At 65.6% G+C, this 53614-nt stretch carries 66 protein-coding genes (1 of these 66 only partly in view); 51 read left to right on the forward strand and 15 right to left on the reverse strand.

Translation table 11 applies throughout. The features are described from left to right. Window positions 1–135 precede the first annotated feature (135 nt). A complete protein-coding gene (locus AC3WJI_RS08320; RefSeq protein WP_492756795.1) occupies window positions 136–564 on the reverse strand; it encodes a bactofilin family protein in 429 nt (142 codons plus the stop codon). 4 nt (window positions 565–568) lie between these two features. Further along, window positions 569–1138, reverse strand: a complete 570-nt coding sequence (locus AC3WJI_RS08325) for a hypothetical protein (RefSeq protein WP_492756796.1) — start codon at window positions 1136–1138, stop codon at window positions 569–571. Window positions 1139–1439: 301 nt separating this feature from the next. Here AC3WJI_RS08325 and rpsL point away from each other — a divergent pair, with 301 nt between their 5' ends. From rpsL to rpmD, 25 genes are all read left to right on the forward strand, one after another. Continuing rightward, entirely contained in the window at window positions 1440–1811 is a 372-nt protein-coding gene (rpsL, locus tag AC3WJI_RS08330; protein WP_029936467.1) for a 30S ribosomal protein S12, read from the forward strand. A 52-nt stretch (window positions 1812–1863) separates the two neighbouring features. After that, on the forward strand, window positions 1864–2334 hold the full coding sequence (gene rpsG, locus AC3WJI_RS08335) for a 30S ribosomal protein S7 (protein ID WP_306096115.1): 471 nt from the start codon (window positions 1864–1866) through the stop codon (window positions 2332–2334). 188 nt (window positions 2335–2522) lie between these two features. Next, window positions 2523–4616: an elongation factor G gene (fusA, locus tag AC3WJI_RS08340; protein WP_492756797.1), complete on the forward strand. Its 2094-nt coding sequence runs from the start codon at window positions 2523–2525 to the stop codon at window positions 4614–4616. Window positions 4617–4721: 105 nt separating this feature from the next. Next, window positions 4722–5918, forward strand: a complete 1197-nt coding sequence (tuf, locus tag AC3WJI_RS08345) for an elongation factor Tu (protein ID WP_492756798.1) — start codon at window positions 4722–4724, stop codon at window positions 5916–5918. 166 nt (window positions 5919–6084) lie between these two features. Further along, the gene (locus tag AC3WJI_RS08350) at window positions 6085–6855 is read left to right on the forward strand and encodes a hypothetical protein (protein ID WP_492756799.1); all 771 of its coding nucleotides are present in this window, start codon (window positions 6085–6087) and stop codon (window positions 6853–6855) included. A gap of 159 nt (window positions 6856–7014) precedes the next feature. Continuing rightward, window positions 7015–7326, forward strand: coding sequence for a 30S ribosomal protein S10 (rpsJ, locus tag AC3WJI_RS08355; RefSeq protein WP_010545719.1), 312 nt, complete (start codon window positions 7015–7017; stop codon window positions 7324–7326). 275 nt (window positions 7327–7601) lie between these two features. Then, window positions 7602–8360: a 50S ribosomal protein L3 gene (rplC, locus tag AC3WJI_RS08360; protein ID WP_492756800.1), complete on the forward strand. Its 759-nt coding sequence runs from the start codon at window positions 7602–7604 to the stop codon at window positions 8358–8360. 2 nt (window positions 8361–8362) lie between these two features. Then, window positions 8363–8992 carry a 50S ribosomal protein L4 gene (gene rplD, locus AC3WJI_RS08365; protein ID WP_492756801.1) on the forward strand — a complete coding sequence of 210 codons (630 nt, stop codon included), beginning with the start codon at window positions 8363–8365 and terminating at the stop codon, window positions 8990–8992. Then, entirely contained in the window at window positions 8985–9305 is a 321-nt protein-coding gene (locus AC3WJI_RS08370) for a 50S ribosomal protein L23 (protein ID WP_056611720.1), read from the forward strand. The genes rplD and AC3WJI_RS08370 overlap by 8 nt, the downstream gene beginning before the upstream one ends. Continuing rightward, a complete protein-coding gene (rplB, locus tag AC3WJI_RS08375; protein ID WP_492756802.1) occupies window positions 9305–10156 on the forward strand; it encodes a 50S ribosomal protein L2 in 852 nt (283 codons plus the stop codon). Before AC3WJI_RS08370 ends, rplB begins: the two co-directional genes overlap by 1 nt. A gap of 3 nt (window positions 10157–10159) precedes the next feature. Further along, a complete protein-coding gene (gene rpsS / locus AC3WJI_RS08380; RefSeq protein WP_066797106.1) occupies window positions 10160–10435 on the forward strand; it encodes a 30S ribosomal protein S19 in 276 nt (91 codons plus the stop codon). After that, on the forward strand, window positions 10435–10812 hold the full coding sequence (rplV, locus tag AC3WJI_RS08385; RefSeq protein WP_037566464.1) for a 50S ribosomal protein L22: 378 nt from the start codon (window positions 10435–10437) through the stop codon (window positions 10810–10812). Before rpsS ends, rplV begins: the two co-directional genes overlap by 1 nt. Further along, entirely contained in the window at window positions 10812–11519 is a 708-nt protein-coding gene (gene rpsC, locus AC3WJI_RS08390; protein ID WP_492756803.1) for a 30S ribosomal protein S3, read from the forward strand. Before rplV ends, rpsC begins: the two co-directional genes overlap by 1 nt. A gap of 12 nt (window positions 11520–11531) precedes the next feature. Beyond that, window positions 11532–11963 (forward strand): 50S ribosomal protein L16, encoded by a 432-nt coding sequence (gene rplP, locus AC3WJI_RS08395; RefSeq protein WP_317226769.1) that lies wholly within the window; start codon window positions 11532–11534, stop codon window positions 11961–11963. Between the two features lie 4 nt (window positions 11964–11967). Then, entirely contained in the window at window positions 11968–12171 is a 204-nt protein-coding gene (rpmC, locus tag AC3WJI_RS08400; protein WP_492756804.1) for a 50S ribosomal protein L29, read from the forward strand. Window positions 12172–12181: 10 nt separating this feature from the next. Continuing rightward, on the forward strand, window positions 12182–12451 hold the full coding sequence (rpsQ, locus tag AC3WJI_RS08405) for a 30S ribosomal protein S17 (protein ID WP_492756805.1): 270 nt from the start codon (window positions 12182–12184) through the stop codon (window positions 12449–12451). 76 nt (window positions 12452–12527) lie between these two features. After that, window positions 12528–12896 carry a 50S ribosomal protein L14 gene (gene rplN / locus AC3WJI_RS08410; protein ID WP_306096157.1) on the forward strand — a complete coding sequence of 123 codons (369 nt, stop codon included), beginning with the start codon at window positions 12528–12530 and terminating at the stop codon, window positions 12894–12896. Further along, window positions 12896–13213, forward strand: a complete 318-nt coding sequence (gene rplX, locus AC3WJI_RS08415) for a 50S ribosomal protein L24 (RefSeq protein WP_492756806.1) — start codon at window positions 12896–12898, stop codon at window positions 13211–13213. Before rplN ends, rplX begins: the two co-directional genes overlap by 1 nt. Next, window positions 13206–13793, forward strand: coding sequence for a 50S ribosomal protein L5 (rplE, locus tag AC3WJI_RS08420; RefSeq protein WP_492756807.1), 588 nt, complete (start codon window positions 13206–13208; stop codon window positions 13791–13793). Before rplX ends, rplE begins: the two co-directional genes overlap by 8 nt. Window positions 13794–13812: 19 nt before the next feature. Further along, window positions 13813–14118 (forward strand): 30S ribosomal protein S14, encoded by a 306-nt coding sequence (gene rpsN / locus AC3WJI_RS08425; protein ID WP_492756808.1) that lies wholly within the window; start codon window positions 13813–13815, stop codon window positions 14116–14118. A 10-nt stretch (window positions 14119–14128) separates the two neighbouring features. Next, window positions 14129–14524 (forward strand): 30S ribosomal protein S8, encoded by a 396-nt coding sequence (rpsH, locus tag AC3WJI_RS08430; RefSeq protein ID WP_100283871.1) that lies wholly within the window; start codon window positions 14129–14131, stop codon window positions 14522–14524. A gap of 1 nt (window position 14525) precedes the next feature. Continuing rightward, the gene (gene rplF, locus AC3WJI_RS08435; RefSeq protein ID WP_492756809.1) at window positions 14526–15059 is read left to right on the forward strand and encodes a 50S ribosomal protein L6; all 534 of its coding nucleotides are present in this window, start codon (window positions 14526–14528) and stop codon (window positions 15057–15059) included. After that, window positions 15059–15418: a 50S ribosomal protein L18 gene (gene rplR, locus AC3WJI_RS08440; protein ID WP_492756878.1), complete on the forward strand. Its 360-nt coding sequence runs from the start codon at window positions 15059–15061 to the stop codon at window positions 15416–15418. The genes rplF and rplR overlap by 1 nt, the downstream gene beginning before the upstream one ends. A 2-nt stretch (window positions 15419–15420) precedes the next feature. After that, window positions 15421–16182, forward strand: coding sequence for a 30S ribosomal protein S5 (gene rpsE / locus AC3WJI_RS08445; protein WP_492756810.1), 762 nt, complete (start codon window positions 15421–15423; stop codon window positions 16180–16182). A gap of 6 nt (window positions 16183–16188) precedes the next feature. Beyond that, on the forward strand, window positions 16189–16368 hold the full coding sequence (rpmD, locus tag AC3WJI_RS08450; RefSeq protein WP_492756811.1) for a 50S ribosomal protein L30: 180 nt from the start codon (window positions 16189–16191) through the stop codon (window positions 16366–16368). 142 nt (window positions 16369–16510) lie between these two features. On the opposite strand, the gene AC3WJI_RS08455 is transcribed toward rpmD, so the two are convergent. After that, entirely contained in the window at window positions 16511–17683 is a 1173-nt protein-coding gene (locus AC3WJI_RS08455) for a hypothetical protein (protein WP_492756812.1), read from the reverse strand. A 304-nt stretch (window positions 17684–17987) separates the two neighbouring features. Here AC3WJI_RS08455 and rplO point away from each other — a divergent pair, with 304 nt between their 5' ends. From rplO to AC3WJI_RS08510, 11 genes are all read left to right on the forward strand, one after another. Continuing rightward, window positions 17988–18527 carry a 50S ribosomal protein L15 gene (gene rplO, locus AC3WJI_RS08460; protein ID WP_492756813.1) on the forward strand — a complete coding sequence of 180 codons (540 nt, stop codon included), beginning with the start codon at window positions 17988–17990 and terminating at the stop codon, window positions 18525–18527. 169 nt (window positions 18528–18696) lie between these two features. Then, complete coding sequence (gene secY, locus AC3WJI_RS08465; protein WP_492756814.1) at window positions 18697–20058, forward strand: preprotein translocase subunit SecY; 1362 nt, start codon at window positions 18697–18699, stop codon at window positions 20056–20058. 28 nt (window positions 20059–20086) lie between these two features. Then, window positions 20087–20749, forward strand: a complete 663-nt coding sequence (locus tag AC3WJI_RS08470) for an adenylate kinase (RefSeq protein WP_492756815.1) — start codon at window positions 20087–20089, stop codon at window positions 20747–20749. A 24-nt stretch (window positions 20750–20773) separates the two neighbouring features. After that, window positions 20774–21004: a hypothetical protein gene (locus AC3WJI_RS08475; protein WP_492756816.1), complete on the forward strand. Its 231-nt coding sequence runs from the start codon at window positions 20774–20776 to the stop codon at window positions 21002–21004. 100 nt (window positions 21005–21104) lie between these two features. Beyond that, window positions 21105–21284, forward strand: a complete 180-nt coding sequence (locus AC3WJI_RS08480; protein WP_492756817.1) for a hypothetical protein — start codon at window positions 21105–21107, stop codon at window positions 21282–21284. A gap of 120 nt (window positions 21285–21404) precedes the next feature. Beyond that, window positions 21405–22097, forward strand: coding sequence for a winged helix-turn-helix domain-containing protein (locus AC3WJI_RS08485; protein WP_492756818.1), 693 nt, complete (start codon window positions 21405–21407; stop codon window positions 22095–22097). Then, window positions 22097–23446, forward strand: a complete 1350-nt coding sequence (locus tag AC3WJI_RS08490) for a sensor histidine kinase (protein ID WP_492756819.1) — start codon at window positions 22097–22099, stop codon at window positions 23444–23446. The genes AC3WJI_RS08485 and AC3WJI_RS08490 overlap by 1 nt, the downstream gene beginning before the upstream one ends. Before the next feature lie 230 nt (window positions 23447–23676). Further along, window positions 23677–24045, forward strand: a complete 369-nt coding sequence (gene rpsM / locus AC3WJI_RS08495) for a 30S ribosomal protein S13 (protein ID WP_492756820.1) — start codon at window positions 23677–23679, stop codon at window positions 24043–24045. 14 nt (window positions 24046–24059) lie between these two features. Continuing rightward, window positions 24060–24449 carry a 30S ribosomal protein S11 gene (gene rpsK, locus AC3WJI_RS08500; RefSeq protein ID WP_025495450.1) on the forward strand — a complete coding sequence of 130 codons (390 nt, stop codon included), beginning with the start codon at window positions 24060–24062 and terminating at the stop codon, window positions 24447–24449. A 102-nt stretch (window positions 24450–24551) separates the two neighbouring features. Then, complete coding sequence (locus AC3WJI_RS08505; protein ID WP_492756821.1) at window positions 24552–25622, forward strand: DNA-directed RNA polymerase subunit alpha; 1071 nt, start codon at window positions 24552–24554, stop codon at window positions 25620–25622. 494 nt (window positions 25623–26116) lie between these two features. Then, on the forward strand, window positions 26117–28369 hold the full coding sequence (locus tag AC3WJI_RS08510; protein WP_492756822.1) for a TonB-dependent receptor: 2253 nt from the start codon (window positions 26117–26119) through the stop codon (window positions 28367–28369). Window positions 28370–28450: 81 nt separating this feature from the next. On the opposite strand, the gene AC3WJI_RS08515 is transcribed toward AC3WJI_RS08510, so the two are convergent. Then, entirely contained in the window at window positions 28451–29101 is a 651-nt protein-coding gene (locus AC3WJI_RS08515) for a TetR/AcrR family transcriptional regulator (RefSeq protein ID WP_492756823.1), read from the reverse strand. Window positions 29102–29198: 97 nt separating this feature from the next. On the opposite strand from AC3WJI_RS08515, the gene AC3WJI_RS08520 reads away from it, so the two are divergent. Then, on the forward strand, window positions 29199–29864 hold the full coding sequence (locus AC3WJI_RS08520; RefSeq protein ID WP_492756824.1) for an O-methyltransferase: 666 nt from the start codon (window positions 29199–29201) through the stop codon (window positions 29862–29864). Window positions 29865–30015: 151 nt separating this feature from the next. Further along, the gene (gene rplQ, locus AC3WJI_RS08525) at window positions 30016–30438 is read left to right on the forward strand and encodes a 50S ribosomal protein L17 (RefSeq protein WP_492756825.1); all 423 of its coding nucleotides are present in this window, start codon (window positions 30016–30018) and stop codon (window positions 30436–30438) included. Window positions 30439–30506: 68 nt separating this feature from the next. On the opposite strand, the gene AC3WJI_RS08530 is transcribed toward rplQ, so the two are convergent. Continuing rightward, window positions 30507–31280: a hypothetical protein gene (locus tag AC3WJI_RS08530; protein WP_492756826.1), complete on the reverse strand. Its 774-nt coding sequence runs from the start codon at window positions 31278–31280 to the stop codon at window positions 30507–30509. 208 nt (window positions 31281–31488) lie between these two features. On the opposite strand from AC3WJI_RS08530, the gene AC3WJI_RS08535 reads away from it, so the two are divergent. After that, the gene (locus AC3WJI_RS08535) at window positions 31489–33630 is read left to right on the forward strand and encodes a prolyl oligopeptidase family serine peptidase (protein WP_492756827.1); all 2142 of its coding nucleotides are present in this window, start codon (window positions 31489–31491) and stop codon (window positions 33628–33630) included. 59 nt (window positions 33631–33689) lie between these two features. Here the strand turns inward: AC3WJI_RS08535 and AC3WJI_RS08540 are convergent, their stop codons facing one another. The 3 genes from AC3WJI_RS08540 to AC3WJI_RS08550 form a co-directional block, all read right to left on the reverse strand. Then, window positions 33690–33959, reverse strand: a complete 270-nt coding sequence (locus tag AC3WJI_RS08540; protein ID WP_492756828.1) for a hypothetical protein — start codon at window positions 33957–33959, stop codon at window positions 33690–33692. Window positions 33960–34146: 187 nt separating this feature from the next. Beyond that, on the reverse strand, window positions 34147–34587 hold the full coding sequence (locus AC3WJI_RS08545; RefSeq protein WP_492756829.1) for a hypothetical protein: 441 nt from the start codon (window positions 34585–34587) through the stop codon (window positions 34147–34149). Between the two features lie 91 nt (window positions 34588–34678). Further along, window positions 34679–36172 (reverse strand): porin, encoded by a 1494-nt coding sequence (locus AC3WJI_RS08550; RefSeq protein WP_492756830.1) that lies wholly within the window; start codon window positions 36170–36172, stop codon window positions 34679–34681. A gap of 221 nt (window positions 36173–36393) precedes the next feature. Between AC3WJI_RS08550 and AC3WJI_RS08555 the strand changes: the two genes are divergently transcribed. The 11 genes from AC3WJI_RS08555 to AC3WJI_RS08605 all read left to right on the forward strand — a co-directional run bounded on the left by AC3WJI_RS08555 (window position 36394) and on the right by AC3WJI_RS08605 (window position 46512). Then, window positions 36394–37854 carry a radical SAM/SPASM domain-containing protein gene (locus AC3WJI_RS08555; RefSeq protein ID WP_492756831.1) on the forward strand — a complete coding sequence of 487 codons (1461 nt, stop codon included), beginning with the start codon at window positions 36394–36396 and terminating at the stop codon, window positions 37852–37854. Between the two features lie 107 nt (window positions 37855–37961). Continuing rightward, window positions 37962–39518, forward strand: a complete 1557-nt coding sequence (guaA, locus tag AC3WJI_RS08560) for a glutamine-hydrolyzing GMP synthase (RefSeq protein ID WP_492756832.1) — start codon at window positions 37962–37964, stop codon at window positions 39516–39518. Further along, window positions 39515–40117, forward strand: coding sequence for a hypothetical protein (locus AC3WJI_RS08565; protein WP_492756833.1), 603 nt, complete (start codon window positions 39515–39517; stop codon window positions 40115–40117). The genes guaA and AC3WJI_RS08565 overlap by 4 nt, the downstream gene beginning before the upstream one ends. Beyond that, complete coding sequence (locus AC3WJI_RS08570; protein ID WP_492756834.1) at window positions 40102–40527, forward strand: GNAT family acetyltransferase; 426 nt, start codon at window positions 40102–40104, stop codon at window positions 40525–40527. Before AC3WJI_RS08565 ends, AC3WJI_RS08570 begins: the two co-directional genes overlap by 16 nt. After that, the gene (locus AC3WJI_RS08575) at window positions 40524–40871 is read left to right on the forward strand and encodes an ArsC family reductase (protein ID WP_492756835.1); all 348 of its coding nucleotides are present in this window, start codon (window positions 40524–40526) and stop codon (window positions 40869–40871) included. The genes AC3WJI_RS08570 and AC3WJI_RS08575 overlap by 4 nt, the downstream gene beginning before the upstream one ends. Window positions 40872–40929: 58 nt before the next feature. Further along, window positions 40930–41373, forward strand: coding sequence for a hypothetical protein (locus AC3WJI_RS08580; RefSeq protein WP_492756836.1), 444 nt, complete (start codon window positions 40930–40932; stop codon window positions 41371–41373). A 48-nt stretch (window positions 41374–41421) separates the two neighbouring features. After that, window positions 41422–42279, forward strand: coding sequence for a 3-methyl-2-oxobutanoate hydroxymethyltransferase (gene panB, locus AC3WJI_RS08585; RefSeq protein WP_492756837.1), 858 nt, complete (start codon window positions 41422–41424; stop codon window positions 42277–42279). Between the two features lie 79 nt (window positions 42280–42358). After that, window positions 42359–43069, forward strand: coding sequence for a tetratricopeptide repeat protein (locus AC3WJI_RS08590; RefSeq protein WP_492756838.1), 711 nt, complete (start codon window positions 42359–42361; stop codon window positions 43067–43069). Beyond that, window positions 43066–44391 carry an outer membrane protein assembly factor BamB family protein gene (locus AC3WJI_RS08595; protein WP_492756839.1) on the forward strand — a complete coding sequence of 442 codons (1326 nt, stop codon included), beginning with the start codon at window positions 43066–43068 and terminating at the stop codon, window positions 44389–44391. The genes AC3WJI_RS08590 and AC3WJI_RS08595 overlap by 4 nt, the downstream gene beginning before the upstream one ends. A 260-nt stretch (window positions 44392–44651) precedes the next feature. Continuing rightward, entirely contained in the window at window positions 44652–46022 is a 1371-nt protein-coding gene (der, locus tag AC3WJI_RS08600) for a ribosome biogenesis GTPase Der (protein ID WP_492756840.1), read from the forward strand. Between the two features lie 73 nt (window positions 46023–46095). Further along, the gene (locus AC3WJI_RS08605) at window positions 46096–46512 is read left to right on the forward strand and encodes an Hpt domain-containing protein (RefSeq protein ID WP_492756841.1); all 417 of its coding nucleotides are present in this window, start codon (window positions 46096–46098) and stop codon (window positions 46510–46512) included. A gap of 111 nt (window positions 46513–46623) precedes the next feature. Here the strand turns inward: AC3WJI_RS08605 and bfr are convergent, their stop codons facing one another. The 7 genes from bfr to purL form a co-directional block, all read right to left on the reverse strand. Beyond that, window positions 46624–47106, reverse strand: a complete 483-nt coding sequence (gene bfr / locus AC3WJI_RS08610; protein ID WP_492756842.1) for a bacterioferritin — start codon at window positions 47104–47106, stop codon at window positions 46624–46626. Between the two features lie 90 nt (window positions 47107–47196). After that, a complete protein-coding gene (locus tag AC3WJI_RS08615; RefSeq protein WP_492756843.1) occupies window positions 47197–47367 on the reverse strand; it encodes a (2Fe-2S)-binding protein in 171 nt (56 codons plus the stop codon). A 75-nt stretch (window positions 47368–47442) separates the two neighbouring features. Next, window positions 47443–48663 carry a DUF418 domain-containing protein gene (locus AC3WJI_RS08620; protein WP_492756844.1) on the reverse strand — a complete coding sequence of 407 codons (1221 nt, stop codon included), beginning with the start codon at window positions 48661–48663 and terminating at the stop codon, window positions 47443–47445. 9 nt (window positions 48664–48672) lie between these two features. Continuing rightward, a complete protein-coding gene (locus AC3WJI_RS08625; RefSeq protein WP_492756845.1) occupies window positions 48673–49347 on the reverse strand; it encodes a nitroreductase family protein in 675 nt (224 codons plus the stop codon). Window positions 49348–49385: 38 nt separating this feature from the next. Next, complete coding sequence (locus AC3WJI_RS08630) at window positions 49386–49811, reverse strand: hypothetical protein (RefSeq protein ID WP_492756846.1); 426 nt, start codon at window positions 49809–49811, stop codon at window positions 49386–49388. Continuing rightward, complete coding sequence (locus AC3WJI_RS08635; RefSeq protein WP_492756847.1) at window positions 49808–50437, reverse strand: SH3 domain-containing protein; 630 nt, start codon at window positions 50435–50437, stop codon at window positions 49808–49810. Before AC3WJI_RS08635 ends, AC3WJI_RS08630 begins: the two co-directional genes overlap by 4 nt. Window positions 50438–50533: 96 nt before the next feature. After that, window positions 50534–52768 carry a phosphoribosylformylglycinamidine synthase subunit PurL gene (purL, locus tag AC3WJI_RS08640; protein ID WP_492756848.1) on the reverse strand — a complete coding sequence of 745 codons (2235 nt, stop codon included), beginning with the start codon at window positions 52766–52768 and terminating at the stop codon, window positions 50534–50536. A 277-nt stretch (window positions 52769–53045) separates the two neighbouring features. On the opposite strand from purL, the gene AC3WJI_RS08645 reads away from it, so the two are divergent. Continuing rightward, window positions 53046–53614: the 5' portion of a helix-turn-helix transcriptional regulator gene (locus AC3WJI_RS08645; RefSeq protein WP_492756849.1), read on the forward strand. The gene runs 121 nt beyond the window's last position; only the first 569 of its 690 coding nucleotides appear in the window; the start codon lies at window positions 53046–53048; its stop codon lies off the right edge, out of view.

A 53614-nucleotide genomic window follows, 5' to 3' on the forward strand; every position in this document is an offset into this window, starting at 1 on the left:
CGCCCCCCCCCCCCCCCGCGGCGCGTTGCGCCGCTCTACCCCTCACCAAGCTGCGCTAGGCAGCAAGCTGCCAAGCTTCGCTATCCTCTCCCCTATCAAGGGGAGAGGGATGAATAGGTTGAACCTCGTCAGTCCTTACGCCGCCTGTTCCCGCGTCAGGTCGGGGATCGCGCGCGGGCCGGTCGCCTCGGCGCCGACGCGCTTGAGCCGGCCCTCGACATGCCCGCCATTCTCGATCGTAATGTCCTCATATTCGACGTCGCCGATGATCCGCGCCGACGGCTCGACGACGAGGTGTTTGACCTGGACGCTGCCTTCGATCGACCCTGCGATCCGCGCGGAATCGGCGGTCACGCCGCCGTGGATGCGGCTCTCCGCGCCCTGCACCAGATTGCCGCAGGTCACGTCGCCCTCGATCGTGCCGTCGATATGGAGGTCGGCGGTGGCGCGAACATCACCGGTCACTGCCATGTCGGGACCGATCACCGAGAACATGCCGCGGCTTCGGCTATTGCCCTGGCCCGATGCCGGAGTTCGTTCGTCGCGGCCCTTATTGCTGAACACAAGCTCACTCCCCCAAGACGGGATTCGAAGTCCGCGGGTTCGTACCACGAACCGGCGCTTCCGGCAGACTCCAAAACGCAGTGAATGCCGGGTTACGGGCGTTGTCGTTGACCGCCGGACGCGCAGCGCAGCCGAGGTGCAACGCCGCGGCGGCGAGTAGCCCCAGCGCGGCGATGAGGTGGAGAACGGGACTATCCAACCCTGCCGCGACCAATGCGATGCCGATGCCTCCGAGGCCCACCAGCGCGAGCATCCGCAGCTGGGACCGGCACAACGCGGCATAGGTCGCGATCATCAGCGGGAGGAACAGCGCCGCGGTACCGAGTCCCGGCAGCGCGGCGGCGGTCAGCGCCGCGGGGAGGGCGCTCGCCGACCAGCCTTGCCGCGGCGCGACGCTCGACAGCGCGAGATGGCAGGCGAGCAATCCGGCGGCGCTCGCGAACACGATCCCGACCGCGGGCAGCAGCGCCGGCGACTCGGCCCAGCGCCAGTTCGGCGCAATGCGTAGTTCGACCGCGCCGAGCAGCAGCGTCGCAGCGAATGCGAGCAGCGCCGGCGCAAGCCGTGCGCGCATCGGCTGCGTGACGGCGCCATGGCGAGAGAGTAGGGGCATCTGGCGAGGGTTAGCCCGCCTAGAGTTGACGCCGGGTTATCCTCCGGCACCCATTGACCGGCCATGCCACCGCCGCTATAGGCGCCACCGTTCTGCGTGGGGCCCATGGGCCGCAAGACTCGGAGAACAAAGAGCTGAACGTTGCTGGAGACGCAATGGCCCGGGGGGTCGCAGACACCCGGGGCCTTTTCGTATTCTGTAGAGTCTGGGCTCCAGCAAAGTAACCGCCGGATCATCCGGTAACGCAAAGGTGAAGGGCTTCATGCCAACGATCAACCAGCTGGTCCGCAAGGGCCGCGAACCGCAGAAGGCCAAGTCGAAGGTCCCTGCGATGGAGCAGAACCCGCAGAAGCGCGGCGTCTGCACCCGTGTCTACACCACGACCCCGAAGAAGCCGAACTCGGCACTCCGCAAGGTTGCGAAGGTCCGCCTGACCAACCAGCGCGAAGTCATTTCGTACATTCCGGGCGAGGGCCACAATCTTCAGGAACACTCGGTGGTCCTGATCCGCGGCGGCCGCGTGCGCGACCTTCCCGGCGTTCGCTACCACGTCCTTCGCGGCGTGCTCGATACGCAGGGTGTGAAGGATCGCCGCCAGTCGCGTTCCAAGTACGGCGCTAAGCGTCCGAAGTAAGCCGGTCGAGCATTCGACCATTCACGGCTGAAGTTTAGAAGGAAGATATCAGATGGCTCGTCGTCGTCGTCCCGAAAAGCGGGAAATCCTGCCTGATCCCGTGTACGGGGATGAGGTCCTTTCGAAGTTCATGAACTCGGTGATGCTGGACGGCAAGAAGTCCGTCGCCGAGAACATCGTCTATTCGGCGCTCGAGACCGTCGAGCAGCGCGCCAAGCGCGAGCCGATCGGCGTGTTCCATGACGCGCTCAACAACATCAAGCCGGGCATCGAGGTCCGTTCGCGCCGCGTCGGCGGTGCGACCTACCAGGTTCCCGTCGAAGTTCGTCCGGAGCGTGCCCAGGCACTCGCGATCCGCTGGCTGATCTCGTCGGCCCGCAACCGCAGCGAGCACACCATGTCGGCTCGCCTCTCGGGCGAGCTTCTCGACGCCTCGAACAACCGCGGCAATGCGGTCAAGAAGCGCGAAGACACCCATCGTATGGCCGAAGCGAACCGCGCCTTCAGCCACTACCGCTGGTAATTTTAATACCTACATGGGGTGGGAGTTTCGGCTCTCACCCCAATCACCGTTCGCCCTGAGCTTGTCGAAGGGCTGCACTTCTTCTCCGGAAGAAGGAAGTACAGGGCTTCGACAAGCTCAGCCCGAACGGGTTGGGAATTGGCCCAGACACAGTTTCAGGCGCCGCCCAGTCGGCATTGGAGAACATCATGGCCCGCAGCCATCCGCTCGAGCGTTACCGCAATATCGGCATCATGGCGCACATCGACGCCGGCAAGACGACGACGACCGAGCGCATCCTCTATTACACCGGCAAGTCCTACAAGATCGGCGAAGTGCACGAAGGCACCGCGACGATGGACTGGATGGAGCAGGAGCAGGAGCGCGGGATCACGATCACGTCCGCCGCTACGACGTGCAAGTGGCGCGCCGAAGAGGGCAAGGGCGAAGAGCACCTTATCAACATCATCGACACCCCTGGCCACGTCGACTTCACCATCGAAGTCGAGCGTTCGCTGCGCGTGCTCGACGGTGCGGTCGCCTGCTTCGACGGCGTTGCCGGCGTCGAGCCGCAGTCGGAAACCGTGTGGCGCCAGGCCGACAAGTACGGCGTGCCGCGGATGTGCTTCGTCAACAAGCTCGATCGCACCGGTGCGAACTTCTATTTCTGCGTCGATACGATCGTCGAGCGCCTCGGCGCGCGTCCGGCGGTGCTGTACCTGCCGATCGGCGAGGAAGGCGGCTTCAAGGGCCTGGTCGACCTGGTCGAGAACCGCGCGATCATCTGGCTCGAAGAGTCGCTCGGCGCGAAGTTCGAATATGCCGAAATTCCTGACGATCTGAAGGAAAAGGCCGCCAAGTATCGCAGCGACCTGATCGAGATGGCCGTCGAGCAGGACGATGCCCTGATGGAGGCGTATCTCGAGGGCAACGAGCCGTCGACCGCCGACCTCAAGAAGCTGATCCGCAAGGGCACGCTCGAGATGGCGTTCGTGCCGATCCTGTGCGGCTCGGCGTTCAAGAACAAGGGCGTGCAGCCGCTGCTCGACGCTGTCGTCGACTATCTGCCTTCGCCGCTCGACATTCCCGACGTTCAGGGCGTGAAGCTCGACGGCGAGACCCCGGATTCGCGTCCGGCTTCGGACACGGCGCCGCTCTCGCTGCTCGCGTTCAAGATCATGAACGATCCGTTCGTCGGCTCGCTCACCTTCGCCCGCATCTATTCGGGCACCCTCACCAAGGGTTCGTACCTGAACTCGGTGAAGGACAAGAAAGAGAAGATCGGCCGTATGCTCCTCATGCACGCGAACTCGCGTGAGGACATCGACGAGGCGCGTGCGGGCGACATCGTCGCGATCGCGGGCCTCAAGGAGACCACGACCGGCGATACGCTGTGCGACACGGCGAACCCGATCATCCTCGAGCGGATGGAATTCCCCGAGCCGGTGATCGAGCTGTCGGTGGAGCCGAAGACCAAGGCCGACCAGGAGAAGATGGGCATCGCGCTCAACCGCCTGGCCGCCGAGGATCCCTCGTTCCGCGTTACGACCGATCACGAATCGGGCCAGACCATCATCAAGGGGATGGGCGAGCTCCACCTCGAGATCCTGGTCGACCGCATGAAGCGCGAGTTCAAGGTCGAGGCGAATGTCGGCGCGCCGCAGGTGGCGTATCGCGAATATCTCGCGAAGCCGGTCGACATCGACTACACGCACAAGAAGCAGTCGGGCGGCACCGGCCAGTTCGGCCGGGTCAAGGTCAAGCTGACTCCGGGCGAGCGCGGTTCGGGCTTCGTCTTCAAGGACGAAGTCAAGGGCGGCAACATCCCGAAGGAATATATTCCGGCGATCGAGAAGGGCTTCCGCGAAACCGCCGAGACGGGTTCGCTGGTAGGCTTCCCGATCATCGACTTCGAAGTCCTGCTGTATGACGGCGCGTACCACGACGTCGACTCGTCGGCACTGGCCTTCGAAATCACTGCCCGCGGCGCGATGCGCGAAGCGGCGCAGAAGTCGGGGATCAAGCTGCTCGAGCCGGTGATGAAGGTCGAGGTCGTCACCCCCGAGGATTATCTCGGCGACGTCATCGGCGACATCAACAGCCGCCGTGGCCAGATCCAGGGCACCGACAGCCGCGGCAACGCGCAGACGGTCGAGGCGATGGTGCCGCTGGCCAACATGTTCGGCTATGTGAACCAGCTCCGCTCGTTCACGCAGGGCCGCGCGCAGTACAGCATGCAGTTCTCGCATTATGACGAAGTGCCGCCGAATGTGGCCGACGAAGTGAAGGCGAAGTTGGCCTAACGCGCTTCGCGCTAGGGCTGGCGCAACTTGAAATGAGTCGTTAAGGGGCCGCGTTCGCGTGGCGCCCTGACCGGCCGCGAAATTGATCTAGAAGGTAGGAAACCAATGGCGAAGGCAAAATTCGAGCGGAACAAGCCGCACCTCAACATCGGCACCATCGGTCACGTCGATCACGGCAAGACCTCGCTGACCGCAGCGATCACGAAGATCCTGGCGGAGAACGTCCAGGGCAACGCAGCTGTCGACTTCGCCAACATCGACAAGGCTCCGGAAGAGCGCGAGCGCGGCATCACGATCTCGACCGCGCACGTCGAGTATGAGACCGATTCGCGTCACTACGCGCACGTCGATTGCCCGGGCCACGCCGACTATGTGAAGAACATGATCACCGGCGCGGCGCAGATGGACGGCGCGATCCTCGTCGTCGCCGCGACCGACGGCCCGATGCCGCAGACCAAGGAGCACATCCTGCTCGCCCGTCAGGTCGGCGTGCCGACGATGGTCGTCTTCCTCAACAAGGTCGACCTGGTCGACGACGAGGAAATCCTCGAGCTGGTCGAGATGGAAATCCGTGAAGAGCTCAGCAAGCGCGAGTTCGACGGCGACAACATCCCGATCATCCGTGGTTCGGCGACTGCCGCGCTCTCGGGTTCGGACGACAAGCTCGGCAAGGAAGCGATCCTCGCGCTGATGTCGGCGGTCGACGAGTCGATCCCGCAGCCCGAGCGTCCGCTCGACAAGCCGTTCATGATGCCGATCGAAGACGTGTTCTCGATCTCGGGCCGCGGCACGGTCGTCACCGGCCGCGTCGAGACCGGCATCGTCAAGGTCGGCGAGGAAGTGGAGATCGTCGGCATCCAGGAGTCGGTCCGCAAGACCACCGTCACCGGCGTCGAAATGTTCCGCAAGCTGCTCGACCAGGGCCAGGCCGGCGACAATATCGGCGCGCTGATCCGCGGCGTCGGCCGTGAAGAGGTCGAGCGTGGCCAGGTTCTCGCCAAGCCGGGCTCGATCAAGCCGCACACCGACTTCAAGTCGGAAGTGTACGTGCTGTCGAAGGACGAGGGTGGCCGTCACACGCCGTTCTTCGCCAACTATCGTCCGCAGTTCTACTTCCGCACCACCGACGTGACCGGCACGATCGAGCTGCCCGAGGGCACCGAGATGGTCATGCCGGGCGACAACGTCGCGCTGGGCATCAAGCTCATCGCGCCGATCGCCATGGACGTCGGCCAGCGCTTCACGATCCGCGAAGGCGGCCGCACCGTCGGTGCAGGCGTCGTTGCCGAGATCCAGAAGTAAGCTTCGCCTTCTAAAAGGCTGCGTTCGAGAGCCCGGCCTCCCCCAGGGGAGGCCGGGCTTTTCGTTTATGATATTCGGCGCGAAACGCCGGCGCGAAGGGGAGGGCAGGTTGCGGAGAGAGACACCTGGTCCGAGGCTTGGTACGGGAAGAGGTGCGCGTCTCCTGATGGTCGCCACGATTGCGATACCTTTCCTGCTATTCGCGATATTGTTCCTGATCGGTGCGATCGACGGCGGCGGTCGCGCTTGGCTGCGGGTCGGCGGCCAGCGATTCGAGATTCCGGTTGCCGCCGCCCGCGTGGTCCTGGTGCCGCTGGGTATCGGCGTGCTCGGTCTGGTTCTCCTTACCGTCCATGCCGGATTTCGCGACGCCTGGCGCCCTCGTACGCGAGATAGTCGAGCCCTAGAAATGCTGGAGGCCGACGAACGGCCCTTGTGGCAGGCGCGGCCGGGCCTGCGCACGCTGTCGTGGCCGCGGGCCGCTGCGATTGCCGTGGCGGTGGTCGTGCCGATGCTATGCGCCCGCTGGGCGTGGTGGAGCTTCTCCGGCAGCGCCACGCTACGTATGGGCCTATTCTGGCTAGGCTTTCCCGTTTGTGCCTTCTGTTTCTGGATTCTCCCGGCCCTCGTCGCCGGATCAGGAGCCATGCTGGACTGGGTGCGGGACGTATTCGGGTCGATGATCGTCACCGATCGCCGGATCGTCTGGTTGTCGCCAAATAGGGGTGTCATCTACCGCCAGATCGATGGGGCCGAACTGATCGAGGCGATGTTGGTGGACGCCGATAAAGGCTGGGTCGGCCTCACCTCGCAGCGCCGGGGACGGGTGCGGGAAATCGACCTCTTCGGGTTGCCGGAGCCCGAGGCGGCGCTGGCGGCCATCGAGGCGATGATGGCGGAAATGTCGACGCGGGCGGGCGATGCGTCACCACATTGAAGGCAAGGGGGCGGTCTCGCGCCGTCGCATTTCAATGATCGAAATCGAGCAGGGGGCTTGCCAACCCGCCCAGTCGCCGGTAAGGGCCCGCCTCCAGTTTGAAGTTCAACAGCAAGAGTCGCGTTTCGCGCGACCCGCTCTTTCGCATCGGTAGGACCCATGGAAACGCAGAATATCCGCATTCGCCTCAAGGCGTTCGATCATCGCGTGCTCGATCAGGCTGCCGGCGACATCGCCGACACCGCGCGTCGCACCGGCGCTCTCATCCGTGGTCCGATCCCGCTGCCCACGCACATCGACAAGTTCACCGTCAACCGCGGCCCGCACATCGACAAGAAGTCGCGCGAGCAGTTCGAGACGCGCACCTACAAGCGCATGCTCGACATCGTCCAGCCGACCCCGCAGACGGTCGATGCGCTGATGAAGCTCGACCTCGCCGCCGGCGTTGACGTGGAGATCAAGCTGGCGTAATGCGCCGCCTCCACACGAGATTCGCGATTCTCCGCTAAGGAGATTCGCTGGTTCCTCGACAGGATCGGTCTCGATCCGACGCAAGGAGCGTGAGAGCGCCGAGGCGCACTCAATTACGAGATGGGATACCGCCGGGCTTGCCCGGGTCTGCGTCCCCCGTCGTTCCGGACTTGATCCGGAACTCAGCCCAGACGGGGGCTCGCATCGAATTTTGGGTTGAAGCACGCACCCGAGGGAATGGTCCCGAGGGTGCCTATGCATAGGAGCACAAGATCATGCGCACTGGCGTGATCGCGAAGAAGTTGGGGATGACCCGCCTGTTCCAGGACGACGGCCGCCACGTGCCGGTCACCGTTCTGGCGCTCGAAGGCGTTCAGGTCGTCTCGGTTCGCGAACAAGATCGTGACGGCTACACCGCCGTCCAGCTCGGCGCCGGCTCGGCGAAGAGCAAGAATGTCGCCAAGCCGCAGCGGGGCCACTTCGGCAAGGCCGAAGTCGAGCCCAAGGCGGTTGTCCATGAATTCCGCGTCGACGCGGACGGCTTGCTCGAAGTGGGCGCCGAGATCTCGGCCGACCACTACGTCGCCGGCCAGTTCGTCGACATTCAGGGTCGCACCCAGGGTAAGGGTTTCGCCGGCGGCATGAAGCGCTGGGGCTTCGGCGGTCTGCGCGCCACCCACGGCGTCTCGGTCTCGCACCGCTCGCTCGGTTCGACCGGTCAGCGCCAGGATCCGGGCAAGGTCTTCAAGAACAAGAAGATGGCCGGCCACATGGGCGACAAGTACCGCACCCAGCAGAACCTCGAGATCGTCGGAACCGACGTCGAGCGCGGCCTGATCTTCGTCAAGGGCTCGGTCCCTGGCTCGAAGGGCGGCTGGCTGTTCGTCAAGGACTCGGTGAAGGTCGCGCGCCACGCCGACGCACCGTTCCCGGCCGGCATCAAGCAGGTCGCCAACAACAACGACACCGCTCCCGCGGAAACCCCGGCCGACACGGTCGAGGCTCCCGAGGCGACCGAAGGCCAGGAGGGCTGAACGTGAAGGTCAAGGTTCAATCCTTCGACGCCAAGGCGAACGCTGCGGACATCGAGCTCAACGACGAGGTCTTCGGCCTCGATCCGCGCGCCGACATCCTGCACCGCGTGGTCACCTGGCAGCTCGAGAAGCGCCGCGAGACGGCCCGTGGCACGCGCGAGCGCGCTGACGTCGCCCGCTCGGGCAAGAAGTTCGGTCGCCAGAAGGGCGGCGGTACCGCCCGTCACGGCGATCGCCGCGCCCCGGTGTTCATCGGCGGTGGTAAGGCGCACGGCGCCCGCGTCCGCGACTTCAATCCGTCGCTGAACAAGAAGATCCGCGCACTCGGCCTCAAGATGGCGCTTTCGAGCCATGCCAAGGCTGGCTCGCTGATCGTCATGGACAGCCTCGCGGTCGCCGACAGCAAGACCAAGACCTTGCTCGGTAGCCTGGAGACGCTGAACTTCGGCAAGAAGACGCTCGTGATCGACGGCGACGCCGTCGAGAACAGCTTCGCGCTGGCCGCCGGCAACCTGCACACGGTGAACGTGCTGCCGGCCCAGGGCGCCAACGTCTATGACATCCTGAAGAGCGACACGCTGGTCCTGACCCGCGCTGCCGTCGAGAAGCTGGAGGCGCGCTTCAATGGCTAAGAAGCAGAAGGAAGCGATCGACAACCGTCATTATGACGTGATCGTCGCGCCGCACATCACCGAGAAGTCGACGCTCGTCTCGGAGCACAACGCGGTTGTGTTCAAGGTCGCCGGCGACGCCACCAAGCCTGAGATCAAGGCCGCCGTCGAGGCGCTTTGGAACGTCAAGGTGACCGGCGTCAACACGATCGTCCAGAAGGGCAAGACCAAGCGCTGGAAGGGTGCTCCCTACAAGCGCTCCGACATGAAGAAGGCAATCGTGACGCTCGCCGACGGTGAGCAGATCGACGTGACCTCGGGGGTCAATTCGTAATGGCACTCAAGAATTATAACCCGACGTCGCCTGGCGTCCGCGGCCTGATCCTGATCGACCGTTCGAGCCTGTACAAGGGCCGTCCGGTCAAGTCCCTCACCGAGGGCAAGACCAAGACCGGTGGCCGCAACAACAAGGGTCACGTGACCTCGCGCGGCATCGCCGGTGGTCACAAGCAGCGCTATCGCATCGTCGATTTCAAGCGTCGCCTGTGGGACGTCGAGGGCACCGTCGAGCGGATCGAATACGATCCCAACCGCACTGCCTTCATCGCGCTCGTGAACTACGGCGCCGATGAGGCCGGTAAGGACCGCGTCGCCTACATCATCGCACCGCAGCGCCTCGCCGTTGGCGACAAGGTGATCGCGGGCAAGCGCACCGACGTGAAGCCGGGCAACGCCATGGAGCTGGGCTCGATGCCGGTCGGCACCATCGTCCACAATGTGGAGATGAAGCCGGGCAAGGGCGGCCAGATCGCGCGTTCGGCAGGCACCTATGTCCAGGTCGTCGGTCGTGACCGCGGCATGGTCATCGTCCGCCTCAACTCGGGCGAGCAGCGCTACATCCACGGCAATTGCATGGCGACGGTCGGCGCGGTCTCAAACCCCGACAACCAGAACCAGAATCTCGGCAAGGCCGGCCGCAATCGCTGGAAGGGCATCCGCCCGCTGACCCGCGGTGTCGCGAAGAACCCGGTCGACCATCCGCACGGCGGTGGTGAAGGCCGAACCTCGGGCGGCCGCCACCCGGTCACCCCGTGGGGCAAGCCGACCAAGGGTGCGCGCACCCGCCACAACAAGGCGACGGACAAGATGATCATCCGTAGCCGTCACGCGAAGAAGAAGGGCTAAGCGATGGCTCGTTCCGTCTGGAAGGGTCCGTTCGTGGACCTTCACCTCCTGAAGAAGGCGCAGACCGCGCAGGAGACCAACGCGCGTGCGCCGATCAAGACCTGGTCGCGCCGCTCGACGATCCTGCCCGATTTCGTCGGCCTGACCTTCAACGTCTATAACGGCCGCAAGTTCGTCCCGGTGTCGGTCAACGAGGACATGGTGGGCATGAAGCTCGGCGAATTCGCGCCGACCCGCTTCTTCCCCGGCCACGCCGCCGACAAGAAGGGTAAGCGCTAATGTCCAAGCCTCAGGCACCCCGCAAGGTCGGCGACAAGGAAGCGCTGGCCGTTGCCACCCAGATCCGCGGTTCGGCGCAGAAGCTGAACCTCGTCGCGGGCCTCATCCGCGGCCGCAAGGCCGGTGACGCGCTGAACATCCTTCAGTTCTCCACCAAGGCGATGGCAGTCGACGCGCGCAAGGTGCTCGCCTCGGCGATCGCCAACGCGGAAAACAACCACAACCTCGATGTCGACGCGCTCGTCGTCGCCGAGGCGTCGGTCGGCAAGTCGATCACGATGAAGCGCTTCGCGACCCGCGGGCGTGGCAAGTCCACCCGCATCCTGAAGCCGTTCAGCCGTCTGCGCATCGTCGTCCGCGAGCAGGAAGAAGCATAATGGGTCACAAGAGCAACCCGATCGGTCTGCGCCTGCAGATCAACCGCACCTGGGACAGCCGCTGGTTCGCGGAAGGCGCCGATTACGGCCGCCTCCTCATCGAGGATCTCAAGATCCGCCAGTACATCCTGAAGACGCTGCCTCAGGCCGCGATCTCCAAGGTGGTGATCGAGCGTCCGGCCAAGCTGTGCCGCGTGTCGATCTTCGCTGCACGCCCCGGCGTGATCATCGGCAAGAAGGGCTCGGACATCGAGAAGCTGCGCAAGACGCTCGGCGCGATGACCAGCTCGGACGTGTCGCTGAACATCGTCGAGATCCGCAAGCCTGAAGTCGACGCCAAGCTCGTCGCCCAGGGCATCGCCGATCAGCTCGAGCGCCGTATCGCGTTCCGCCGCGCCATGAAGCGCGCCGTCCAGTCGGCGATGCGCCTGGGTGCCGACGGCATCCGCGTCGCTTGCGGCGGCCGTCTCGGCGGCGCGGAGATCGCGCGTTCGGAAGGCTATCGCGAGGGCCGGGTGCCGCTGCACACGCTGCGCGCCAACCTCGACTATGCCGAGGCCCAGGCCCACACCGCTTATGGCGTGTGCGGCGTCAAGGTCTGGATCTTCAAGGGCGAGATCCTCGGCCATGATCCGATGGCGCAGGACCGGCTCAACATGGAGGCTCAGACCTCCGGCGTGCGCCCCGCGCGCGACGACCGCCGCTAAGGACTAGAGACCATGCTGCAACCGAAGCGCACCAAGTTCCGCAAGGCCTTTAAGGGCCGCATCCATGGCGATGCCAAGGGCGGCACCTCGCTGAACTTCGGCTCCTACGGCCTGAAGGCAATGGAGCCCGAGCGGATCACCGCACGCCAGATCGAGGCGGCTCGCCGCGCGATCACGCGTCACATCAAGCGTCAGGGCCGTCTGTGGATCCGCGTGTTCCCCGACGTTCCCGTGTCGTCGAAGCCTGCCGAAGTCCGCATGGGTTCGGGCAAGGGTTCGCCGGAATATTGGGCAGCCCGCGTCAAGCCCGGCCGCATCCTGTTCGAGCTGGACGGTGTTCCCGGCCCGCTCGCAGCGGAAGCATTCAGCCGCGCCGCGATGAAGCTGCCGATCAAGGTCAAGGTCGTCGCCCGTCTCGGCGACACCTCGCACCTGGAGGGTTGATCAAATGACCAAGGCTACCGATCTTCGTGCGAAGACCGACGACCAGCTGGGCGAAGAGCTCGGCAACCTGAAGCGCGAGGCGTTCAACCTGCGCTTCCAGGCCGCGACCAGCCAGCTCGAGAAGTCGAGCCGGGTCAAGGAAGTCCGTCGCGACATCGCCCGTATCAAGACGCTGCAGTCCGAGCGTTCGCGCTCGGAAGCGAAGTAAGGAAGAGACCATGCCGAAGCGCGTGCTGACCGGGAACGTGGTTTCCGACAAGGGCGACAAGACGGTCGTCGTGCTGGTGGAGCGTAAGGTGAAGCACCCGCTCTACGGCAAGATCATCCGTCGTTCGAAGAAGTACCATGCCCATGACGAGGGCAATGAGTATCGCGAGGGCGAGACCGTGCGCATCGAGGAGATCGCGCCGATTTCGAAGCTCAAGACGTGGAAGGTGATCGAGCGGGTCAACACCCACGCGACCCCGGTCACGAGCGACGCCGCATAAGGGCTTTCGCCCGAGAGTTTAACTGGAACCACCGGGCCCTGGGTCCCGGCAGGCCAAACGAGAAGGAACCGGATCGATGATCCAGATGCAGTCCAATCTCGACGTCGCAGATAACAGCGGCGCGAAGCGGGTGCAGTGCATCAAGGTGCTGGGCGGGTCGAAGCGTCGCTTCGCCGGCGTGGGCGACGTCATCGTCGTCAGCATCAAGGAAGCTGCTCCCCGCGGCAAGGTGAAGAAGGGTGACGTGCATCGCGCGGTCATCGTCCGCACCGCCAAGGATGTCCGTCGCAACGACGGCTCGGTGATCCGCTTCGACGGCAATGCCGCGGTGCTGGTCAACAAGAACGAGGAGCCGATCGGCACTCGTATCTTCGGGCCGGTGGTTCGCGAGCTGCGTTCGCGCGGCTTCATGAAGATCATTTCGCTCGCGCCAGAGGTGCTGTGATGGCTGCTGCCAAGATCAAGAAGGGCGACCAGGTCATCGTCCTGTCCGGCAAGGACAAGGGACGGACCGGTGAGGTCGTCAAGTCGCTCCCCAAGGACGGCAAGGTCGTCGTCTCGGGTATCAATGTCGCGGTGCGCCACACCAAGCCGAGCCAGGGCGATCCCCAGGGCGGGCTGAAGCGTTCGGAAGCCCCGCTGCACATTTCTAAGGTCGCGCACGTGACCGCCGACGGCAAGGCGACCCGCGTCCGCTTCGAAGAGCGCGATGGCAAGAAGGTCCGCGTTGCGGTCAAGACCGGGGAGGTCATCAGTGGCTGATAAGTATACCCCGCGCCTCAAGAAGCTGTACGACGACAGCATCGCCAAGGCGATGAGCGAGAAGTTCGGCTACAAGAACGTCATGGAAGTTCCGCAGATCTCGAAGATCGTGCTGAACATGGGCGTCGGTGAGGCCACCCAGGACAAGAAGAAGGTCGAGCAGGCCGCGTCGGAGATGGAGCTCATCGCCGGCCAGAAGCCCGTCATCGCCAAGGCGAAGAAGTCGATCGCGCAGTTCAAGCTGCGCGAAGGCATGCCGATCGGCTGCAAGGTCACCCTGCGCCGCGAGCGGATGTACGAGTTCCTCGACCGTTTCATCACGATCGCGCTGCCGCGCGTTCGCGACTTCCGTGGCCTCAACCCGAAGTCGTTCGACGGCCGTGGCAATTATGCCTGCGGCCTCAAGGAGCAGCTGATCTTCCCGGAGATCAGCTATGACAAGGTCGACAAGATCCGCGGCATGGACGTGATCGTCACCACCACCGCCAGGACCGACGAGGAGGCTCGCGAGCTTCTCCGTCTCTTCGGTTTCCCGTTCCCGCAGGAAAATGCGGACGGCGAAGCGAAGCAGGCAGCGTAAGGGAAAGAGAACTTAAGTCATGGCGAAACTGAGTTCCATCAACAAGAACGAGCGTCGCAAGCAGCTGGTGAAGAAGTACGCCGGCAAGTATGCGAAGCTCAAGGCGACCGCGAACGACGAGAGCTTGGACGATACCGAGCGCCTCATCGCGCGGCTGAAGATGGCCGAGATTCCGCGGAACGGTAACCCGACCCGCATTCGCAACCGTTGCGAGATCACCGGCCGCCCGCGCGCCTATTACCGCAAGTTCCGTCTCGCACGCGTCATGCTGCGCGATCTGGCCAACAAGGGCCTGATCCCCGGCGTCACGAAGTCGAGCTGGTAAGGACTACGAGATGGCTTTGACCGATCCCCTGGGTGATATGCTCACCCGCATCCGCAACGGGCAGCGCGCCAAGAAGGACTCCGTCCTGACCCCGGCGTCGAAGCTGCGCGCACGCGTTCTCGATGTTCTCCAGCGCGAAGGCTACATCCGTGGCTATAGCGAGGAGCAGATGGGCCCCGCCGCGGGCATCCGCATCGAGCTGAAGTATTTCGAGGGCCAGCCGGCGATCAAGCACGTCGCGCGCGTCTCGAAGCCCGGCCGCCGGGTCTATTCGGGTTCGCAGGAACTGCCCCGGATCCGCAACGGCCTCGGCATCACGATCGTCTCGACGCCGCGCGGCGTTCTCTCGGACGCGGAAGCGCGCGAGCAGAATGTCGGCGGCGAAGTGCTCGCGGAGGTCTTCTGATATGAGCCGCATCGGCAAGAAGCCGGTCACCGTGCCGGCAGGCGTCACCGCCTCGATCGACGGCGGCGTGCTGAACGTGAAGGGGCCCAAGGGCGCCCTCTCGCTCACCCTGCGCGACGAGATCAAGTACGAGCTCCAGGACGGCGGCATCTCGGTGCAGCCGGCGAACGACACCAAGGCGGCGCGTGCCTTTTGGGGCATGCAGCGCACGATGGTGCAGAACCTGATCACCGGCGTGACCGAGGGCTTCACCAAGAAGCTCCTGATCACCGGCGTCGGCTATCGCGCCGCGTCGCAGGGCAAGGTGCTCAAGCTCCAGCTCGGCTATTCGCACGACGTCAACATCGACGTGCCGGAAGGCATCGAGATCAAGACCCCCGATCAGACCACGGTCGAGATCTCGGGGATCGACAAGCAGAAGGTCGGCCAGATTGCGGCCGAGATTCGCCGGTGGCGGAAGCCCGAGCCTTACAAGGGCAAGGGCATCAAGTACGACGGCGAATTCATCTTCCGTAAGGAAGGGAAGAAGAAGTGATCAGCACCAAGGGTCTCTCGCTTTTCGCAAAGCGTCGTCGCCGCAACCGTACCGCGCTGCGTGCGCGTGCTGGTGGCCGTCCCCGGCTTTCGATCCATCGCTCGGGCAAGCACATCTATGCCCAGGTGATCGACGATGCGCAGGGCCGCACCATCGCCTCTGCCTCGACGCTCGAGAAGGCCGTGCGCGGCACGACCGGCGCGACCGTCGCGGCGGCGCAGGAAGTCGGCAAGCGCGTCGCCGAGGCGGCCAAGGCCGCCGGCGTGACGCAGGTCGTCTTCGATCGCGGCGGCTTCCTCTATCATGGCCGCGTCAAGGCGCTGGCCGATGCCGCTCGTGAGAGCGGACTGGAGTTCTAAAGATGGCTGACGAGAACAACACGCCGGAAGGCGCTCCCGTCGAGGCCGGCGCTCCGGCGCAGGACGGCGGCTATCAGGGCGGCGGTCGCGGTCGCGGCGGTCCCGGCGGCGGCGGCGGTGGCCGTGGCCGTGGCGGCCCGGGCGGCGGTCGTGACGGCGGTCGCGGTGGCCGTGACGGCGGCCGTGGCGGTCGCGACAATCGCGGCGGCCCGCGCGGCGCGCAGGACGATGGCGGCGAAGAGCTGATCGAAAAGCTCGTCCACATCAACCGCGTCTCGAAGACCGTGAAGGGCGGCAAGCGCTTCGGCTTCGCGGCACTCGTCGTCGTCGGCGACGGCAAGGGCCGGGTCGGCTTCGGTCATGGCAAGGCGCGCGAAGTGCCGGAAGCCATCTCGAAGGCGACCGCTTCGGCGAAGAAGGCAATGGTCCGCGTTCCCCTGAAGGAAGGCCGCACCCTGCATCATGACGGCAACGGCCACTTCGGTGCCGGCCGCGTGACGGTGCGTACCGCGCCTGCGGGTACCGGCATCATCGCGGGTGGCCCGATGCGCGCCATCTTCGAGAGCCTGGGCGTCGCCGACGTCGTCACCAAGTCGGTCGGCACATCGAACCCCTACAACATGATCCGCGCCACCTTCGAAGCGCTCGGCGAGCAGACCTCGCCCAAGAGCGTTGCGCAGCGTCGCGGCAAGAAGATCGCCGACCTGCTCGGCCGTGGCGGTTCGTCGACCGCCGAGGCCGACGCGGCCGCGATCGCGGAGTAATCGATCATGGCAACCATCAAGATCAAGCAGACCGGTTCGCCGATCCGCCGCGAGAAGGACCAGCGCGCGACGCTGATCGGCCTCGGTCTCAACAAGATGCACAAGGTCTCGGAGCTGCAGGACAGCCCCGAGGTCCGCGGCATGATCCGCAAGGTGCAGCATATGGTCGAGGTCGTCGAGGGCTGAGCCTTCGCGTACTTCGCATGCGAAAACAGGGAAGGGGCGGTAGGGAACTACCGCCCCTTTTCGTTTGCGCGGTGAGCAGCGGAAAGCCGGTAGCACGCGCACCGCGTTCCCGAGTGCCGCTGCTACGGTATCGGACGCCACATCAGGCGAACAATGCGGGAATCGCGGTTTTCAATCGCGCGATGCCCGCCTCCCAGCGGCCGCTGTCGACCGGTCGTTCCATGCGCGAGAAAATCTGGGCGGCGCTGATGTCGGTCGCGCCGGCATCGAAGACGTTGTTCGCCATATAGTATGCGAACCACAAACGCGCGTCTTCCGCCGATGGAGATTCCGCGTTGCCCGCGATGACGGCTGTCAGGAAACGATCAAAATCGAAGTAGCTTTTCAGCCACGCACCGCTCTCGAAGCGCGTCTGCCGCAGCATCGGCTTTCCGAAAAAGGCGCCGAGCGCAAAGGTTTTCGAATCCCCCAGGATCATGCCGTCCGCGTGCTTCGCCAGGGTCAGCGTTGCGGGTCGGCCGCCTACGATCGGCGGCGCGAGAACAACATTCTTCAGCTCGGAGATCGTAGCGAGGAGGGACGCGCTGTCGACGTGACGATCGTTCTCGGGATGATTGGTGATTACCAGGGTGAAGGCGGTGCCTACGCGCTCAGCCAGTTCGGCAACCAGCCGATGGTTGGGCCTGGTCCGGGCGCTGTGCATCGTGAAGAAATTGTCGTGATGCTCGTATTCCAGCGGAGCCAGCAGCATCGGCCGATCCGTTGGGATGCCGCATCGGACAAACACCTTCTCACGCTCGCCTGGCCGTATCGCGTGTTCTTCACGGAGGCGCGCCCAGGCAGGGGCGATCATCTCCGTCAATTTTTCGCGCGCATCGGTCGAAAGTGGAGGCAGCAGGCCTTGGTCAAGCGGACGATCCTCGAAGACCACCCAGTTCGTCGGATTGGCGAAGGGCTCGATCCGCCCTTCCATGATGAGCTTTACCGTCCCAGGAAAGGCTTGGATCGTCTCATAGTCCGCGCTGCGACAAAGCACGTAATCGGGCGCGAGATCGCGCACCCAGGCGATGATGTCGTCTTTCGACTCGGGTATCGTGCGCGTGCTTGGATGATCCTCGCCGTCCATGATGCACCAATGGATGTCGGGCAGGTCGACGCAGCGTTCGAGTTCGCGCGGGCTGATGCCGGTGCCCTGCCAAGGGGCGGGTGCCAGCACATAGATCTCGCATTCCTCGGCAAGGGCTCGCATCATCGGTTCGACGATATGGTCAAACCACCAGCGGGTGATGACCGGGAGGTAGAAGAGGACTTTCATCACGCCTGCGCGCGGCCTTCGTCGTTAGCAACCCGGATTTCGGGCCTGGACTGAGCGGGTAGGGCGGCACGATGCGACACTGGAACTCCAAGGGCTGGCGGTACCCAGTTCACTATAGGCCAGCCATGCCTAGCCGCCTTGCATAGAAGCGAAAAAGCGGGGCCTGTGCAATTTGGGACGGACGAGACGTCCTCGTCTCGGTTGCGTAGTCGAGCCAACATAAGGGGTGACAAATCCCGATCCCGCCGCTATGCGCCCCGCTTCCTTTCCATCAGCGCGACAAAAGCGAAAGCGAGTGCACACCATGAAACTGAACGATCTCCGCGACAATGCAGGTGCCCGTCCCTCCAAGATCCGCGTCGGACGCGGCATCGGTTCGGGCAAGGGCAAGACCGGCGGCCGCGGCGTTAAGGGCCAGAAGAGCCGTGAAGGCGTCTCGATCAACGGCTTCGAGGGCGGTCAGATGCCGCTCCACATGCGCATCCCGAAGCGCGGCTTCAACAACATCTTCGCTAAGGACTATGCCGAGGTGAACCTCGGTGCGATCCAGAAGGCAGTCGATTCGGGCAAGCTGACCGCGACCGACATCACGCAGGCCGAGCTCAACGCAGCGGGCCTGACTCGCGGCGGCAAGGACGGTGTCCGCCTCCTCGCCAAGGGCGAGCTGACTGCGAAGCTCAACTTCACCGTTGCTGGTGCGTCGAAGTCGGCGCGCGAGGCGGTCGAGAAGGCCGGCGGCTCGATCACGATCCCCGAAATCGTCCCGGCGCACGAGAAGCATGCAGCCAAGCACCGCTCGGTGCAGAAGGTGATTGCCGCCAAAAAGGCCGGCAAGCAGGGCTGATTCCAAGCTGTCCCCCGGCGAACGCCGGGGTCCAGCATCGGGCCGCTCGCAACTGGGCCCCGGCCTGCGCCGGGGAACAAGATTGTCCTCCAGACTGGACAACCTATATGAGCGGCGGGGGGCGGCGAACGCTCATCCGCCGCTTTTGTTTCCGGGACGATAAACGAACATGGCATCCGCAGCCGATCAACTCGCCTCCAGCATCAACTTGTCGAAGTTCGGCAAGGCGACCGAACTCAAGAAGCGCCTGTGGTTCACCCTCGGCGCGCTGATCGTGTTCCGGCTGCTCAGCTATGTGCCGCTTCCCGGCGTCGACCCTACCCAGCTCAACCTGCTCGCGCAGCAGACCTCGGGCGGCGTGCTCGATTTCTTCAACAACTTCACCGGCGGCGCGCTCAACCGCATGTCGGTCGTCGCGCTCGGCGTGATGCCGTACATCACCGCCTCGATCGTGGTGCAGCTCGCGACCTCGCTGTCGCCGCAGCTCAACGCGATCAAGAAGGAAGGCGAGAGCGGCCGCAAGCGCCTCAACCAGTACACCCGCTATGGCACCGTCGCACTCACCGCGGTCCAGGGCTATTTCATCGCTGTCGGGCTCGAGAGCTTCGGCGCGAGCTCGGGGCTTCAGGCCGTCATCGAGCCGGGCCTGCTGTTCCGCATCGGCGCGGTGATCAGCCTGGTCGGCGGCACCCTGTTCCTGATGTGGCTGGGTGAGCAGATCACCAGCCGCGGCGTCGGCAACGGCATCTCGCTGATCATCATGGCGGGCATCGTCGCGCGCCTGCCGACCACGCTCGTCCAGCTGTTCGAGAGCGGCCGCACCGGCACGATCGATCCGCTGCGCCTGATTCTGATCCTCGTCGGCGTCGCCGCGCTGGTGCTGTTCATCTGCTTCATGGAGCGTTCGCAGCGCCGAATCCTGATCCAGTATCCCAAGCGCCAGACCGCGCGCGGCGTCCAGGCCGAGCGCAGCCATCTGCCGCTCAAGCTCAACACCGCCGGCGTGATCCCGCCGATCTTCGCCTCGTCGCTGCTGCTGCTGCCGCTGACGATCACGCAGTTCGCCGGCAACATGACCGCGGGCGAGAGCGCGTGGGGCGATTTCGTGATCAACCTCAACACCTGGCTGCGCCACGGTTCGCCGCTGTACATGTCGCTCTATGCGGCGGGCATCATCTTCTTCTCGTTCTTCTACACCGCCGTGGTGTTCAATCCGGAAGAGACCGCGGACAATCTCAAGCGCTATGGCGGGTTCATCCCCGGCATCCGCCCGGGCAAGAACACCGAGACCTATTTCGATTACGTGCTGACCCGCATCACCGTGATCGGCGCGGCCTATCTGACGATCATCTGCCTGGTTCCCGAATGGGCGTTCTCGGCGATGAGCATTCCGTTCGTGATGGGCGGCACTAGCCTTCTGATCGTGGTCAACGTAACGATGGACACGGTTACGCAGATCCAGTCGCACTTGCTGGCGCACCAGTATGGCGATCTGATCAAGAAGGCGAAGCTGAAGGGCCGCATGCGCTGAGCGCGCAGCTTGGGACGGGGATTACCGCGTGAATATCATCCTGTTGGGCCCTCCGGGTGCGGGCAAGGGCACCCAGGCGAGCCGCCTCGAGGCGGAGCGGGGCATGGTCCAGCTCTCGACCGGCGACATGCTGCGCGCCGCGGTCAAGGCCGGCACCCCCACCGGGGTCAAGGCCAAGGCGGTGATGGAGGCGGGCGAGCTCGTCTCCGACGAAATCGTCTCGGGGATCATCGGCGAGCGGCTCGACATGGCCGACACCCAGAAGGGCGCGATCTTCGACGGCTATCCACGCACGGCAGCGCAAGCTGAATCGCTCGATAGCCTGCTGTCCGAACGCGGCCGCAAGCTCGACTACGTCATCGAGCTCCAGGTCGACGAAGATGCGCTGGTCGAGCGCATCACCGGCCGCTTCACCTGCGCGCAGTGCGGCACCGGCTATCACGACCGCTTCAAGCAGCCCAAGGTCGAGGGAACCTGCGACGTCTGCGGTGCCCACGAGTTCAAGCGCCGCCCCGACGACAATGCCGAGACGGTGCGCACCCGCATGGCGGAATATCGCGCCAAGACCGCGCCGATCCTGCCCTTCTACGAAGCGCGCGGACTGGTCCGGCGCGTCGACGGCATGGCCGACATGGACGAAGTCGGCGCGCAGATCGCCGCGGTCTTGGACGGGCAAGACGCTACGGCGTAACGGCATGAGGTAAGGAGCGGCGGCATGGCCAAGGCGAGCGAGATCGTTCCGACCAAGTCGACTGCAGAGGACGCGTCCACGCCGCTCGCCATCCCCCAGCGCGCTGCCGCCCGGCTCCGCTTCGGGGAGCGCTTCGCCGCAACGGCAGAAGTCGAAGTCACGCCTACCGGCATGCTCGCGATCGGCGGGATGGTCGGCGCGATCCTGCTTGGCAGCGCCGCAGTGGTCCTGGCGGCGAAGCGCCGGCGTTCATGACGAAATCTTCATGCCGGCGTCACCACCGTGTGAATCGTCTAGCGGTAGGAAGAGTGCAGGGCCGGTAGATCGCCGGCTCCTTCTTCCACGGAGGATTTCGATGAAGCTTTCCCGCACCCTGCTCCCGATCGCCGCAGTCGCGATGCTCGCAGCGCCGACGATCGCCAGCGCCGCTGCCGCGCCGGCCGCCAAGCACCACAAGGTTGCCAAGCATCACAAGGCTGCGAAGCCGGCCAAGACCGTCAAGACCACCGAGACGACGGTCAAGAAGACCAAGTAAGCCCTTACGCCAAACCCGGTGCCATGCCCTGACATCGGCGTTTACGGCCGGCGGAAGACCCCCTCTTCCCGCCGGCCGTTCTGCGTTTTAGGGTCCAGACCCTGGACCGGACGACCGCACATGACCCGCAAGATCCTCCTAGTCGAAGATGATTCCGCCGCAGCCGGCTATGTCGCCAAGGGGCTGCACGAGGCGGGCTTTGCCGTGGAGACGTGCGGCGACGGCCGCGACGGCCTGTTCCTCGCGTCCGAGGGCATTTTCGACCTGGTGATCGCGGATCGCATGCTCCCCGGCCTCGACGGCCTGGCGATGCTCGGTGCGCTGCGCGCGGCGAACATCCGCACGCCCGTGCTGATCCTCTCGGCACTCGCCACCGTCGACGACAGGGTCAAGGGCCTGCACGCCGGCGCCGACGATTATCTGACCAAGCCCTTCTCTTTCGCCGAACTGCTCGCGCGGGTGGAGGCGCTGCTGCGCCGCGCCGACGGGGCGGCTGCCGAGCCGCAGGTCACGCGGCTGACCGTCGGCGATCTCGAAATCGACTTGCTGGCACGCAGCGTCGCGCGCCAGGGCCGCGCGATCGCGATCGGCGGGCGCGAATTCAACCTGCTCGAATTCCTCGCCCGCCATGCCGGGCAGGTCGTCACGCGCACGATGATGCTCGAGAAGATCTGGAACTATCATTTCGATCCGGGCTCGAACGTCGTCGATGTCCATATCGGCCGGCTGCGGCGCAAGCTTGAGGAAGGGTTCGACGCGCCGATACTCCATACCGTGCGCGGCGCCGGCTATCGCCTGTCGCTCGACGGCTGATGCGAATCTCGATCACCGCGCGGCTGGCGCTGCTCGCGGTCCTGCTGTCGCTGGTCACCAGCCTCGCGCTCGCCGGCTTGATCTGGCAGCAGACGCATGACGACGCGATCGAGGCGCTCCGCCGCGACACCGCGCAACAGACCGACGCCTTTGCCGCGGTCTACCGTTCGGGCGGCGTACAGGCACTCACCCAGTCGATCGCCGACGCGCAGGCCGATGACGATTCGCTGGTGGCGATGCTGGTCGATCGCGACGGCGTGCGCAGACTGGGCGTCGGCCCGGATCGGCTCGCTTTCGCGCCATCGCCCGAGGCGTTCCACATCGAGACCCTGGGAACCAGCGGCGATTGGGCACGGCAGGAGGCGGGCATCTCGATCCGCCCGCTCGGCCGCGCGTGGCTGGTCAGCGGCCGGCTGCTCGACGATTGGGAGCGGACGCAGCGCAATATCGAGCGCGCGCTGCTGCTCGCGATCCTGCTGTCGCTGGTTCTCGGCGTCGGCGCGGGCTTCGTCCTCACGCGCTACGTCACACGGCGCCTCGACGGGATCGCCGGGGCCGTCGACGCCGTCGCCGCCGGGGATCTCACGCGCCGGGTCGGCAGCGCGGGCGGCGGCGACGCCTTCGATCGGCTCGCCTCGCGCATCGACGGCATGCTCGACCGGATCGACCGGCTGATGGCCGAATTGCGCGTGGTGACCGATTCGATCGCGCACGATCTGCGCTCGCCGATCGCCCGTCTGCGCGCTCGCGCCGAGGCCGCAGCCACGGCGACTCAGCCGCGCCAGCGCGAAGTCGCTCTCGCCGGGCTGATCGCGGAGACCGACCTGGTGATGCGTATGCTCGCGGTGCTGCTCGAGATCAGCCGGTCCGAAGCCGTGCCCCGCGACGCGCTGATGCCGCACGATCCCGCCGCTTTGATCGAGGAGATCGGCGATCTCTACGCCCCGGTCGCCGAAGAGGCCGGTCTGGGCTTCGAGGTCGCCTTGCCGACGGGCCCGGCGCCGCAGGTGAAGCTGCACCGCGAATTGCTGTCGCAGGCGCTCGCCAATCTGATCGACAATGCACTGCGCCATGCGGGGGCAGGGGGCGGCATGAAGCTGTCGCTCGAGCTCTCGGCGGGCGAGCTCCGTTTCATCGTCGCCGATCGCGGCCCGGGCATTCCCGAGGCCGACCGCGCACAGGCGCTCAGCCGCTTCGGCCGGCTCGATTCGGCTCGCAGCCTGCCGGGGGCGGGGCTGGGGCTCGCCTTGGTCGAATCGGTCGCGCGGCTCCATGGCGGACGGCTGGAGCTGGGCGACAACGCTCCGGGACTGGTCGCGACGATCGCGATTCCGGTTCAGGGAAGTTGACGGCCCCGGCTTGGCGCGCGCGCAACGTTCGTGTATGCACTCGGTTCCGGCGAGAACGCCCGCAGCGCTTGACAGCGCCCTTGCGGCTGCATATGTCGCCCATCTTCCGAAACACCGGTTGCACGGCTGCGCTCCTCTGCGCACGCTGCGCCACTGCATTTTCGGATCAACGCGAAGAGATGGGGTGCAGGCTGCCATGCGGCGCCCCGTGGAGCTGGGAGAATAAATCCATGGCACGTATTGCGGGTGTAAACATCCCGACCAACAAGCGCGTGGTTATCGCGCTGCAGTATATTCACGGCATCGGCCAGGCCAAGGCCAAGGAAATCACCGAGCAGCTCGGCATCACGCCCGAGCGCCGCGTGCAGGACCTCACCGATCAGGAAGTCCTCCAAATCCGCGAGGCGATCGACGCCGGCTACACCGTGGAAGGCGATCTGCGTCGCGAAGTCGCGATGAACATCAAGCGTCTGATGGACCTGGCCTGCTATCGCGGCCTGCGCCATCGCAAGGGGCTCCCCGTCCGTGGCCAGCGCACGCACACCAACGCGCGCACCCGCAAGGGCAAGGCCAAGCCCATCGCCGGCAAGAAGAAGTAAGGGAGCGCTGACCAATGGCACGTGAACCGCAGCGCATTCGCCGTCGCGAACGCAAGAACATCACCGCCGGCGTCGCCCATGTGAACGCCAGCTTCAACAACACGATGATCACCATCACCGACGCGCAGGGCAACGCCATTTCGTGGTCGTCGGCCGGCATGATGGGCTTCAAGGGCTCGCGCAAGTCGACCCCGTACGCCGCCCAGGTCGCCGCCGAAGACGCGGGCCGCAAGGCTGCCGAGCACGGCGTCCGCACCCTCGAGGTCGAGGTCAAGGGCCCCGGGTCCGGCCGCGAGTCCGCGCTCCGCGCGCTCCAGGCGGTCGGGTTCCAGATCACCTCGATCCGCGACGTGACTTCGATCCCGCACAACGGCGTGCGCCCGTCGAAGCGCCGCCGCGTCTGATTTGCACTTCTGCCCGGTTTACGGGCCCCGGGGGCGGGGTCCGGGCCGGGCAGCAATATCCTGGCAGGAACCGCCCCGTCCTGCCCAACATGAGGAAAGCCCGTGTCGGTGAACCCTAAGAACTGGCAGGAACTCAAGAAGCCCAACGGCCTGGAAAAGAAGGCCGGTGGCGACCCCAAGCGCAAGTCGACTTTCGTCGCCGAGCCGCTCGAGCGCGGCTTCGGTCTCACGCTCGGCAACGCGCTGCGCCGGGTATTGCTGTCGTCGCTCCAGGGCGCGGCGGTCACGTCGATCAAGATCGAGAACGTTCTCCACGAATTCTCGAGCCTCGCCGGCGTGCGCGAGGACGTCACCGACATCGTCCTCAACGTCAAGCAGATCGCGATTCGCATGCAGGGCGAAGGCCCCAAGCGGCTTCAGCTCTCGGCGACCGGTCCGGCCGAAGTCAAGGCGGGCGACATCGCCGTCTCGGGCGACATCGAAGTGATGAACCCCGATCTGGTGATCTGCCATCTCGACGACGGCGCGACGCTCAATATGGAGCTGACCGCCGACACCGGTAAGGGCTATGTCCCGGCCCAGGCGAACCGTCCTGCCGACGCGCCGATCGGTCTGATCCCGGTCGACGCCCTGTACAGCCCGGTCCGCCAGGTGTCGTACAAGGTCGAGAATACTCGCGTCGGCCAGGAGCTCGATTACGACAAGCTCACCCTGACGGTCGAGACCGACGGCACGATCACTCCGGAAGACGGTGTCGCGTATGCGGCGCGCATCCTCCAGGATCAGCTCGCTTTGTTCGTCCACTTCGACGACAGCGCAGTGACTCGCTCGGCACCGATCGGCATGGCGGCGCCTGCCGCGGCCGAGGGTGGCGTTGCATCGGGCGACACCGCACAGATCAATCGTTACCTGCTCAAGAAGGTCGACGAGCTCGAACTGTCGGTGCGTTCGGCGAACTGCCTCAAGAACGACAACATCATCTATATCGGCGACCTGGTCCAGAAGACCGAAGCCGAGATGCTGCGTACGCCGAACTTCGGCCGCAAGTCCTTGAACGAGATCAAGGAAGTGCTCTCGTCGATGGGTCTCCGGCTGGGCATGGAAATCCCCGGCTGGCCGCCTGAGAACATCGAAGAGATGGCCAAGAAGCTCGAGCAGGAAATCATGGGCTGAGCGCAGGCAAATAGCGCACGCTATTTGCTGGCTCGGCGATCAGCCCGGCCGGCGTCGCGACAGCGACGACCGATGCCGCGTCGAATTCCGGAGCGAAGAAATGAGAAGGGCCGTCCCGTGAGGGGCGGCCCTTTCTTCTGTCGGCTCGATCGCGCAAGGCGGCACGGCCGATACGCAGTGATGAGGGCGCGCATTCTTGGAAGAAAACGGCTGCGATCAGTACCTTGGCAGTCCTGGGCCCAAACGGGGTCGCACCTTGGAGACTATTGTATTCGGCCGGTTCGCGCTGCTCGATAGCGACAGGCTAACGGAAAGTTACTGCACCGAACCTTGTGGCTAAACTGCAACAAGATGCAAACATTTGGACGGCTCGAACACCCGCCTCCGTCGAGCCACCTATAACTCAGGCAGCAGGGTACTGCGGGGTTTATGGGGAAGATTTCATGAAGCGGTTTGATACTTCGGTTTGTTTGGGTGCGCTCGCCGTGGCTTTTATGGCAAGTTCGCAGGCACATGCGCAGACTGGCGACACCATTGCGGTCGCAGCGGCGACTTCACCGGCGGTCGCCGAAACGACGGCGGCGCCTGCCGCTGCCGATCCGGTGCAGGATGAAGGCGAGATCGTCGTCACCACCACCGCGCAGAAGCGCTTCGAAAACGTCCAGAACGTCCCCCTCGCGGTTCAGGTGGTCACGCCGAGCCAGCTCGAGGCGCAGGGCGTCCGCCACTTCCAGGATCTCGGCAAGATCGCGCCGTCGCTGACCGTGCGTCCGGCGGAGCATCCGGTTAACGCCAACGTGTCGCTGCGCGGCGTCGGCACCTTCGCCTTCGGCATCGGCGTCGAGCCGAGTGTCGCGGTCACGGTCGACGGTGCGGCGCTTGCTTTCCAGGCGCGCGCCTTCACCGATCTCCCCGACGTGGCGCAGATCGAAGTGCTGCGCGGCCCGCAGAGCACCTTGTACGGCAAGGCGGCGTCGGCCGGCCTGATCAAGATCATGACGATCCAGCCGACCGACACGCTGCACGTGCGCGCCAACACGGTCGCCACCACCGATGACGAATATGGCGCCAATTTCAGCATCACCGGCCCGATCAGCAAGACGCTCGGCTTCGTCGTCTCGGCCGGCTACAACAATTGGGCGGGCAATGTCCGCAACGTCGTCACCGACAAGAAGGTCAATGGCCGCGAGACGCTCAACAGCCGCGCCAAGCTGCGCTGGAAGGCTACGCCCGACCTGACCTTCACGCTGTCGGGCAACTACATGAACGGCAACACCACCGTTGGCCGCCCCTTCATTCGCATGGCCTCCAACGCGCTGCTGCGCAACCAGGCTGGGCTGACCCCTGCGGTAGCGCTCCCCGGCGTGACGATCGACGCGGATAATCAGGAAATCGCCAACGACTATCGCTCGCGCACCAAATATTGGGGCTGGGGCACGTTGCTGCGCAGCGAAGCCAATATCGGCAAGCTCAACATCCTGTCGCTGACTTCGTACGATCGCTTCCGTCTCGACGATTATCTGGATCACGACGACACGGCGGCACCCAGCGCGTTCGGCCGGAACACGCAGATCGGCGCGTTCAAGTCGCGGCTCTTCACCGAGGAGCTTCGCGTGCTCTCGCCGGGCGACGAGGCGTTCCGCTATGCCCTCGGCGTCTACTACGCCAATGTCGCGTTCGAGCGTCCGTTCAACCGCGGTCCGGCCTTCTCGGTTGCCAGCTGGGACGCGACCTCGGGGTCGCGCCAGATCGCCGGCTTCGCCCAGATCGACTGGGAATTCGTGCCGAAGCTGACCGCGACCGCGGGCGGGCGCGTGCAGAACGAAGCGATCAAGTACACCTTCCGCGACAATGTCGCGAAGACCAGCTACGCCGGCGATGCCGACGACAGCACCGCCACCTATCGCCTGGGCCTCAGCTATCAGGCGACGCCGGACATCATGCTCTTCGGCAGCTATACGACCGGCTATAAGGGCCAGACTTACGATCTGACGACGGGCTTCAACACCAATCGTGCGGCCGCTGGTCCGATCCGGCCGGAAACGTCGCGCGACAAGGAGTTCGGTATCCGTACCCAGCTCTTCGACCGGCATGCGACGTTCAACGTCACCTATTTCGACACCGACTACACCGACCTCCAGGCCCAGTCGATCGAGACGCTGGCGGACGGCACCTCGAACTTCCGCCTCACCAATGTCGGCGGGCTCAACACCAAGGGGCTCGAGTTTGAAGTGGCCGGGCGAGTCACGCGCGACTTCAGCTTCAACGGCGCGGCGACCTATCTCGATGCCACCTACACCTCGTTCCCGGTCGCGCAGTGCTACGCGCTGCAGACCGCCGCGCAGGGCTGCACGGGCTCGCCCGCCAGCCAGAACCTGACCGGTACGCGTGCGGTGCAGTCGCCGAAGTGGAAGGCATCGGTCGCGGCCGAATATGCGCCGTCGCTGAGCGACAAGCTCAACGGCCTCGTCCAGGCGAGCTGGCAGTATCAGTCGAGCCTCTACTTCGTCGCGCGCGATCCCGAGACCTTCCAGCCCGGGTTCAGCGTGTTCAATCTCTCGGTCGGCGTGCGCGATCATGACCGCCGCTGGGAAGCGACTGCGTTCGTCAACAACGTGTTCGACAAGCAATATTATCAGTCGCTGGTGAACTCGGCCGGCAATTTCGGCAACCACATCGCCACTCAGGCGCTGCTGCCGCGCGACTATCGCCGCTATGGCGGGGTCCGGGTCGGCGTGAACTTCTGACCTCGAACAGGAGGGGGGCGGGACCTGGTCTCGCCCCTCTTTTCAATGCGTTCATGCCGCCAGGAACGGCGGTCTGCTCGACTATGGGCTGCGGCCTCCAGGGCATGCCATCAGGTGCTCGAGATAGGCGCAGAGCATATCTGCCAGCGCCTCCGACCAAGCGAAGATTTCCGCGTCGGTGCGCGGCGTCTCCGAATAGTTGCTGCCTACCTCGCTGAGCGTGCGCTTGATCAGGTCGCCGGCGAGGGTCCGCGCGTCGGCGGGGACGTGCGGCAGCGCTTCGCTCAGGAAGTGGCGATAGATCTGCGCGTTCGCCGCCTTGGCCTCTATCGCCTCGGGGGCGTCGCGATAGAGTGGCGCCGCGTCGTTCAGCGCTAGACGGATCGCCGCCTCCTCGCATTCGGACTGGATGAAGGCGTGCACCAGCCGGCGCAGCCGGGCGAGGGCGGGTGTCGCTTGGTCCTCGAGTATGCTGCGCAGCAGCGCCGAAGTGCGCTGCCACTCGTCGCTCTGTAGCCGGAACAGGATCGCCGCCTTGTTGGGGAAATATTGGTAGAGCGAGCCGACGCTCACGCCGGCGCGCTCGGCGACTCGCGCCGTAGTGAAACGCTGCGCGCCTTCCTTCGTCAAAACCTGAACAGCCGCGTCGAGGACCGCCTCGACGAGCTGGCTCGAGCGTGCTTGCTGGGGGTGTTTGCGCGAGGCGATACGGGTGCTGCGAGGGGCGGTCATACGAGCTCCCGGCCAATGCGAATAGCCAAAGCTGACGAACTAGTCGTATTTTCCGGACAGGCAAGCAAGTCCCTGCATGCCGACGGAGAAAACCCACATGACCACGCTTTCCAGCGCCCCCGTGGCGCCCCTGCTCGCGCGCCTGTTCGCCGAGTCCGATGCCAACCCGCCGGCGCGGAGCCCCGCCTTTGCGGGCACTACCGCGGAGGACCATCGCCGGATGATGCGCAGCAAGACCGATTATCGCGATTTCTATGCCAGCCTCAGCGAGTTCGCGCTGCCGGTGTCGCCTGAGGTCGGCCGGCTGCTCTACATGCTGGCGCGCGCCGTCCGCGCGACCTCGATCGTCGAGTTCGGCACTTCGTTCGGGTTGTCGACGCTCCATCTGGCGGCGGCGCTGCGAGACAATGGCGGCGGCCGGCTGATCACCAGTGAGTTCGAGCCCGCCAAGCTAGTGCGCGCCGAGGCCAATCTCGCCGAGGGCGGCCTCGCCGACCTAGTCGACTTTCGCGAAGGCGACGCGCTCGAGACGCTGGCGGTCGACCTGCCCGATTCGATCGACCTGGTGCTGCTCGACGGTGCCAAGGCGCTCTATTCGGACATCCTCGACCGGGTCGAGAGCCGCTTGCGCCCGGGCGCGATCCTGATCGCCGACAATGCCGATTATTGTCCGGAATATCTGGAGCGCGTCGGCAACGTCGCGAATGGGTATATGTCGATGCCGTTTAGCGACGAAGTGGAACTGTCGATCCGGCTGGGGTGATGCCGCGCATGACCGGATTCTCTTGACTCCTGCGCGCGGATCGGGTTGAGGGCTGCGCTTCACGACATGTGACGGTTTTGGGCGGCGGCCGATCGACGCCGCCTGGTCCGGGGTACCTGATACGGCCCCCGAACGAACGAAGGAATGACACATGCGCCATCGCGTAGGCGGCCGTAAGCTTCAGCGTACCTCGGCTCACCGTACCGCTCTGTTCCGCAACATGAGCGCCGCACTCATCAAGCACGAGCAGATCACCACCACGCTCGCCAAGGCGAAGGAGCTTCGCCCCTATGTCGAGAAGCTGGTCACGCTCGCCAAGAAGGGTGGTCTTTCGAACCGCCGTCTCGCGCATGCGCGCCTTCTCGACGATGCCCAGCTGGTCAAGCTGTTCGACGTGCTCGCAGCGCGCTACGCCGACCGCAACGGCGGCTATACCCGCGTGATCAAGGCCGGCATCCGCGCCTCGGACGCGTCGCCGATGGCGATCATCGAGTTCGTCGACCGCGACGTCTCGGCTAAGGGCCAGGATTCGGGCCCGGTCTATAACGACGAGGATTTCGACGAAGCCGCCTGATCGGCACGTCGATCCAGAAAAAGGGCGGTCGCACTCCGGTGCGGCCGCCCTTTTCCTTTGCGCGGCGATCAGGAGCCGGGCGGGCAGCCCGGGTCGTACGCCTGGACCGCGACACCGCCCGAAGCATAGGCGTTGACGTTGGCGGTGTAGCCCACGCCGCCGAAATCCATGCCGACGCTGGTCCGGTCGGCGAGCGAGGCGTGCATGTTCGAGCCCACCATCTCGACTGCGGCGCTGCCCGCGATCGCGCCGGCCTGGACATTGGTCGACACGCCCATGCCGAGCGAGACGCCCGGAGTGGAGGGCGCCGCCGCGGTCGCCTGGCGGCCGACCGAGGTGTTGACCGAGCCGCCGATCCCGGCGCCGACCTCGAGACCCACCGCGGCACCGACCACGCCGCTGCTCGGATCGAGCGACACGCCGACATTCGCGCCGCCACCCCAACCGAGATAGCCGCTGACGCCGACGTTGAAGCCGATCGTCGGCATGCTGCATACCCAGCTGGGCTCGACCGGGGCCTTGGCCGCGGCGAGCTCCTCGATCGACGGCATGCTGGTGAGCGCCTCGGCAAGCGAAGGCGTGGCGGCGAGCGTGTCGAGCGGCGAAGGGGTCGTCGCCAGCGCTTCGAGCGGGGAGGGCGTCGCGGCGAGCGCCTCGATCGGCGATGGCGTCGCCGTGAGCGATTCGAGCGAAGAGGGCGGGTTGGCTAGCGCGTCGATCGCACTGGGAGCCTGGGTTGCCGCTGTGACCGCGGCTTGGGCATTCGCTGCGGCCTGCGCTGCTGCTGCTTGGGTTGCCGCGTCGTTCGCCCCCGCGCCGGCGCCACTCGCACTATCCACCATGTTCGTCTCCAATCGGTTGCGCCGGGGCACGTGGGAACATGCGGGGAAAACGGCCATAAGCGGATCGATTACGATCGAAGACGGAACCCCGGCCCGGGCTCGGCATATGTGTCCGGATCGCCGCGGTTGACATGCAAAAGGCCGTGACAAGCGACGCGCGAGGCGGATAGCACGGCCGCTTCACTCCCGACCGCCCAGAGGTTCCCAGATGCGCCGAGCCCTGCTTTCTTTGCCGCTCCTGTTCGCCACCCCCGTATTCGCTCAGACTTCGCCGGAGACCCAAGTGACCAAGCCGACCTACCCGCAAACCCGCCGCGTCGATGTCGTCGAGGAGCAATTCGGGGTGAAGGTCGCCGATCCGTATCGCTGGCTCGAGAACGACGTGCGGAACGACAAGGAGGTCGCCGACTGGGTCGCCGCCGAGAACAAGGTGACCGACGCCTATCTCGCGACCTTGCCGGGCCGCCAGCTGTTCCACGACCGGATCAAGACGCTGTTCAATTATGAGCGCTTCGGCGCGCCGGTGAAGAAGGGCGGGCGCTATTTCTACGCGCATAACGAGGGGCTGCAGAACCAGGCGGTATTATGGGTGCGCGACAGCCTGAACGGAGCGGGACGCGTGCTGATCGATCCCAATGGCTGGTCGAAGGACGGCGCCACCGCGCTTGCCGAATGGCTGCCCTCGGAGAATGGCAAGCTGCTCGCCTATTCGATCCAGGACGGCGGGACCGACTGGCGGACAATCAAGGTAATTGACGTCGCCACTGGCAGGGAGACCGGCGATGAAGTGAGCTGGGCCAAGTTCACGATGGGGCTTAGCTGGGCCAAGGACGGCAGCGGCTTCTTCTACTCGCGCTATCCCGAGCCGCCCGCCGACGCCAAGTTCCAGGCGCTCAACGAGAACCACAAGGTCTATTTCCACAAGCTCGGCACGCCGCAATCGGCCGACCGGCTGGTCTATGAGACCCCCGATCATCCGAGCCAGAGCCATTATGCCGGGATCACCGACGACGGCCGCTATCTGTTCATCGGCACCACCGAGGGCACCGACAACAAGAACCTCGTCCATATCGTCGATCTGGCCGACCCTAAGTGGCACGCCAAGACGATCATCGGCGCGCTCGAGAACGACTGGAGTCCGATCGGCAACAAGGGCAGCGTCTTCTATTTCTCGACCAACGCCGGCGCGCCGCGCGACCGCATCGTCTCGATCGACATCGCCGATCCCGCGCTGACGCCGAAGCAGATCGTCGCCGAGCAGAAGGAGACGCTGGCGGGTGCGTCGATCGTCGGCGACCGGCTGATCCTCAACTATATGGTCGACGCCAAGACCGAAGTGCGCCGCTACAAGCTCGACGGCACCGCCGACGGCAAGGTGACGCTGCCCGGCATCGGCACCGCGAGCGGCTTCGGCGGCGAGATCGACGATCCCGAGACCTTCTTCGCCTTCACCAGCTTCAACTATCCGACGACGATCTTCCGCTACGACGTCGCCACCGGCAAGGCGACGCCCTGGGCGCAGCCCAAGGTTGCGTTCGACCCGAGCCAGTACAAGGTCGAGCAGCGCTTCTTCGCGTCGAGGGACGGCACCCGCGTGCCGATGTTCGTCGTCCGCAAGGCGACCACCACCGGCCCGGCGCCGACTTTGCTATGGGGCTATGGCGGGTTCAACGTGCCGTACACGCCGAGCTTCTCGGCGGCGCGGGTGGCGTGGATGGAGCAGGGCGGCGTCTTCGTCCTCGCCAACATCCGCGGCGGCGGCGAATATGGCAAGGCGTGGCACGATGGCGGCCGGCTCGCCAACAAGCAGAACGTGTTCGACGATTTCATCGCGGCGGGCGAATATCTGATCAAGCAAGGCATCACCGGCAAGGACCAGCTGGCGATCCAGGGCGGATCGAACGGCGGCCTGCTGATCGGGGCGGTGGTCAACCAGCGGCCGGACCTGTTCGCCGCGGCGCTGCCCGCGGTCGGCGTGATGGACATGCTGCGCTTCGACCGCTGGACCGCGGGACGCTATTGGGTCGACGATTACGGCTACCCGTCGAAGGAAGCCGATTTCAAGCGGCTCTACGCCTATTCGCCCTACCACAATATTCGGGGTGGGCGCGCCTATCCGGCGATCCTGGTGACCACCGCCGACACCGACGACCGCGTCGTGCCGGGCCACAGCTTCAAATATACTGCGGCGCTGCAGGCGGCGGACATCGGCGACAAGCCGCACCTCGCACGCATCGAGACCCGCGCCGGCCACGGCTCGGGCAAGCCGACCGACAAGGTGATCGAGGAGGCCGCCGACCTCTATGCCTTCGCGGCAAGGTGGACCGGGCTGGAGGTCAAGCCGCGCTGACGGCGCCAGGGCGGGGGCAGCGAGCTATAGGCCAAATTCCTCACCGCCCGCGGTCTCCGTCAGCGGAGAAGATCACGGATGCGAGGCATCAGGGGCGGCTCCGCATCGGCAGCGGCCTTGCCCCGAATGGCTTTGATGAGTGCCACCCCGATGGTCACGACCGCGGCAGAGACAGTCCAGTAGCCTTGGAGAGTGAAGTCTCCGGTCGAATAGGCCGTCCAGGTCGTCATTACCGATCCCCCGACGGCCACGACGGCAGTCAGCAGCGCCATGAGCAGCACGTTCATGTTGTGGGATATGAGGAGCTTGAGAACAGCGAGACACTTCATTTGAACCTCCATTGTTGGAGACTCTATGGTCCCGCGGCATCGGTATCTGAGTCCAGCGAGCAAAGCCGATCGTCGAATATAATATATCTGATTGGACTTTTGGGACATTTTCTGATCTATGCTGACCTTGCAGGATGGAGCCGGTCTCTCCGGGATCGACTTTCCGCAATTTCAGCATCGGGGCCGGTCAGTCCTCCTCCTCGACCCAGAAGATGAAGGCATTCTCGCGGTCGAAGCCGATGACGCCGCAGTCGAAGGTCGCCGAGGTCAGCGAGTTCCAGCCGAGCGGCGCGCCGGGCTTCCACTGCCCATTGCTCAGGAAGGTCGCGTCGGGCGCCAGATCATCGAGCGCTGCGCGTGCCGCTTGTACGGCTTTCCTGGAGGGGGATGGCTCGCCATAAGCGAGGCTGGTCGTTCCGGCCACGGCGAGCACGCGCGCGGCTTCCACCTTGTCGAGGATGGTCATGCGGTCGCCTGTGAGTGGATCGTCGGCGGTGCTCGGCAATCCGACCTGTTTCGCGATTGCGCTGGCGAGATGGGCATAGGCGACCGCGGGGCGCGTACCAATCCACCAGCACCCGTGGGACTGTGCCGCGAACCCGCGAAGAAGCGCCTCGAGCGTCTGCATAGGGCAAGTAGAGTGAAAAGGTGGAGTGCCTGCAATGGGAGATCGCGGCCGCCGCCTCTGTAGAAGCGACGGCCGCGATTCTTGGCGAATTTTAGAAGGTGACGCCGAAGCCGGCAGTCACGGTCTGGCCGCTGTCCTTGCCGGTATAGGCGCCGGTGCGGTTGTTGGTGTTCCAGTGGATGAGGTTCAGCTGGAGACGGATGATGCTGTCGAGATACCAATTGACGCCGGCGGTCGCCGCGCTGCCCTGGCCCACGGTGGGCAGGCCCGAATAGTCGATATTCTCGTAGCGCGCGGTGAGTTCGATCGCGCCCGGGCCGCCGTCGAACACCGGGTGCAGCACGCGCGGCTGGGCGAAGGTGCCGAGACGCGGGTTGTATGGCGGCAGATCGCCGGTGAGGAACCAGCCAGTCGACAGGCTCCAGGCCTTGGTCTCGAGATCGGGACGGCCGGCGTTGAGCCGCGCCTCACGGCGGCCGGCTTCGCCCATCACCCAGAACGGGCCGGCATAACCGCCGACTTCAGCGCCGTAACCGGTCGTGCCGGTGCCGCCGGTCAGCGTGCCGGTCGACACGCGCAGCGCGCCGTTGAAGCGGCCGCCGATCACGGTGTTGCGGGTCAGCGTGCCCGGGCTCTTCGACGCCAAGGCCTCGTCAAAGCCCCACAGGCCCAGGTGCACCATCGCGCGATCGGTCCTGTACGGGTTCCAGTGAACGCGGCCCAGCACGCTGCGGCTGTCGCTGATGGTCTGGCTCGCATCGACGGCATCGCCGCTGATCGTGATCGAGGCGTGACCCGTCTTCCAGAAGATGCGCGGCATCAGCGCGATGCCGTAGAAGCCGCGCTGCGGAATGATCGAGGTCGCGACGACGTTGCGCTCGAGGAACGGCGGGGCGTCCGAACCGCTCGAGCCTTCGAAGCTGCGGTCGTTGAACATGTTGCCGAAGCGAACGTCGTACGAGATGTCGCCGACGGTGTCGCGCCAGCCGACGAACATCGTGCCGACGTCGGAGGTGTTGTCGGCGAAGTCGTTCTCGAATTGGTAGAAGAAGTGCGGGCCGACCGCGCCTTCGATTCCGATGCGCAGCGCGCGGGCGCCGGTGGTGGTGATGTTACGGCCTTCATAGTCCGAGCCGAAGGTCGTGCTGACATGATTGATGATGCGGCCGCGCACCTTGAACATGTACTTGCCGTCGGCCGAACGGAAGGTCGGCGCACCGCCGCGCCACTCGGTGGTGACGTTGGCGGGGTTCATCGCGGCGCGCGCCTGCGCGACGTCCTGGTCGGCGGGGCCGGGCGGGACGATCTGCGGCGCGAACGAGTCCTGGACACTTTCTTCGCTGGCGATGCCGCCGCGCTGAGCGGTCGCGACCTGCGTCGGCACGGTGGTGACGGCGCTGGCGGGGGCAGCCGGACGCGTCCCCTCGAGCTTGTCGAGCCGCGCGCGCAGCGCGGCGAGCTCTTCCGACTGCGCCTTGAGCAGCGCGATGAGTTCGGCCTGGTCGTTGGGGGTGGTTTGCGCGGATGCGGGTGTCGCGAGCGCGACCGCCATCAGGCCCGCGCCCGAGAGAAGCATGTTTTTCATCGATTTGCCCTGTGATTTTTTTTGAGACCCGTGATCACCACGCAGTCGTGGTCATCATAGGAGGGGCAAAGCGAGAGCAGGCCGCTGGACCAGAATTATTTCGGGGGCAAACCAAAAGCTGGCCAACTCGCGGGCAGCACCGGACGAAAAGGTTACCGGGAAGCAAAGACCGGCTTCCGCGCCTCTATAATGGGACGGTATTACACCGGGAGCCCAGGGAAATGGATCTTTCAAATAGCGGGCCGAAAGGCTTTCAGGTCAATCAGCCAGTCGAGGAGGCCGAGATCTCGCAGGCCGAGCAGATGTTCTGGCTGCTGATGAACGATCTTCTCGACGGTGCCGACCATCCGGAAATCTGGGAGGCTTTCCCGCAGTTCATCGACCAGCTCCCCGGGCTGTCCGCAGTGATGCGCGAGAATGTCGCCCTGTTCCAGTCGCAGCGCCTCGACGTGCGGCTGGCCTTCACCATCCTGATCGCGATGGGCTCGGCCGCGCAGGGCGATCCCGCGGGCGCGCTGCGCTTCCTCGAGGACAGCGCGACGCGCTATACCGAATCTCCGCTGGTGCAGGGGGCGGTGTTCCACGTCCAGTCGCTGCTCGACCCCAGCAACCCGAAGTTCGACCTCAAGTCCAAATTCTGCATGCGCCCGTTCCACGAGCTCGACGTGCTCGACGGCAGCACGCACCTTTGCTGCGCCAATTGGCTCAATCTCTCGACCGGCGACATGGCGCAGGCCGATAAGTGGCAGAACATCTGGAACTCGCCGACTGCCGAGCGCATCCGTGCGAGCATCCATGACGGCAGCTATCGTCACTGCAACAAGGTGTCGTGCCCGGCGATCCAGGCAAACAAATTGCCGAGCCACGCCGAAGTGGCGGCGATGTCCCCCGAGTGGCGCACGATCATCGAGGCGAAGGAAACGCACCTACCGCATGGGCCGGAGCGGGTGAACCTGGCCTATGACACGACGTGCAACCTGTCTTGCCCGAGCTGCCGCACCGGCAAGTACGCCGCCGATTCCGAAAAGCGCAAGCAGTTCGACCTGCTCCAGGAGCGCAGCATCCTGCCGATGCTGAAGGATTCGAAGATCGTCTTCATCACCGGCTCGGGCGATCCGTTCGCGTCGAAGAACTTCCGCACGCTGATGGAGCGGCTCGACGCCGACGCTTATCCCGACCTGCGCTTCATCATCATGACCAACGGCATGCTGTTCAACCAGCGCGAATGGGATCGCTTCCCGGCGCTGCACGACCGCGTGAAGAGCCTGCAGATCAGCATCGACGCTGCCACCGGCCCGACGCACGAACTGCTCCGCCGAGGCGCGCGCTGGGAGGTGATGGAGGAAAACCTGAAGTTCGCCTCCGAGCTGCTACACGCCGGCAAGGTCGAGCAGATCCACTTGTCGTTCACGGTCCAGACCGAGAATTACCGCGAGATGGGCGATGCCGTCGACCTGGCCGACCGGCTGGGGGTCACCGGGCTCTATTTCGGCAAGATCACCAATTGGGGGACCTTCACCGCCGACCAGTATCGCGCGAAGGCGGTGTTCCAGCCGGCGCATTCGCTGCATGCCGATTTCGTGAAGGCGATGCGTGATCCGCGGCTGCGCACGTCGCGCGTCAACATCGGCAATCTGATCGACTTCATCCCGGTGGAGGCCGCCGAGCGCGTCGCCGCCTGATCTACCAATCGCGTCGCGGGCGTCGGATGGAAGCCGGCCCCCGCGACGCGAAATAACCGGTTGCCGCGCTCTTCCCATGCGGCCTGCATCTGCTATGCGCGCCGGGCATGGAACATCATGCCGATTCAATCCTGATCGTCGATTTCGGAAGCCAGGTCACCCAGCTGATCGCGCGCCGCGTGCGCGAGGCGGGGGTCTATAGCGAGATCGCCCCATTCACCAGCGCGGCCGAAGCATTCGAGCGGATGCAGCCCAAGGGGATCATCCTGTCGGGATCGCCGGCATCGGTGCTCGACGAGAATGCGCCGCAGGTGCCGCAGGCGATCTGGGACTCCGGGCTGCCGGTGATGGGCATCTGCTATGGCCAGCAGACGATGATGCAGCAGCTCGGCGGCAACGTCGCGCTGGGCGACAGCGGCGAGTTCGGGCTGGCGTTTATCGACATCGCTGAAGAATGCGCACTGTTCGACGGGCTGTGGCAGCCAGGCGAGAAGCATCAGGTGTGGATGAGCCATGGCGACAAGGTGACCGACCTGGCCGATGGCTTCCGCGTGGTCGCCTCCAGCCCCGGTGCGCCGTTCGCGGTGATCGCCAACGACGCCAAGCGCTATTATGCGATGCAGTTCCACCCCGAAGTGGTCCACACGCCCGACGGCGCGCGGCTGCTCGCCAATTTCGTCCGCCATGTCTGCGGGCTGCGGGGCGACTGGACGATGGCCGAATTCCGCCAGACCAAGATTGCCGAGATCCGCGCACAAGTGGGCAGCGGCCGCGTGATTTGCGGGCTTTCCGGCGGAGTCGACAGCGCGGTCGCCGCGGTGCTGATCCACGAGGCGATCGGCGAGCAACTGACTTGCGTCTTTGTCGATCACGGCCTGATGCGCAGCGGCGAGGCCGACCAGGTCGTGTCGCTGTTCCGCGGGCATTACAACATCCCGCTCGTCCATGTGAATGCAGAAACCTTGTTCCTGAACGGGCTGGCCGGGCTCACCGACCCCGAAGCCAAGCGCAAGTTCATCGGCAAGACCTTCATCGAAGTGTTCGAGGAAGAGGCGAAGAAGATCGGCGGCGCCGACTTCCTCGCGCAGGGGACTTTGTACCCCGACGTGATCGAGAGCGTCAGCTTTACCGGCGGGCCGAGCGTGACGATCAAGAGCCATCACAATGTCGGCGGGCTTCCCGAGCGGATGAACATGAAGCTGGTCGAGCCGCTCCGTGAGCTGTTCAAGGACGAAGTACGCGCGCTGGGCCGAGAGCTCGGGCTGCCCGATATCTTCGTCGGAAGGCATCCGTTCCCCGGGCCCGGCCTCGCGATCCGCATCCCCGGCGAAGTGACCAAGGAGCGCTGCGACATCCTGCGCAAGGCCGACGCGATCTATCTCGAGGAGATTCGCAACGCCGGGCTGTACGATGCGATCTGGCAGGCGTTCGCAGTGCTGCTGCCGGTGCGCACCGTCGGCGTGATGGGCGACCACCGGACTTATGACAGCGTGCTGGCGCTGCGCGCGGTGACCTCCACCGACGGGATGACCGCGGTGGCGTTCCAGTTCCCGGGCGACTTCCTGCCGCGCGTGGCGACGCGGATCGTCAACGAAGTGCGCGGGATCAACCGCGTGACCTACGACTACACCTCGAAGCCGCCGGGCACGATCGAGTGGGAATGATGCGGCGCGGACTGCTCGCGCTGCCGCTGCTGCTCGCCGGCTGTGGCGGGGCGGAGCCCGAGCCGGCCAACAATTCGGTGGTGATCCTCGGCAATGCCGATGAATTGATCGTGCCGGTGCCGCAGGGCGCCGCCAACGTGGCGAACGTTGTCCACACAATCGCGCCGACGGTGGCGCTCGCGCCCGACGGGCTGGTGGTCGACGGCAAGCCCGCGCGGTTCGGGATGCCGCGCGGAGCGGTGACGGCGATGCTGGCCGGCGCGATCGGCGAGCCGGTCGAGCAGGGCGATTATCAGGAGTGCGGCGCGGGTGCGCTCGGCTTTGCCAGCTTCCGCGAAGGACTCGGGGTATATTTCCAGGACGGCAAGTTCGCCGGCTGGGATCTGGACGGCAATGACGGCGGGCCGCTTGCCACCGCCAAGGGCGTACGGATCGGCACGACGCGGAAGCAACTCGAGGCCGCGACTCCGGCGACGATCGCGGATTCGACGCTCGGCATCGAATTCAGCGCCGGTGGGCTGTCGGGACTGCTCAGCGCGCGCGATCCCGGCGGTCAGGTCACCAATTTATGGGCCGGCATGACATGCATCGCCCGCTGATCGAGGCGGCGACGTCAAGTGACGGCGCCGACGTGGTCGCCTTGTGGCGCGCCTGCGGTCTTACCCGTCCGTGGAACGACCCCGACGCGGATTTCGCGCTGGCCCTGGCCGGCGCGAGCTCGACGGTGCTGGTCGCGCGCGGGGCGGGGATCGAGGGTAGCGCGATGGTCGGCTTCGACGGGCATCGCGGCTGGGTCTATTATCTCGCGGTTGCGCCGGAGCGGCGCGGCACGGGGCTTGGCCGCGCCCTCATGGCCGCGGCGGAGGACTGGCTGCGCGACCGCGGCGCGCCCAAGCTCCAGCTGATGGTCCGCGCGGACAATGCCGAGGCGCTGGCCTTCTACGCGGCGCTGGGGATCGAGCGGCAGGAGGTGGTCACGCTCGGGCGGTTTCTGGGGGACGACGCATGACGGTCACGATGTACGGCATCAAGAATTGCGACACGATCAAGAAGGCGCGCGATTGGCTCGACGCGCATGCAATCACCTATGATTTCCATGACTACAAAGCGGTCGGGGCCAATGCGGCGAAGCTCGCGGAGTGGATTGCGGCGCAGGGTTGGGAGACGGTGCTCAATCGCGCCGGGACGACCTTCCGCAAGCTTCCCGAGGACGACAAAATCGGGCTCGATGCCGACAAGGCGTCGGCGCTGATGCTGGCCCAGCCGTCGATGATCAAGCGGCCGGTGCTCGAATATCCCGGCGGGCTGCTGATCGGGTTCAAACCGGAACGCTACGCGGCCGCGCTGCTCTAGCGGGCGAGGCCGATTTCCGTTACCTTTGCGTATCGGAAAAACATAAGCGGGAGTGGGCGTGGCAAGCTATCTTCGGCAGCGGCCGCCGGGTTGGTTCCTCGCAGTGGCGATCCTCTTGCTGCTTTGGGGCGCACTCGGGTGCTTCGCTTTCTATACGCAGGCCAAATTGGGGCCGGCTGCGATGAACCCGCATCCGACCGACTGGGACCGCGCTTACTACGCCGCGCTGCCGGGCTGGTTCCTGCCGGTGTACGGCGCGGCTGTGGGGGGCGGGCTGCTCGGGTCGATCGCGTTGCTGTGCCGCTCGAAGCTCGCATTGCCGCTGTTCGTCATCTCGCTGGCCGCGGTGATCGTCCAGTTCGGCTATGCCTTTCTCGCCACCGACCTGCTCGCGCACAAGGGCCCGGCGGCGACCGTGCCGTTTCCGCTGTTCATTGCCGCAGTGGCGGTGTTCGAGATCTGGCTGGCGCGGTTCGCCCGGCGGCGCGGCTGGATCTCCTGATCGCGGCGTCGCTGGCGCGGGCGCTCGCGAGCGACTAGAGCGGGCGCCATGTCCACCTACACGCTCGACAGCGGCACCAGCCGCGCCAATCCCACGCCTGCGCCGATGAAGCGGCTGACGATCCCGGCGATCCGCAACCGCAAGGGGCAGGAGCCGCTGGTGATGCTGACCGCCTACACCACGCGGATGGCGCAATTGCTCGACCCGCATTGCGATGTACTGCTGGTCGGCGACAGCCTCGGGCAGGTGATCTACGGCCTGCCCTCGACGCTCCCGGTGACGCTCGACATGATGATCGCGCACGGCGCCGCGGTGGTGCGCGGCAGCTGGCATTCGGTAGTGATCGTCGACATGCCGTTCGGCAGCTACGAGGCGAGCCCCGAGCGCGCATTCGAATCGGCGGCGCGGGTAATGGCCGAGACCGGCGCGGCCGGCGTCAAGCTCGAGGGCGGCACGGCGATGGCGCCGGTGGTGGAGTTCCTCACCCGGCGCGGGATTCCGGTGATGGGGCATATCGGGCTCACTCCACAGGCGGTCAATGCGCTCGGCGGCTATGGCGCGCGCGGGCGCAGCAATGCCGAGCATGCGAGCATCCTCGACGATGCGCGCGCGATTGCCGAGGCCGGCGCGTTCGGGATCGTCGCCGAGGGCGTGGTCGAGGGGCTGGCCAACGAGATCACCGCGGCGGTGCCGGTGCCGGTAATCGGCATCGGTGCGTCGGCGCAGTGCGACGGCCAGGTGCTGGTCACCGAGGACATGCTCGGGCTGTTCGAGCGCACCCCGCGCTTCGTCAAGCGCTACGACGATCTCGCTGGCCGTATTTCCGCCGCGGTTCAAACCTATGCCGCCGAAGTCCGGGCGCGGGACTTCCCGAGCGCAGATCAGGTCTATCCGGCGCGCGGCTGAAGGGCTAGCAGCACGCTTTCTTTAGACGGTGCCCGCGGCTAAGGTCCGCCGCGCCCGCACCAACCCCATGGAGTCACTCTTGGCGCTTCCTCCTTCCGGCACCACTGACGAAGCCTTTCTGCGCGAAGTCGACGAGGAGTATCGCCGCGACCAGGCGATGCAGATCTTCCGCCGCTACGGCCGGTGGATGATCGGCGCGGTGGTCGTCGGGCTGATTGCGCTCGCCGGTTGGCTGTGGTGGCAGCAGCACCGCGTGAGCGTCGCCGGGCAGCAGGGCGAGGAATATGACGCCGCGATGCGGCTGGTCGAGCAGGGCGACACCGCCAAGGCGATCCCCGCGCTCGACAAGATCGCGACCAGCGACGGCGAGGGCTTCGCCGCGATGGCGCGGATCGCTCAGGGCAATCTGCTGCTCCAGAAGAACGACGTGAAGGGCGCGGCGGCGAAGTTCGCCGAGGTCGCCGGCAACGCCAAATACGAGCAGCCTTTTCGCGACCTCGCATTGATCCGCCAGACGGTCGCCGAATATGACACCTTGCAGCCGCAGGTCGTGATCGACCGCCTCAAGGGGCTGACCAATCCCAATTCGCCGTGGCTCGGCACCGCGGGCGAGCTCGTCGCCGCGGCCTATCTCAAGGCGGGCAACAAGGCAGAGGCGGGCCGGCTCTATGGACAGATCGCGCAGGGCGGCGAGAAGGTCCCTGAGACGATCCGTCAACGTGCGGTTCAGCTGGCCGGCGTACTCGGTGTCGACGCCATCGATCAGTCGAAGGAAACCAAGGCTAAATGAACAACAAGGTGAGGGTGGCTGCCGCTCTCGCGGCGCTCGCGATGGTGAGCGGCTGCGGGATCTTCAAAGGCAATGGCGGCAAGAAAACCCCCGTGCTCGGCGAGCGCGTGCCGATCCTGGTTTCGGAAAGCGATGTCGTCGCCGACAAGTCGCTCGCCGGCGTCGAGGTGCTGCTGCCCGAGGCCGCAGCGAACGATGGCTGGCGCCAGCCTGGCGGCAATGCCGCCAAGTCGATGGGGCACCTCGCGCTGGGCGCCAATCCGACGCGGATCTGGTCGAAGGCGATCGCCAAGCCCTCTAAAAAGGAGCGGCTCGCCGCGGCGCCGGTGGTTTCGGAGAACAAGCTGTTCGTGGTCGACACGGACGGCGTCGTCCACGCGATGGCAGCCGATACCGGCGCCGAATTGTGGCGCACCGCGACCAGCGAGGGCAAGGGCAATGCGGGCGCGCGCTTCGGCGGCGGCGTCAGCGTCGAGGGCGAGCGTGCATTCGCGAGCAACGGGCTTGGGGATGTTGTCGCGCTGAATGTCGCAGACGGCGCGGTGGTTTGGCGCAAGCGTCCCGGCGGACCGCTGCGCGGCGCACCGACGCTCGCCAACGGCAATGCGTATGTGGTGACGCAGGACAATCAGCTGTTCGCGCTGTCGCAGGACACCGGCGAGGTCAGCTGGACGGTCTCCGCCAGCCTCGAATCGCAGGGCGTGTTCGGCGTCGCGGCGCCAGCATCGGCGCAGGGCACGGTGATCGCCGGTTTCTCGTCGGGCGAGCTCAATGCCTATCGCTATGAGAATGGCCGCTCGCTGTGGGACGCGGTGCTGTCGCGCACCTCGATGTCGACTTCGGTGTCGTCGCTGTCGGACATCGACGCCGAGCCGGTGATCGACCAGGGCCGCGTCTATGCGATCGGGCAGGGCGGCCGGATGGTCGCGATGGACATCGCCAGCGGCAACCCGCTCTGGGAACAGACGATCGCCGGCATCTCGACGCCCTGGGCGGCGGGCGAGTGGCTGTTCGTCGTCACCGACGACGCCCGGTTGATCGCGATCGCTCGCGGCACCGGCAAGATCCGCTGGATCTCGCAGCTTCGCCACTACAAGAACGACAAGAAAAAGAAGAACCCGATCAGCTGGGTCGGTCCGGTGCTCGCCGGCGGCAAGCTCGTGCTCGCCAACAGCGAAGGCGAGATCGTCTTCGCGTCGCCGACCGACGGCAGCGTGACCTCGACAATGGACACCAAGGAGTCGATCTCGTTGCCGCTGACGGTGGCGAACAACACGCTCTACGTGTTCGACGACAAGGGCCGGCTGAGCGCGTATCGGTAAGCAGCGGCGTCCAGCCCTTCGGTGCTCCTGTGAAAGCAGGAGCCCAGGACCACGGGCGTTGTGGCTTGCCGCCCTGGGCTCCTGCTTTCGCAGGCGCACTGCAGTAACTAAGTTAAAAGCGGGCGGGGCTTAGGCCTCGCCCGTTGCGTTTTTCCACTTTGCCAGACCCGTCGTCCCGAGCTCGCAGAAGGACTGTTCTTCACGCATTGTGAAGAAGAAAGTACGGGATTTCGACAAGCTCAGTCCGAACGGAATTTTTTGTGCCCCAACCCACCGTCGCGATCATCGGACGCCCGAATGTCGGCAAGTCGACCTTGTTCAACCGGCTGGTCGGCAAGCGGCTCGCCTTGGTCGACGACCAGCCCGGCGTGACGCGCGACCGGCGCGAAGGCGAGGCGAACCTGCTCGGGCTCGAATTTCGCGTGATGGACACCGCGGGCTATGAGGACGAGGACGCCGCGACCCTGCCCGGGCGGATGCGCGCGCAGACCGAGGCCGCGGTGCGCGAGTCCGACGTCTCGCTGTTCCTGATCGACGCGCGCGCCGGGGTAACGCCGCTCGACGAGGAGATCGCCCGCTGGCTGCGCAGCACCGACCGCCCGGTCGTGCTGATGGCCAACAAGGCCGAGGGCAAGGCCGGCGAGGCGGGGATCCTCGAGGCGATGGCGCTGGGGCTCGGCGACCCGATCCCGTTCTCGGCCGAGCATGGCGAGGGCGTCGCCGACCTGTTCGAGGCATTGCTGCCGCATGTCGAGCGGGACGAACCGGAGGTCGAGGAAGAAGACGAATCGCCCGATGCGCCGCTCAAGCTGGCGATCGTCGGCCGTCCGAATGCGGGCAAGTCGACCCTGGTCAACCGGCTGCTCGACGAAGAGCGGATGATCACCGGGCCCGAAGCCGGCATCACGCGTGATTCGATCTCGGTCGACTGGGAGTGGGAGGATTTCGAAGGCGCGATGCGCAAGGTGCGGCTGATCGATACCGCCGGGCTGCGCAAGAAGGCGCGTGTCGAAGAGAAGCTCGAAAAGCTGTCGGTGATGGACACGCTGCGTGCGATCGACTTCGCCGAGGTCGTCGTGCTGCTGCTCGACGCGACGCGCGGGCTCGAAGTCCAAGACCTCAAGATTGCCGACCGCGTGCTCCAGGAAGGCCGCGCGCTGATCATCGCGCTGAACAAATGGGATGTGGCCGAAGAGGCGTCGAGCCTGTTCAACGGCGTGAAGAAAGCGCTCGATGAGGGCTTGGCGCAGGTCAAGGGCGTGCCGCTGCTCACCGTTTCGGCGGAAACCGGCAAGGGGCTCGACATGCTGATGAAGGTCGCGTTCGAGACGCGCGAGGCGTGGTCGCGCCGCGTCTCGACCGGGCAGCTCAACCGCTGGTTCGAGCGCGCGATCGAAGCCAATCCGCCGCCCGCGCCGGGCGGCAAGCGGATCAAGCCGCGCTACATCACCCAGAATAAGAGCCGTCCGCCGAGCTTCGTCCTGTTCGGCACGCGCGTCGACCTGCTGCCGACCAGCTATCAACGCTATCTGATCAACGGGCTGCGCAAGGAATTCGATTTCGGTGCCGTTCCGGTACGGCTTTCGCTGCGCGCACCGAAGAATCCGTTCGACCGCGAGAAGCATAGCTAGTTGCCATCAACGCCCTGTTTACGTTCCCGTCTTATGGTCGCGTCGATACCGTAGCGGGGGGTATGCTTGGGGTATGGACGTGATCGGCAGTGATCCGCTGGTGAATTGGGAAAGCTACCAGCAGGCGCGTTCCGAGCTGGGCGCCAACTTCGTGCGCATCCTCGGCTATTTCCGCGAGGACGGCGTAAAGTCGGTCGATCGCATCGAGGATGCGATGCGCGCGCAGAACGCCACCGCGATGGTGATCCCCGCGCATACGCTGAAGGGCGAATCGCGCCAGTTCGGCGCCGATCCGCTCGCCGACCTTGCCGAGACGATCGAAATGATCGCGCGCGGCTGCATCGAGCGGCGCGAGACCCCGACCGAGGCGCTCGAGCACGTCGTCCGGCTGCGCCCGTTGTTCGAGACGACGCTCGACATGCTCGAGCGCGAAGCCAACCCGCTGGTCGCGCGCAAGCCTGTCGCGTTCGGGCGGCGGCCGGTTCTTTAACGCTAGGAAATCACACCGTTCGCCCTGCGCTTGTCGAAGGGCCGTCGTTCTCGCATCCGAAGAGAAGAACTTCGACAAGCTCAGCACGAACGGGGGAGTGGTTGCACGCGCTTAGCTCGCTTCTTCGGCCTTGCTGTTGAGCTGGATGTAGTTCTCGATCCCCATCCGCGCGATCATGTCGAACTGGCGCTCGAGCGTGTCGACATGCTCTTCCTCGCTTTCGAGGATCCAGGCGAACAGGTCGCGGCTGACATAGTCGCGCACGCTCTCGCAATGCGCGATCGCGTCCTTGAGCACGGCGATCGCCTCGACCTCGACTGCGAGATCGGCGCGGAGGATCTCCTCGACGGTTTCGCCAATGCGCAGCCGGCCGAGCAACTGGAAGTTGGGAAGGCCATCGAGGAAGAGGATGCGCTCCGCCACCTTGTCGGCGTGCTTCATCTCGTCGATCGATTCGTGGCGCTCGTGCTCGGCGAGCTTCTTGACGCCCCAATTGTCGAGCAACCGGTAGTGCAGCCAATATTGGTTGATCGCGGTAAGCTCGTTCTTGAGCACCTCGTTCAGATATTCGAGGACCTTTGCGTCGCCCTTCATGGCCGTCACCCCTATGCGTTACAGGGGTGCCATAGCGCTAAAATTTGGGCGCGAAAACCGCAGAAATCCGCCGTTTTCTAGTTGCGACCGTCACGCAGCCGCACGTTCCTCGTTGATGATCTCGCGCGCGAAAGGCACGCATTGGCCGCATTTCGGGGCGCGGCCGAGCGCGCGATAGGCCTGGCAGGCGCTAGTCGCCCCTTGGCGGGCTGCCGCCCGCACATCCTGTTCCCGAATTGCATTGCAAACGCAGACGACCATGCCACCCTCACGCTCCGTTGCGCGGATGTACGGCTATTGAGACCGATTCGCAAGGGTATTGCGAGGCATTCGCATTTATACGGAGGCGGCTCCGCGCAAGCTCTGCAGGCGCCCGCGCGCGAGGCTGCGCCACAGCCATTCGAACGGGCCGAATCGGAAGCGCGCGAGCCACGGCTGCGACCAGAATAGTATCACGGCCCAGATTGCGAACACGACCGGATAGAGTTGCCAGCGCGTGAGGTGCCCGAACCAGCCGAGGCCATAGCCGTAGAACAGGCTGGTGCAGATCAGGCTGGTCAGCAGGTAATTGGTGAACGCCATCCGGCCCGCCGCGGCGAGCCGCGTAGTCAGTGTCCCGCCAGGCCTGGCGAGCAGCAGGATCAGGCACGCCCAGCCGGCGATCATCGGCGGGCGCAGCGGCGCGGTGAGCGTCCAGCTGGCCAGCGCCACCGAGAACAGGCTGAAGTGCGCGAGCATCAGGTAGACGGCGAGCGCGATATAAGCGGGCAGGGTGATGCCCCAGCAGATCAGGAGCCAGCGGCGATACCGCGCGCGGGGCCAGGCGCCGCGGAGCATGCCGCTGCGCAGCCCGGCCATGCCGAAGAACATGTAAGCGAGCGTCTCGGGGCCGTAGAACCATAGCATCGTCAGCGGCGTGGCGAGATGGTCGCGCAGCCGCGCCTGCAGGATCGCCGGATAGTTGCTGCGATAGAGCGCCAATTCGCGCGCGGTGTCGGCGGGAGCGGGAACGCCGAGGGTGCGCGTCAGCGCCGCAATGTCATGGCCCTGCGCGACTGCGATCGGGACTGCGGCGAACAGGAACACTGTCAGCCCGATGAGCATCGCGCCGAGCACGACAAGCCGATCGGTGGGCAAGTCGCGCAGCGCGAAGGCGGCCATCCCGACCAAGGCGTAGTGCGCGAGGATGTCGCCGTGCCAGACCAGCCAGAGGTGGGCGAGCCCGAAGCCAAGCAGCCACAGCATGCGCCGGTAATGCACCCGGGCGGGGCTTTCGCCGCTCGCCGCAGCGCGCTCGGCGACGAGCAGCAGCGACGCGCCGAACAAGAACGAGAACAGTCCGCGCATCCGCCCGTCGAACAGGAGGAAATTGACCAGCCAGGCGGCGAGGTCGCCGCCGTGCCAGCTACCATAAGCGCGCGGGTTGCTATAGGCCGCCTCGGGCATGCCGAAGCTCACTATGTTGAGCAGCAGTATACCCAGTAATGCGACGCCGCGGACGAGGTCCAGCGACGCGAAGCGGCCCGGGGCGTCGTCATGGAGCGGGGCCGCGTGCATGCGGGAGCGCTACAGCCAGCTGGCGATCTGCTCCAGCGACTTCTTGTCGAGCGCGTGCGCCGGGATCACGGCGTCCTCGGCGGGGTGCCCGGCGACGATGATCATCAGCGGCTTCTCGTTGTCTGGGCGGCGGCACACCCGATTGAGGAAGCGCATCGGATTGGGCGTGTGGACCAGGGTCGCGATGCCCGCCTGGTGGAGCGCGGCGAGCAGCAGCCCGCAGGCGAGGCCGACGCTCTCGGTGACATAATAGTTCTGCTTGAGATTGTCGGGATCGGCGCCGCCGCGGCGCTGCGCGAACACCACGATCAGCCAGGGCGCGGTTTCGAGATAAGGCTTGTCGGCGCCAGTGCCGAGCGGCACCAGTGCCTCCAGCCATTCGCTGCCGGCGCGGCCGTCATAGAAAGCGCGCTCTTCCTCCTCGGCGGCGATGCGGATCGCGCATTTCGCCTCGGGCGAGGAAACGACGCAGAAATGCCAGGGCTGGCGGTTGGCGCCATTGGGCGCGGACCCCGCCGCGGCCAGCGCAGCCTCGATCACTTCGCGCGGCACCGGAGCGTCGCTGAACGCGCGGCAGCTGCGGCGGGTGTGCATCGAATCGCTGAAAGCCCGGGCGCGGGATACGCGCTCGGCATCGCTCAGGGGGGGATATGGCCGCCAGGGCAGCGCCTCACGATCGGGCATAGAACCAATTGGTGCACAATTTGCCGGCAAAAAGCCAGTCAGCGGTTTCCCGTAGGTTGCTGATTGTCCTTGCGGATCACCAGCTTGAGTGCGGACCAAGCTGGGTCGACAGCGCAGACCTCTACGTCGACCAATCCGCTGGGCAGCGCGACGGAACGGATCGCCTCTTCGGTGAGGTCGGTCGCGTCGTCTACGCCTTGTGCGGGCCAGGAGATCCAGATGAAGCCGTTTTGCGCCATCAGTGGGCGCAGCGCCGCGATCTCGCGCTCCAACCGGTCGCGTTCGGTGACGAAGAGATGTGCGCATTGCAGCCCGTCGGAAGCGGTGGGCTGCTCGTCGACCTCGGCCCGATCGGGATCGATCGCCGCGCGGACTCTGTCGGGCATGTTGTGGAACCAGCAGCGCATGCCGCGCCTGAGACCGAGCTTGTCGGCGAGCGGGGTTCCGGGATTGCCAGCGGTCATCGGGATATCTCCGTCGTTACGCGCACCCAAGTGCCTTTCGGGCCTTCCACGATACGGACTTGCGTGCCCGGGAACAGCGTTCCGAGCGTCGAATTGTCGCTGCCTGGACCCGAGCGCAGATTGAGGGGGCGCGGCGGCTTGACGGTGGCGGTCTGATCCATGCCTATCTGGCCGGTCAGGTAGTTACTCGACACCCAGCCGCTGGCGGGCGGCTTGCCGACCTCCGCCAATACCTGCTGTTGCGTCCGACCGGCCGAACTGAGCTGCTCGTTGGCGTTGCTCACTGACATGTTCGTCTGGCGTAAAGCGGCGAGCACATCCGCAAATTGCGGCCGCAGCGTCGGGTCATGGCCGATCAGGGCCTCGACATCGGAAATTGCCTTGGCGGTGACTTCCTTGGCGGTTGCGACGTCCTCGGCCGCCGATACAGCCTGCTGCGTGGCGCGTTCCATTTTCACGGTCACGCCGGCGACGCTGACCGTATCGACCTTCGCACGCCCAAGCAGATTGGAGAATAGCGGCGGGTAGATGAGGAAGACGAGGAGCAGGACGAAGATCAGCGCATCGCGTAGCAGCGACAGGCCATTCTTGCCGATCTCGCTATATTCCTTGATCTTTTCGACCACGCGCCGCCCCCACCGCCGTATCGTGGTGTGACCCTATCGGAATGCGGCGATTATCGCCAGTCCGCCCTTCCGAACCGCCCGGGGAGCGGCTCGCGTTCACGCCAACGCCGCGTCAGCGCCCATCAATGCGGGGAAGAAGCCTTCATGCGCGGCGCGCAGGTCGGTGAGCGATACGGTCCAATCGCCTTCGTCGAGCTCGAAGATGATGCGGTCCTTGATCGTGCGGCCGAGCGGATCGGCGGGGACGTCGGCCTTGTGCGCGGCGACCATGAAGTCGGCGAGGCACGAATCGCAGACGGTAACGAGGTAGAGCCCCTGGTCCTCGCCAAACAGCGAGCCGGCGATGCCGAAGGGCTGGGGCTCGTTGACCAGGACGCCGATGTTCGAGGCGAGCGCCATCTCGGCGAGTGCGACCGCCATGCCGCCGTCGGAGACGTCGTGGCACGCCGTGATCGCGCCCGCGGCGATCTGCGCGCGGATGAAGTCGCCGGTGCGGCGCTCGGCGGCGAGATCGACTGCGGGCGGGGGACCGTCCTCGCGGCCATGGAGCTCGCGCAGCCAGACCGACTGGCCGAGATCGCCGCCGCGCTCACCGATCGCGAGCACCGTATCGCCGACGCCCTTGAAGGCGATCGTGCAGCTCTTCGACCAGTCGGCGAGCAAGCCGAGTCCGCCGATCGCCGGGGTGGGCAGGATCGCCGATCCGCCGCCGGTGGCCTTCGACTCGTTGTAGAGCGAGACGTTGCCCGAGACGATCGGGAAGTCGAGCGCGATGCACGCCTCGGACATGCCTTCGAGGCAGCCGACGATCTGGCCCATGATCTCGGGGCGCTGGGGGTTGGCGAAGTTGAGGCAGTTGGTCACCGCGAGCGGATTGGCGCCGACCGATGTGAGGTTGCGCCACGCTTCGGCCACGGCCTGGCGGCCGCCCTCGACCGGGTCGGCGAAGCAATAGCGCGGGGTGCAATCGGTGGTGATCGCGAGGCCCTTCTGCGTGCCGTGGACGCGGACGACCGCCGCGTCGCCGCCCGGGCGCTGAACGGTATCGGCACCGACCATGTGGTCATATTGCTCCCAGATCCAGCGGCGGCTGGCGATGTCGGGCGAGCCCATCAGCTTGACCAGGTCGGCAGCGGGGTCCGCGCTTTCCGGCACGTCTGCGAGCGGCGCGCGCTTGGGGGTGGGGACGTGCGGGCGATCGTAGAGCGGGGCTTCGTCGGCGAGCGGGGCGAGCGGGATGTCGGCGACCGTGTCGCCCTTCCACTTGAGCACCATCCGGCCGGTATCGGTGACGTGGCCGATCACCGCGAAATCGAGCTCCCACTTCTCGAAGATCGCCTTGGCGAAATCCTCGCGACCGGGCTTCAAGACCATGAGCATGCGCTCCTGGCTCTCCGACAGCATCATCTCGTACGGCGTCATGCCAGTTTCGCGCTGGGGAACGTCGTCCATGATCAGCTCGATGCCGACGCCGCCCTTGCTCGCCATCTCGACCGACGATGAGGTAAGGCCCGCGGCGCCCATGTCCTGGATCGCGACGATCGCGTCGGAGGCCATCAGCTCGAGACAGGCCTCGATGAGGAGCTTTTCGGTGAAGGGGTCGCCGACCTGCACCGTGGGGCGCTTCTCTTCCGAGTCCTCGCCGAAATCGGCGGAAGCCATGGTCGCGCCGTGGATGCCGTCGCGGCCGGTCTTGGAGCCGACATAGACGATCGGATTGCCGACGCCCGAGGCGGCCGAATAGAAGATCTTGTCGGTCTGGGCGACGCCGACGGTCATCGCGTTGACCAGGATGTTGCCGTCATAGGCCGGGTGGAAGTTCACTTCGCCGCCGACGGTGGGGACGCCGACGCAATTGCCATAGCCGCCGATGCCGTGGACCACGCCGGCGATCAGGTGGCGCATCTTGGGATGGTCGGGGCGGCCGAAGCGCAGTGCGTTGAGGTTGGCGACGGGGCGCGCGCCCATCGTGAACACGTCGCGCAGGATGCCGCCGACCCCGGTCGCGGCGCCCTGATACGGCTCGATGTAGCTAGGGTGGTTGTGGCTCTCCATCTTGAAGATCGCCGCCTGGCCGTCGCCGATATCGACAACCCCCGCGTTCTCGCCGGGTCCGCAGATCACCTGGGGGCCGGTGGTGGGGAGCTTCTTCAGATGGATGCGGCTCGATTTGTAGCTGCAATGCTCGGACCACATCACGCTGAAGATGCCGAGCTCGGTTAGGTTGGGCTCGCGGCCCATCGCGTGGAGGACGCGGTCATATTCCTCGGGGGAAAGGCCATGCTCGGCGACGATCTCGGGAGTGATCCGGGGGCTGGCGATCTGGGTCATGCCGCGAGCCCATAGCGAGGGCGTGGGCGCGCGTCACCCCGGCGCGGGCGGCGAAGTTGCGAATGGACGACGGCAAAGTTGTCAAAGTTGCGGTCTGTGGCGAGTTCGCAACGGGACACCGCAACTTTGCTGAGCGGAGACGACGAAGCGAGGGCGGATGCGGATCCCAGCATGTCGCCCGCCTATGCAACGAAATCCTACATTGCCAGCTGCGTCACCGGCGAGCAAGAATGCTGCTGCCAGATCTTGGCACTATGCCACAGGAGGGCGGCCGGACATGTCACGCGCGCAGCGCCTCCTCGACCTGATCCAGGTGCTGCGCCGGCATCGCCGCGCGGTCTCGGGCACCGTGCTGGCCGAAGAAATCGGCGTGTCGCTGCGCACGCTGTACCGGGATATCGAGGCCCTGCGCGGGCAGGGCGCGCCGATCGAGGGCGAGGCTGGCGTGGGCTATGTGCTCCGCCCCGGGTTCATGCTGCCGCCGCTGATGTTCTCCGAGGAGGAGATCGAGGCGCTGGTGCTCGGATCGCGCTGGGTGTCGGAGCGCGCGGACGGATCGCTGGGCAAGGCGGCGCGCAACGTCCTTGCCAAAATCGGCGCGGTGCTGCCCGAAGACCTCAAGGCGAGCATCGAAGCCTCGGGGTTGCTGATCGGCCCGGGCGAGCCGATCGCGGCGGGCGACGCCGAGCTGACGACGATCCGCCAGGCGATCCGATCCGAGCGCAAGATGCAGATCGCCTATGCCGACGAGCGGGGCAATGCCACCGACCGCACGATCTGGCCAATCGCGCTGGCATTCTACGACCGCGTGCGTGTGGTCGTGGCGTGGTGCGAGCTGCGCCAAGG

The sequence above is a fragment of the Sphingomonas sp. FW306-1B-B10E genome, from assembly GCF_058782005.1.

Excerpts from the sequence above, each read along its gene's own strand:
- AC3WJI_RS08630 (WP_492756846.1), bottom strand. The coding sequence starts at position 49,811 with ATGACCGCTGGCAATCCCGGAACCCCGCTCGCCGACAAGCTCGGTCTC.
- rplX (WP_492756806.1), top strand. The coding sequence starts at position 12,896 with ATGGCTGCTGCCAAGATCAAGAAGGGCGACCAGGTCATCGTCCTGTCC.
- AC3WJI_RS08485 (WP_492756818.1), top strand. The coding sequence starts at position 21,405 with ATGACCCGCAAGATCCTCCTAGTCGAAGATGATTCCGCCGCAGCCGGC.
- AC3WJI_RS08530 (WP_492756826.1), bottom strand. The coding sequence starts at position 31,280 with ATGGTGGATAGTGCGAGTGGCGCCGGCGCGGGGGCGAACGACGCGGCA.
- purL (WP_492756848.1), bottom strand. The coding sequence starts at position 52,768 with ATGACCCAGATCGCCAGCCCCCGGATCACTCCCGAGATCGTCGCCGAG.
- AC3WJI_RS08325 (WP_492756796.1), bottom strand. The coding sequence starts at position 1,138 with ATGCGCGCACGGCTTGCGCCGGCGCTGCTCGCATTCGCTGCGACGCTG.
- rpsJ (WP_010545719.1), top strand. The coding sequence starts at position 7,015 with ATGGAAACGCAGAATATCCGCATTCGCCTCAAGGCGTTCGATCATCGC.
- AC3WJI_RS08350 (WP_492756799.1), top strand. The coding sequence starts at position 6,085 with ATGGTCGCCACGATTGCGATACCTTTCCTGCTATTCGCGATATTGTTC.
- rpsL (WP_029936467.1), top strand. The coding sequence starts at position 1,440 with ATGCCAACGATCAACCAGCTGGTCCGCAAGGGCCGCGAACCGCAGAAG.
- AC3WJI_RS08625 (WP_492756845.1), bottom strand. The coding sequence starts at position 49,347 with ATGCCCGATCGTGAGGCGCTGCCCTGGCGGCCATATCCCCCCCTGAGC.
- AC3WJI_RS08515 (WP_492756823.1), bottom strand. The coding sequence starts at position 29,101 with ATGACCGCCCCTCGCAGCACCCGTATCGCCTCGCGCAAACACCCCCAG.
- rpsH (WP_100283871.1), top strand. The coding sequence starts at position 14,129 with ATGGCTTTGACCGATCCCCTGGGTGATATGCTCACCCGCATCCGCAAC.
- AC3WJI_RS08475 (WP_492756816.1), top strand. The coding sequence starts at position 20,774 with ATGGCCAAGGCGAGCGAGATCGTTCCGACCAAGTCGACTGCAGAGGAC.
- AC3WJI_RS08510 (WP_492756822.1), top strand. The coding sequence starts at position 26,117 with ATGGCAAGTTCGCAGGCACATGCGCAGACTGGCGACACCATTGCGGTC.
- AC3WJI_RS08605 (WP_492756841.1), top strand. The coding sequence starts at position 46,096 with ATGGACGTGATCGGCAGTGATCCGCTGGTGAATTGGGAAAGCTACCAG.
- rplB (WP_492756802.1), top strand. The coding sequence starts at position 9,305 with ATGGCACTCAAGAATTATAACCCGACGTCGCCTGGCGTCCGCGGCCTG.
- AC3WJI_RS08555 (WP_492756831.1), top strand. The coding sequence starts at position 36,394 with ATGGATCTTTCAAATAGCGGGCCGAAAGGCTTTCAGGTCAATCAGCCA.
- AC3WJI_RS08520 (WP_492756824.1), top strand. The coding sequence starts at position 29,199 with ATGACCACGCTTTCCAGCGCCCCCGTGGCGCCCCTGCTCGCGCGCCTG.
- AC3WJI_RS08370 (WP_056611720.1), top strand. The coding sequence starts at position 8,985 with ATGGCTAAGAAGCAGAAGGAAGCGATCGACAACCGTCATTATGACGTG.
- AC3WJI_RS08615 (WP_492756843.1), bottom strand. The coding sequence starts at position 47,367 with ATGGTCGTCTGCGTTTGCAATGCAATTCGGGAACAGGATGTGCGGGCG.
- rplO (WP_492756813.1), top strand. The coding sequence starts at position 17,988 with ATGAAACTGAACGATCTCCGCGACAATGCAGGTGCCCGTCCCTCCAAG.
- AC3WJI_RS08490 (WP_492756819.1), top strand. The coding sequence starts at position 22,097 with ATGCGAATCTCGATCACCGCGCGGCTGGCGCTGCTCGCGGTCCTGCTG.
- AC3WJI_RS08545 (WP_492756829.1), bottom strand. The coding sequence starts at position 34,587 with ATGCAGACGCTCGAGGCGCTTCTTCGCGGGTTCGCGGCACAGTCCCAC.
- secY (WP_492756814.1), top strand. The coding sequence starts at position 18,697 with ATGGCATCCGCAGCCGATCAACTCGCCTCCAGCATCAACTTGTCGAAG.
- AC3WJI_RS08540 (WP_492756828.1), bottom strand. The coding sequence starts at position 33,959 with ATGAAGTGTCTCGCTGTTCTCAAGCTCCTCATATCCCACAACATGAAC.
- AC3WJI_RS08565 (WP_492756833.1), top strand. The coding sequence starts at position 39,515 with ATGATGCGGCGCGGACTGCTCGCGCTGCCGCTGCTGCTCGCCGGCTGT.
- AC3WJI_RS08535 (WP_492756827.1), top strand. The coding sequence starts at position 31,489 with ATGCGCCGAGCCCTGCTTTCTTTGCCGCTCCTGTTCGCCACCCCCGTA.
- rplP (WP_317226769.1), top strand. The coding sequence starts at position 11,532 with ATGCTGCAACCGAAGCGCACCAAGTTCCGCAAGGCCTTTAAGGGCCGC.
- tuf (WP_492756798.1), top strand. The coding sequence starts at position 4,722 with ATGGCGAAGGCAAAATTCGAGCGGAACAAGCCGCACCTCAACATCGGC.
- rplC (WP_492756800.1), top strand. The coding sequence starts at position 7,602 with ATGCGCACTGGCGTGATCGCGAAGAAGTTGGGGATGACCCGCCTGTTC.
- rpsC (WP_492756803.1), top strand. The coding sequence starts at position 10,812 with ATGGGTCACAAGAGCAACCCGATCGGTCTGCGCCTGCAGATCAACCGC.
- AC3WJI_RS08455 (WP_492756812.1), bottom strand. The coding sequence starts at position 17,683 with ATGAAAGTCCTCTTCTACCTCCCGGTCATCACCCGCTGGTGGTTTGAC.
- rpsS (WP_066797106.1), top strand. The coding sequence starts at position 10,160 with ATGGCTCGTTCCGTCTGGAAGGGTCCGTTCGTGGACCTTCACCTCCTG.
- AC3WJI_RS08575 (WP_492756835.1), top strand. The coding sequence starts at position 40,524 with ATGACGGTCACGATGTACGGCATCAAGAATTGCGACACGATCAAGAAG.
- AC3WJI_RS08570 (WP_492756834.1), top strand. The coding sequence starts at position 40,102 with ATGCATCGCCCGCTGATCGAGGCGGCGACGTCAAGTGACGGCGCCGAC.
- rpsN (WP_492756808.1), top strand. The coding sequence starts at position 13,813 with ATGGCGAAACTGAGTTCCATCAACAAGAACGAGCGTCGCAAGCAGCTG.
- bfr (WP_492756842.1), bottom strand. The coding sequence starts at position 47,106 with ATGAAGGGCGACGCAAAGGTCCTCGAATATCTGAACGAGGTGCTCAAG.
- rplV (WP_037566464.1), top strand. The coding sequence starts at position 10,435 with ATGTCCAAGCCTCAGGCACCCCGCAAGGTCGGCGACAAGGAAGCGCTG.
- fusA (WP_492756797.1), top strand. The coding sequence starts at position 2,523 with ATGGCCCGCAGCCATCCGCTCGAGCGTTACCGCAATATCGGCATCATG.
- AC3WJI_RS08595 (WP_492756839.1), top strand. The coding sequence starts at position 43,066 with ATGAACAACAAGGTGAGGGTGGCTGCCGCTCTCGCGGCGCTCGCGATG.
- AC3WJI_RS08480 (WP_492756817.1), top strand. The coding sequence starts at position 21,105 with ATGAAGCTTTCCCGCACCCTGCTCCCGATCGCCGCAGTCGCGATGCTC.
- rpsM (WP_492756820.1), top strand. The coding sequence starts at position 23,677 with ATGGCACGTATTGCGGGTGTAAACATCCCGACCAACAAGCGCGTGGTT.
- rpsQ (WP_492756805.1), top strand. The coding sequence starts at position 12,182 with ATGCCGAAGCGCGTGCTGACCGGGAACGTGGTTTCCGACAAGGGCGAC.
- guaA (WP_492756832.1), top strand. The coding sequence starts at position 37,962 with ATGGAACATCATGCCGATTCAATCCTGATCGTCGATTTCGGAAGCCAG.
- rplQ (WP_492756825.1), top strand. The coding sequence starts at position 30,016 with ATGCGCCATCGCGTAGGCGGCCGTAAGCTTCAGCGTACCTCGGCTCAC.
- rpmC (WP_492756804.1), top strand. The coding sequence starts at position 11,968 with ATGACCAAGGCTACCGATCTTCGTGCGAAGACCGACGACCAGCTGGGC.
- rpsG (WP_306096115.1), top strand. The coding sequence starts at position 1,864 with ATGGCTCGTCGTCGTCGTCCCGAAAAGCGGGAAATCCTGCCTGATCCC.
- rplF (WP_492756809.1), top strand. The coding sequence starts at position 14,526 with ATGAGCCGCATCGGCAAGAAGCCGGTCACCGTGCCGGCAGGCGTCACC.
- rplN (WP_306096157.1), top strand. The coding sequence starts at position 12,528 with ATGATCCAGATGCAGTCCAATCTCGACGTCGCAGATAACAGCGGCGCG.
- panB (WP_492756837.1), top strand. The coding sequence starts at position 41,422 with ATGTCCACCTACACGCTCGACAGCGGCACCAGCCGCGCCAATCCCACG.
- AC3WJI_RS08550 (WP_492756830.1), bottom strand. The coding sequence starts at position 36,172 with ATGAAAAACATGCTTCTCTCGGGCGCGGGCCTGATGGCGGTCGCGCTC.
- AC3WJI_RS08620 (WP_492756844.1), bottom strand. The coding sequence starts at position 48,663 with ATGCACGCGGCCCCGCTCCATGACGACGCCCCGGGCCGCTTCGCGTCG.
- rpsK (WP_025495450.1), top strand. The coding sequence starts at position 24,060 with ATGGCACGTGAACCGCAGCGCATTCGCCGTCGCGAACGCAAGAACATC.
- rpsE (WP_492756810.1), top strand. The coding sequence starts at position 15,421 with ATGGCTGACGAGAACAACACGCCGGAAGGCGCTCCCGTCGAGGCCGGC.
- rpmD (WP_492756811.1), top strand. The coding sequence starts at position 16,189 with ATGGCAACCATCAAGATCAAGCAGACCGGTTCGCCGATCCGCCGCGAG.